This is a genomic window from Micromonospora sp. AMSO12t (assembly GCF_008806585.1).
In the GTDB taxonomy this organism is placed as follows: domain Bacteria; phylum Actinomycetota; class Actinomycetes; order Mycobacteriales; family Micromonosporaceae; genus Micromonospora; species Micromonospora reichwaldensis.
This window is the reverse complement of record NZ_WAAS01000014.1, coordinates 1-53,709: the sequence shown is the minus strand read 5'-3', so window position 1 is coordinate 53,709 and position 53,709 is coordinate 1. Positions and strand designations below refer to the sequence as shown.

The 53,709-nt window shown below is 74.2% G+C and carries 44 protein-coding genes and 2 pseudogenes; 24 read left to right on the top strand and 22 right to left on the bottom strand.

Annotation, left to right across the window (positions count from 1 at the left end; translation table 11 throughout):
* Positions 1-45 precede the first annotated feature (45 nt).
* Positions 46-831, bottom strand: coding sequence for an RNA ligase family protein (locus F6X68_RS03880; RefSeq protein WP_225851958.1), 786 nt, complete (start codon positions 829-831; stop codon positions 46-48).
* Between the two features lie 166 nt (positions 832-997).
* Here F6X68_RS03880 and F6X68_RS03875 point away from each other — a divergent pair, with 166 nt between their 5' ends.
* A complete protein-coding gene (locus F6X68_RS03875) occupies positions 998-1,423 on the top strand; it encodes a type II toxin-antitoxin system Phd/YefM family antitoxin (protein WP_151452949.1) in 426 nt (141 codons plus the stop codon).
* 184 nt (positions 1,424-1,607) lie between these two features.
* On the opposite strand, the gene F6X68_RS03870 is transcribed toward F6X68_RS03875, so the two are convergent.
* The 4 genes from F6X68_RS03870 to F6X68_RS03855 are packed head-to-tail and all read right to left on the bottom strand — an operon-like array spanning position 1,608 to position 4,688.
* A complete protein-coding gene (locus F6X68_RS03870; protein ID WP_151452948.1) occupies positions 1,608-2,672 on the bottom strand; it encodes an ABC transporter ATP-binding protein in 1,065 nt (354 codons plus the stop codon).
* A complete protein-coding gene (locus F6X68_RS03865; RefSeq protein WP_151452947.1) occupies positions 2,669-3,484 on the bottom strand; it encodes an ABC transporter permease in 816 nt (271 codons plus the stop codon). Before F6X68_RS03865 ends, F6X68_RS03870 begins: the two co-directional genes overlap by 4 nt.
* Positions 3,481-4,266 carry a molybdate ABC transporter substrate-binding protein gene (gene modA, locus F6X68_RS03860; RefSeq protein ID WP_151452946.1) on the bottom strand — a complete coding sequence of 262 codons (786 nt, stop codon included), beginning with the start codon at positions 4,264-4,266 and terminating at the stop codon, positions 3,481-3,483. The genes F6X68_RS03865 and modA overlap by 4 nt, the downstream gene beginning before the upstream one ends.
* Positions 4,263-4,688 carry a molybdopterin-binding protein gene (locus tag F6X68_RS03855; RefSeq protein WP_151452945.1) on the bottom strand — a complete coding sequence of 142 codons (426 nt, stop codon included), beginning with the start codon at positions 4,686-4,688 and terminating at the stop codon, positions 4,263-4,265. Before F6X68_RS03855 ends, modA begins: the two co-directional genes overlap by 4 nt.
* Positions 4,689-4,885: 197 nt before the next feature.
* On the opposite strand from F6X68_RS03855, the gene F6X68_RS03850 reads away from it, so the two are divergent.
* Both F6X68_RS03850 and F6X68_RS03845 read left to right on the top strand, forming a co-directional pair.
* Positions 4,886-6,019 carry a transporter substrate-binding domain-containing protein gene (locus F6X68_RS03850; RefSeq protein WP_225851957.1) on the top strand — a complete coding sequence of 378 codons (1,134 nt, stop codon included), beginning with the start codon at positions 4,886-4,888 and terminating at the stop codon, positions 6,017-6,019.
* The gene (locus F6X68_RS03845) at positions 5,911-7,050 is read left to right on the top strand and encodes a hypothetical protein (RefSeq protein WP_225851956.1); all 1,140 of its coding nucleotides are present in this window, start codon (positions 5,911-5,913) and stop codon (positions 7,048-7,050) included. Before F6X68_RS03850 ends, F6X68_RS03845 begins: the two co-directional genes overlap by 109 nt.
* Positions 7,051-7,111: 61 nt before the next feature.
* Here the strand turns inward: F6X68_RS03845 and F6X68_RS03840 are convergent, their stop codons facing one another.
* Entirely contained in the window at positions 7,112-7,504 is a 393-nt protein-coding gene (locus F6X68_RS03840) for an SCO5389 family protein (RefSeq protein ID WP_151452943.1), read from the bottom strand.
* Positions 7,505-7,738: 234 nt separating this feature from the next.
* Positions 7,739-8,233 (bottom strand): SsrA-binding protein SmpB, encoded by a 495-nt coding sequence (smpB, locus tag F6X68_RS03835; protein WP_132234882.1) that lies wholly within the window; start codon positions 8,231-8,233, stop codon positions 7,739-7,741.
* Between the two features lie 113 nt (positions 8,234-8,346).
* On the opposite strand from smpB, the gene F6X68_RS03830 reads away from it, so the two are divergent.
* Positions 8,347-8,886: an RNA 2'-phosphotransferase gene (locus F6X68_RS03830; protein WP_151452942.1), complete on the top strand. Its 540-nt coding sequence runs from the start codon at positions 8,347-8,349 to the stop codon at positions 8,884-8,886.
* A gap of 7 nt (positions 8,887-8,893) precedes the next feature.
* Here F6X68_RS03830 and F6X68_RS03825 read toward each other — a convergent pair whose 3' ends face one another.
* From F6X68_RS03825 to F6X68_RS03810, 4 genes are all read right to left on the bottom strand, one after another.
* A complete protein-coding gene (locus F6X68_RS03825; RefSeq protein WP_151452941.1) occupies positions 8,894-9,406 on the bottom strand; it encodes an NUDIX domain-containing protein in 513 nt (170 codons plus the stop codon).
* 76 nt (positions 9,407-9,482) lie between these two features.
* Positions 9,483-10,043 carry an NADAR family protein gene (locus F6X68_RS03820; protein WP_151452940.1) on the bottom strand — a complete coding sequence of 187 codons (561 nt, stop codon included), beginning with the start codon at positions 10,041-10,043 and terminating at the stop codon, positions 9,483-9,485.
* A gap of 166 nt (positions 10,044-10,209) precedes the next feature.
* Entirely contained in the window at positions 10,210-10,851 is a 642-nt protein-coding gene (locus F6X68_RS03815) for an SRPBCC family protein (protein ID WP_151452939.1), read from the bottom strand.
* Positions 10,848-11,228 carry a helix-turn-helix transcriptional regulator gene (locus F6X68_RS03810; RefSeq protein WP_132234872.1) on the bottom strand — a complete coding sequence of 127 codons (381 nt, stop codon included), beginning with the start codon at positions 11,226-11,228 and terminating at the stop codon, positions 10,848-10,850. The genes F6X68_RS03815 and F6X68_RS03810 overlap by 4 nt, the downstream gene beginning before the upstream one ends.
* A 188-nt stretch (positions 11,229-11,416) precedes the next feature.
* On the opposite strand from F6X68_RS03810, the gene F6X68_RS03805 reads away from it, so the two are divergent.
* Positions 11,417-12,649 (top strand): TIR-like protein FxsC, encoded by a 1,233-nt coding sequence (locus F6X68_RS03805; protein ID WP_151452938.1) that lies wholly within the window; start codon positions 11,417-11,419, stop codon positions 12,647-12,649.
* Between the two features lie 16 nt (positions 12,650-12,665).
* On the top strand, positions 12,666-16,580 hold the full coding sequence (gene fxsT, locus F6X68_RS03800) for an FxSxx-COOH system tetratricopeptide repeat protein (RefSeq protein WP_151452937.1): 3,915 nt from the start codon (positions 12,666-12,668) through the stop codon (positions 16,578-16,580).
* A gap of 73 nt (positions 16,581-16,653) precedes the next feature.
* On the opposite strand, the gene F6X68_RS03795 is transcribed toward fxsT, so the two are convergent.
* The 3 genes from F6X68_RS03795 to fxsA form a co-directional block, all read right to left on the bottom strand.
* Positions 16,654-18,408, bottom strand: coding sequence for an HEXXH motif-containing putative peptide modification protein (locus F6X68_RS03795; RefSeq protein WP_151452936.1), 1,755 nt, complete (start codon positions 18,406-18,408; stop codon positions 16,654-16,656).
* A 4-nt stretch (positions 18,409-18,412) separates the two neighbouring features.
* The gene (locus F6X68_RS03790; RefSeq protein WP_225851955.1) at positions 18,413-19,618 is read right to left on the bottom strand and encodes an FxsB family cyclophane-forming radical SAM/SPASM peptide maturase; all 1,206 of its coding nucleotides are present in this window, start codon (positions 19,616-19,618) and stop codon (positions 18,413-18,415) included.
* Positions 19,619-19,680: 62 nt separating this feature from the next.
* Positions 19,681-19,872, bottom strand: coding sequence for an FxSxx-COOH cyclophane-containing RiPP peptide (gene fxsA, locus F6X68_RS03785; RefSeq protein WP_151452935.1), 192 nt, complete (start codon positions 19,870-19,872; stop codon positions 19,681-19,683).
* 450 nt (positions 19,873-20,322) lie between these two features.
* Between fxsA and F6X68_RS03780 the strand changes: the two genes are divergently transcribed.
* The 9 genes and pseudogenes from F6X68_RS03780 (at position 20,323) to F6X68_RS03745 (ending at position 30,641) form a co-directional block, all read left to right on the top strand.
* On the top strand, positions 20,323-20,829 hold the full coding sequence (locus F6X68_RS03780) for a hypothetical protein (protein ID WP_151452934.1): 507 nt from the start codon (positions 20,323-20,325) through the stop codon (positions 20,827-20,829).
* Positions 20,829-22,232 (top strand): hypothetical protein, encoded by a 1,404-nt coding sequence (locus tag F6X68_RS03775; RefSeq protein WP_151452933.1) that lies wholly within the window; start codon positions 20,829-20,831, stop codon positions 22,230-22,232. Before F6X68_RS03780 ends, F6X68_RS03775 begins: the two co-directional genes overlap by 1 nt.
* Positions 22,229-22,564 (top strand): annotated as a pseudogene (locus F6X68_RS34780) (hypothetical protein); the annotation flags it as partial. The gene F6X68_RS03775 and the pseudogene F6X68_RS34780, both read left to right, overlap by 4 nt.
* A 132-nt stretch (positions 22,565-22,696) precedes the next feature.
* Positions 22,697-23,767: pseudogene (locus tag F6X68_RS03770) on the top strand (VWA domain-containing protein); the annotation flags it as partial.
* Between the two features lie 14 nt (positions 23,768-23,781).
* The gene (locus F6X68_RS03765; RefSeq protein ID WP_151452931.1) at positions 23,782-24,891 is read left to right on the top strand and encodes an AAA family ATPase; all 1,110 of its coding nucleotides are present in this window, start codon (positions 23,782-23,784) and stop codon (positions 24,889-24,891) included.
* A complete protein-coding gene (locus F6X68_RS03760; RefSeq protein ID WP_151452930.1) occupies positions 24,888-27,725 on the top strand; it encodes a DUF5682 family protein in 2,838 nt (945 codons plus the stop codon). The genes F6X68_RS03765 and F6X68_RS03760 overlap by 4 nt, the downstream gene beginning before the upstream one ends.
* 116 nt (positions 27,726-27,841) lie before the next feature.
* Positions 27,842-28,192 (top strand): YciI family protein, encoded by a 351-nt coding sequence (locus F6X68_RS03755; RefSeq protein ID WP_151452929.1) that lies wholly within the window; start codon positions 27,842-27,844, stop codon positions 28,190-28,192.
* A 2-nt stretch (positions 28,193-28,194) separates the two neighbouring features.
* Positions 28,195-29,406, top strand: coding sequence for an RNA polymerase sigma factor (locus tag F6X68_RS03750; RefSeq protein ID WP_151452928.1), 1,212 nt, complete (start codon positions 28,195-28,197; stop codon positions 29,404-29,406).
* A gap of 101 nt (positions 29,407-29,507) precedes the next feature.
* Positions 29,508-30,641 (top strand): glutamate--cysteine ligase, encoded by a 1,134-nt coding sequence (locus F6X68_RS03745; RefSeq protein ID WP_151452927.1) that lies wholly within the window; start codon positions 29,508-29,510, stop codon positions 30,639-30,641.
* A gap of 225 nt (positions 30,642-30,866) precedes the next feature.
* Here the strand turns inward: F6X68_RS03745 and F6X68_RS03740 are convergent, their stop codons facing one another.
* Positions 30,867-32,651, bottom strand: a complete 1,785-nt coding sequence (locus tag F6X68_RS03740; protein ID WP_151452926.1) for an N-acetylglutaminylglutamine amidotransferase — start codon at positions 32,649-32,651, stop codon at positions 30,867-30,869.
* 244 nt (positions 32,652-32,895) lie between these two features.
* On the bottom strand, positions 32,896-33,321 hold the full coding sequence (locus F6X68_RS03735) for a MarR family winged helix-turn-helix transcriptional regulator (protein WP_225851954.1): 426 nt from the start codon (positions 33,319-33,321) through the stop codon (positions 32,896-32,898).
* A 79-nt stretch (positions 33,322-33,400) separates the two neighbouring features.
* Between F6X68_RS03735 and F6X68_RS03730 the strand changes: the two genes are divergently transcribed.
* Complete coding sequence (locus F6X68_RS03730) at positions 33,401-35,194, top strand: ABC transporter ATP-binding protein (RefSeq protein WP_151452954.1); 1,794 nt, start codon at positions 33,401-33,403, stop codon at positions 35,192-35,194.
* Between the two features lie 73 nt (positions 35,195-35,267).
* Here F6X68_RS03730 and F6X68_RS03725 read toward each other — a convergent pair whose 3' ends face one another.
* The gene (locus F6X68_RS03725) at positions 35,268-36,254 is read right to left on the bottom strand and encodes a serine hydrolase (RefSeq protein ID WP_151452924.1); all 987 of its coding nucleotides are present in this window, start codon (positions 36,252-36,254) and stop codon (positions 35,268-35,270) included.
* A gap of 393 nt (positions 36,255-36,647) precedes the next feature.
* Between F6X68_RS03725 and F6X68_RS03720 the strand changes: the two genes are divergently transcribed.
* The gene (locus F6X68_RS03720; protein WP_151452923.1) at positions 36,648-37,976 is read left to right on the top strand and encodes an NAD(P)/FAD-dependent oxidoreductase; all 1,329 of its coding nucleotides are present in this window, start codon (positions 36,648-36,650) and stop codon (positions 37,974-37,976) included.
* A 23-nt stretch (positions 37,977-37,999) separates the two neighbouring features.
* On the top strand, positions 38,000-39,553 hold the full coding sequence (locus F6X68_RS03715; protein WP_225851953.1) for an aminotransferase class I/II-fold pyridoxal phosphate-dependent enzyme: 1,554 nt from the start codon (positions 38,000-38,002) through the stop codon (positions 39,551-39,553).
* A 238-nt stretch (positions 39,554-39,791) separates the two neighbouring features.
* On the opposite strand, the gene F6X68_RS03710 is transcribed toward F6X68_RS03715, so the two are convergent.
* On the bottom strand, positions 39,792-40,685 hold the full coding sequence (locus F6X68_RS03710; RefSeq protein ID WP_151452921.1) for a TetR family transcriptional regulator: 894 nt from the start codon (positions 40,683-40,685) through the stop codon (positions 39,792-39,794).
* A gap of 107 nt (positions 40,686-40,792) precedes the next feature.
* On the opposite strand from F6X68_RS03710, the gene F6X68_RS03705 reads away from it, so the two are divergent.
* Positions 40,793-41,764, top strand: coding sequence for an ABC transporter ATP-binding protein (locus F6X68_RS03705; protein ID WP_151452920.1), 972 nt, complete (start codon positions 40,793-40,795; stop codon positions 41,762-41,764).
* A complete protein-coding gene (locus tag F6X68_RS03700; RefSeq protein WP_151452919.1) occupies positions 41,761-43,386 on the top strand; it encodes an ABC transporter permease in 1,626 nt (541 codons plus the stop codon). The genes F6X68_RS03705 and F6X68_RS03700 overlap by 4 nt, the downstream gene beginning before the upstream one ends.
* Before the next feature lie 342 nt (positions 43,387-43,728).
* On the opposite strand, the gene F6X68_RS03690 is transcribed toward F6X68_RS03700, so the two are convergent.
* Positions 43,729-43,968: a DivIVA domain-containing protein gene (locus F6X68_RS03690; RefSeq protein WP_225851952.1), complete on the bottom strand. Its 240-nt coding sequence runs from the start codon at positions 43,966-43,968 to the stop codon at positions 43,729-43,731.
* Between the two features lie 374 nt (positions 43,969-44,342).
* Here F6X68_RS03690 and F6X68_RS03685 point away from each other — a divergent pair, with 374 nt between their 5' ends.
* Together F6X68_RS03685 and F6X68_RS03680 are read left to right on the top strand one after the other, a co-directional pair.
* Positions 44,343-44,582, top strand: coding sequence for a winged helix-turn-helix domain-containing protein (locus tag F6X68_RS03685; RefSeq protein ID WP_151452952.1), 240 nt, complete (start codon positions 44,343-44,345; stop codon positions 44,580-44,582).
* Between the two features lie 71 nt (positions 44,583-44,653).
* Positions 44,654-45,100: a hypothetical protein gene (locus F6X68_RS03680; RefSeq protein ID WP_151452918.1), complete on the top strand. Its 447-nt coding sequence runs from the start codon at positions 44,654-44,656 to the stop codon at positions 45,098-45,100.
* A 247-nt stretch (positions 45,101-45,347) separates the two neighbouring features.
* On the opposite strand, the gene F6X68_RS03675 is transcribed toward F6X68_RS03680, so the two are convergent.
* A complete protein-coding gene (locus F6X68_RS03675; RefSeq protein WP_151452951.1) occupies positions 45,348-45,809 on the bottom strand; it encodes a hypothetical protein in 462 nt (153 codons plus the stop codon).
* A gap of 691 nt (positions 45,810-46,500) precedes the next feature.
* Between F6X68_RS03675 and F6X68_RS03670 the strand changes: the two genes are divergently transcribed.
* Both F6X68_RS03670 and F6X68_RS03665 read left to right on the top strand, forming a co-directional pair.
* Positions 46,501-47,328: a DUF559 domain-containing protein gene (locus F6X68_RS03670; RefSeq protein WP_225851951.1), complete on the top strand. Its 828-nt coding sequence runs from the start codon at positions 46,501-46,503 to the stop codon at positions 47,326-47,328.
* A gap of 213 nt (positions 47,329-47,541) precedes the next feature.
* Positions 47,542-48,474 carry an HNH endonuclease gene (locus F6X68_RS03665; protein WP_151452916.1) on the top strand — a complete coding sequence of 311 codons (933 nt, stop codon included), beginning with the start codon at positions 47,542-47,544 and terminating at the stop codon, positions 48,472-48,474.
* Positions 48,475-48,516: 42 nt separating this feature from the next.
* On the opposite strand, the gene F6X68_RS03660 is transcribed toward F6X68_RS03665, so the two are convergent.
* Complete coding sequence (locus tag F6X68_RS03660) at positions 48,517-49,269, bottom strand: HD domain-containing protein (protein ID WP_151452915.1); 753 nt, start codon at positions 49,267-49,269, stop codon at positions 48,517-48,519.
* Positions 49,270-49,379: 110 nt separating this feature from the next.
* Positions 49,380-53,564, bottom strand: a complete 4,185-nt coding sequence (locus F6X68_RS03655) for a SpoIIE family protein phosphatase (RefSeq protein WP_151452914.1) — start codon at positions 53,562-53,564, stop codon at positions 49,380-49,382.
* Positions 53,565-53,709 lie beyond the last annotated feature (145 nt).

The following is a 53,709-nucleotide window of genomic DNA, read 5'->3' as shown; positions in this document are numbered from 1 at the left end:
CGCCCGTTCGGCGGCGCGCCCGACCGGCGCGCCGCCGAACCGTCGTCAGCGCCTGGCCTCGCGACGCTTCAGGGTGCGCTCGTAGTCCTGGAACCGCGCCTTGGCGATGGCCGAGCGGTCCGCCGCGCGGAGCACCAGGCCCTCGGACCGGCCGGCCGGACCGTCCAGGGCCACCAGGGTCCGGGGCAGGTGCGCGGTCAGGAACGTGTGCGTCCCGTCGATGTCGCGGGGCAGCTCCTCGGCGGGGACGGTGGCCAGCCGGGGCACCGTCGGCAGGCCCAGCGATTCGGCCCGCCCGACGAGGTCGGCCTCCCCGAGGAACCGCTGGCCGCCGCCGTCGCGCCAGGCCGAGATCCGCTGCGTCGGCCAGTCGAGCATCGGCGCGGGGTCGTCCAGCACGGCCACGTCGAAGAGCCGGTGCCCGACCCGGCGCTCGGCCGTGTAGTGCCGGGAGGCGGCGGTGACCTTGCCGCCGTACACCTCCAGGTAGAAGACCGTGATCCGGTCCTCCGCCGCCGCGACCGTCAGCCGCTCGGCCACGTCGCGCAGGGCGTCCACGATGCCCAGCGCGGGGTTGCCGATCAGGTCGCCGCGCGCGTACAGCAGTTCCTCGCGGCTGCCGATCAGGTACGCGCCGCCGGGCAGCACGACGATCCGGGCGTTCGTTCCGTCGACCTTCTCGGTGAGGGTGACCGGCCCGGTGAACGCCACGCACTCCGCCAGCAGCCCGCCGTCGCGGGGGTCCAGGGCGTGGTAGGTGGGGATCGACGGGTACTTGGTCAGCGAGTTGATCGTCCGCAGGTCGACCGTCCGGACGTCGAGGCGGGACACGGCAGCTCCTTCACGTGGCGGGGTGCGCCGCGCCGGTTCGCGGTGCGGCGCCGGGCCGGCAGCGTATCCGCCGCGAGGGCCCCGGCTCGCGCCAGTTTCCGGTCCGCGCGTCCACCCTGGACCGTCGGCGTGCGGAAGTGTCGTACCCGCGCGCGACCATCCATCCATGGCTGTCCCCGCTCTCACCCCGCACACCGACCAGCCGCGCTCGGTGCCGCTTCGCGAGGCGCGCACCCGGCTCACCCAGCTCGTCGCGCTGGCCGAGTTGACCGACACCGTCACCGTCGTCACCCGCGACGGCGATCCCCGCCCGGTGGCCGCGATCGTCCCGGCGGCCGCCGCCCGTAGCGCCGCCCAGGCGCGTGCCGACGGGGACCGCCTCGCCGCTGTCACCGCCGGCTGGGCCCGGCGCCTCGACGAGGCGCACCGGCGCAGCGCCCACCGGCACGCCGCCGAGCTGCGCGCGGTCACCGCCGCCCTCGCCGAGGTCTGGGCCGAACTCGACCGCCGGGTCACCCCGGGCAGCGACCCCGGTCTCGCCCGGCTCCGGGCCGCCCACGCCGACCTGCTGGCCGCCGACCCCGCCGCCTGACCCGCCCGGGGTCCGCGCCGCGTCCGGCGTCGCTCGCGTCCGCGCCGTCCCGGGCTCCGCGCCACCCCCGGGCTCAGTGCCGCGCGGTTGCCTGGCCGGGATCCGGTGTGCCGCCGTCGACCGCGCCCCGACGCTGCCGAGGGCAGCGCTCGCGCGTGCCGCCGGCCCTGGGGGCCGCAGGGTGTCAGCCGGCGGGGTACGCGTGGGTCTGCGCCGCCTTCACCGCGGCCCAGACCGGCTGGCCGGGGGCCAGCCGCAGCTGCGCGGCGGCGGCCGGCGTGACGTCCGCCGACACCCCGATCGGCCCGTCGAGCTGCACCCGCAGGTCGTCGCCGTGCCGCTGCACGCCGGCCACCGTCGCCGCCCAGGTGTTGCGCGGGCTGCCCTCGGGCCGCGACGGGTGCAGGGCCACCGCCGAGGGCCGGAAGGCGACGAAGACCTCCCCGTCGAGCCGGTCGGCGACGGTGAGGGTCAGCCCGTCGGCGACCCGGACCCGGTGCCCGTCGGCGTGGCCCCGGTGCAGGTTCAGCCCGACGAGCCGGGCCACGTAGTCGGTGCGTGGCCGCGCCGTGACGGTGGCGGCGTCCCCCTCCTGCACCACCCGCCCCTCCTCGACGACCACGAGCCGGTCGGCCAGCACCAACGCGTCCAGCGGATCGTGGGTGACCAGCAGGGTGGCACCCGGGTGCGCGGCGAGGTGCCGGTGCAGCTCCGCCCGGGTGTCCAGCCGGGTACGCGCGTCGAGCGCGGCGAGCGGCTCGTCCAGCAGCAGCAGCGCCGGCTCGACGGCGAGCGCGCGGGCCAGCGCGACCCGCTGCGCCTGCCCGCCGGAGAGGTGCCGGGGCCGCCGGTCGGCGTGCTCGGCCAGGCCGACCCGGTCCAGCCAGTCGTGGGCGGTCCGCCGGGCGGTACGCCGGTCGGCGCCGTGCCGCCGGGGCCCGAACGCCACGTTCTCCCACGCGCTCAGGTGCGGGAAGAGCAGGTAGTCCTGGAAGACCACGCCGATCGGCCGGCGTTCGGTCGGCGTCCAGGCGCGGCGCAGCGGCCGGTCCAGGTCGACGCCGTCGAGGGTGAGGTGCCCGGCGGTCAGCGGGAGCAGGCCGGCGAGCGCGCGCAGCGCGGTGGTCTTGCCCGCCCCGTTGGGGCCGAGCAGCGCGACCACCTCGCCGGCGGCGACCCGCAGTGCGACGTCGAGGCGGAAGCCGTCCCGCTGCACCACGAGGTGCGCGTCGAGCAGGGGCGCGCTCACGGGCTGGTGATCCAGCGGTCGCGCAGCCCGGCGAGGATGGCCACCGAGACCGTGAGCAGCACGAGGCTGAGCACCACGGCGGCCTGCACGTCCGTCTCCAGCGCCAGGTAGACGGCCAGCGGCATGGTCTGCGTACGCCCCGGATAGTTGCCGGCGAAGGTGATGGTGGCGCCGAACTCGCCGAGCGCCCGGGCCCAGCACAGCACCGCCCCGGCCGCCAGGCCGGGCGCCACCAGGGGCAGGGTGACGTGGGTGAAGGTCGTCCAGCGGCCCGCCCCGAGGGTCGCCGCCGCCTCCTCGTACCGGCCGTCGGCGCCGCGCAGCGCCCCCTCCACGGCGATCACCAGGAACGGCATCGCCACGAACGCCTCCGCCAGCACCACGCCGGCGGTGGTGAACGGCAGGGTGATTCCGAAGGTCGCGTCGAGCCAGCCGCCGAGCAGGCCACGCCGGCCGAAGACCAGCAGCAGCGCCACCCCGCCGACGACGGGTGGCAGCACCAGCGGCACGGTGACGAGGGCGCGCACCAGGCGCCGGCCGGGAAACTCGACGCGGGCCAGCAGCCAGGCCAGCGGCACCCCGAGCAGCAGGCAGAGCAGCGTGGCCAGCGTGGCGGACAGCAGGGACAGCCGCAGCGCGGTGAGCACGCCCGGCGCGGCGAGCCGCTGCGGCAGGTCGGCCCACGGCGTACGGGCCACCAGCCCGACCAGCGGCAGGACGAGGAAGACCAGGCCCAGCACGGCCGGCAGCAGCAGCGCGACGGGCACCCCGGGGCCCCGCCGGCGCAGGCGCCCGCCGTGGGTACGCGTCACGGGGCCTGGAACCCGGCCCCGGTGAGCACCGCGCGTCCCCGCTCCGAGCGGACGTACGCGACGAAGGCCCGCGCGCCGTCGGGGTTGGGCGGGTCCCGCAGCGCGACGATCGGGTAGTCGTTGACGGCGCGGGCGGACTCGGGGAACTCGACGGCCGTCACGTCGGCCGTGGCGGCCAGGGCGTCCGTGCGGTAGACGAGGGCCGCGTCGACCTCGCCGAGCCGCACCTTGGACAGCGCGCCCCGCACGTCCTGCTCCAGGGTGACCGGGGTGAGCGCGACCGAGGCGGCGTCGAGCGCCGTCCGCGCCGCCGCCCCGCAGGGCACCTGCTCCGCGCAGAGGGCGACCTTCACGCCCGGCCGGGCCAGGTCGGCCAGCCCGGCGACGCCCCGCAGGTTGCCCCTCGGCACGGCGACGACGAGCTGGTTGCGGACGAAGACCACCGGATCGCCGTCGGCGTTGCCGGCCTCGGCGACGGTGGTCATGTTGCGCGTCGCCGCCGAGGCGAACACGTCGGCCGGGGCGCCCTGGTTGATCTGGGCGGCCAGCGCGGCGCTGCCGGCGAAGTTGAGGATCACGCTCGTGCCCGGGTGGGTCGCCTCGAAGTCCCGGCCGATCCGGGTGAACGACTCGGTCAGCGAGGCCGCGGCGAACACGGTCACCGTGCCGTCCGTCGACCCGCCACCGGCGGTGGTGCCCGCGCCGCACCCGGCCAGGGCCACCAGGGCGGTGATCACCGCCGCCGCCGCCGCGACCGTCCGCGAGCGCCCCGCCGCTCTCACGACCCCTGCCTCCCCCGGGAGGCCCCGGACGGGGAGGCGCGTTCCACCACCACCGTGGTCGACTTGATCACCGCGACGGCCAGCGAACCGACGCGCAGGTCCAGCTCGTCGACCGCCTCCCGGCTCATCAGCGAGACGATCCGGAACGGCCCGGCCTGGATGTCGACCTGCGCCATCACGGTGTCCTTGACGACGTTGACCACGATTCCGCGCAGCCGGTTGCGGGCCGAGGAGGCGTCCGACCGGTCGTCGGGCTCGGCGGCCTGCCCCCGGGCGAACGCGGCCAGCTCGACCCCGTCGATGGCCCGGTGCCCGTGCTCGTCGCGGCCGGCGGCGAGCCGCCCGGCGTCGACCCACCGGCGCACGGTGTCGGCGCTGACGCCGAGCAGTTCGGCGGCCTCCCCGATGCGGAACGTCGTCACCGGCCCAGCCTAGCGTCCGGCAGATGCGAGGAGAAGGGCGGGCAGCTCGTCGCGGATGCGGCCCGGAAGAGCCCATTTTCCTCGTGTCCGCGGCCGGCGCAGCCGCGACACGGCCGACCGTCCGGATGCTGTCGTGACCTGGCGGGATGGACCACAATGGAGGGCTCGGGCGGGGGACGGCGACCGGGAGGGCCGAGTTGGGTCAGGACGACGAGGGCAGCGGCAACCCACCGGCGCCGGAATCCGTGGAGGCCCCCACCGCGCGCCGGTCGAGGTCCCGGCAGGTGCGCCTGGCGGCCCTGCTGCTCCTGCTGGTGGTGATCGTGGCGGCCACGGTACGGGTGATCGTGGCGACCGGCCCGCCCACCTGGGACGAGCTGCGCGAGCGGGCGGGGCTGACCAACCGGGACAGGCTGGTCATCGGGGTCAAGGACGACCAGCCGGGCGTGGCGCAGAAGCTGGAGAACGGCGCGTTCGAGGGCTTCGACATCGAGATCGCGTACATGATCGCCGAGGACCTGGGGTTCGACGCCCCGGAGGTGACGCTGCTGGCGATCGAGAGCGAGGACCGGGCCCGCCGGCAGGCGCGCGACGCCAGCGGCAGCTTCGTCACCGTCGATTTGGTGGTCGCCTCCTACAGCATCACCGAGCAGCGCCAGGGGCAGGGCGTGGTCTTCTCCTTCCCCTACCTGGAGACGGAGCAGTCGGTGGTGACGCTCGCGTCCGACAGCCGCAAGGTCGCCAGCCTGCGTGACCTCGACCGGGCGAAGGTCTGCACGCTGGGCACGTCCACCTCGGAGCGGCGCCTGCGGGACGCGGGCGCGAGCCCGATCGGCCGCAACCGGATCAGCGAGTGCATCCAGGCGCTCTACGACGGTGATGTCGACGCGGTCACCACCGACGCGGCGATCCTGGCCGGCTTCGTGGGCCCCCGCCCGCCGGGCGAGCTGCCGCCGGCGGTGAAGCTGCGAGGGCGCCAGGAGTTGCAGCACTGGGACATCGGCGAGGAGGCGGCGGAGAAGTGGGGCGTGAACACCGGCCCCAATCCGGCGATGCGGGACCTGGTCAACCTCTCCCTGCAGCAGTCGGCGGAGGGGCCCGACGGCTACCGGTGGAAGGCGGCGTTCGACCGGTACCTGGCCTCGGAGCAGCAGTACAGCAACCTGCAGCAGGTGGCGGTCGGCCGGCAGCCGGAGCCCGAGGAGAAGGTGGAGGTGCGGCAGTGGCCGTGGGAGAGATGGGCCCTGCCGTCTCCGAGTCGGCCGCGATCGGGCGCGCCGACCGTCGCCCGGGCACCAAGCAGGCGCAACAGGCGCAGCAGTGGCTGCTGACGCTGCTGCCCGCGTTCCCGGTGCTGCTGCTGGTGCTGCGGCTCTGGCGGCTCAGCCGGCAGGACATGCCGACGATGCTGCTGCTGGTGCAGTACGTCAGCCCGCTCGGGCTGCTCAGCGCCCTGCTGATCGCGCTGGTGTGGGCGTTCCCGCTGGTGGTGCTGGTGCTGACCGTTCTCGGCCGGCTGCTCCAGGTCAGCGCGCCTGACCGGTTCGACCCGGATCGCTCGCTGCTCGCCTACGGCACCGTGCGTACCCCCGGTTGGGTGCTGGTGGCGGCGACCGCGCTGGCGGCGCTCACCTGGCAGTTGCGGTTCCTGCCGCTGCTGATGATGCTCGCCCTCTGGCTGCTGGCGCTGCGGACCCGGCTCCGCTACCCGGACCGACCCCGCCTGCTCCTGGTCGCCACCCTGGTGCTGCCGGTCGTGGCGGCGACCGCGAGCTACGCCTGGCTGGCGCCCGCCGTGCCGGCCGCGATCAGCGACGGCGAACTGGCCACGGCCCTGCTGCTGGTCGTGCCCCCGCTGGGAGCCGTGGTGCTCACCGGCCCGGTGCCGCGCCCGGTCGCCCCGGCGCTGACCCACAGCCTCGCCTACGCGGTGGCGGCGGTGCTGCCGCTGGTGACGGGGGTGGTCTTCCTGCGGGTGCCGCTGCTGCCCGCGGTCGCCGTCGAGGTCGGCCCGGAGGCGGGCCCGGTGCGGGAGGTGGTACGCGGCCAGGCGGTCACGGTGACCGACCGGATGACGATCGTGCTCGACGGGCGGGGCGAGGTGCGCTTCCTGCCCAACGACCAGGTACGCGGGCAGCTCCTCTGCCCCGACCCGGGGCGGATCCCGGTCACCCGCGTGGACGTGTACGGCTGGCACGTGGAGGAGACGGCGCTGGACTGGATGATCCCCCGGCAACCGGTGGGGCGGGCGGACCCGCGCTGCCTGGGCCGGGTGCCGGCAGGGGAGCCCGCCGAACCGTCCGCGCCGCCGTCGCCCGGGCCTGCCGGGTCGTCCGCGCCTCCGCCCGCCGTCCCCCGCTGACGGCCGGCGGGCGGGGCGGGCCCTCGACGCCCCGTCCCGCCCGCCGGCCGCATCCGTCGGGTCAGCAGTTGCGCAGCTCGGGGGACTGGTTGAGCAGCTGGCCCCGGGCGGAGACGAACCGCCGGTACGCGTCGGAGCCGACCGCCGCCGGGCGGAACGCGGCGACCCGGTGGCAGTTCTGGAAGGCGAGCTTGACGTGGAAGTGCCGCTCCAGGCCGGCGCGGATGGCGTCGCTGGCGAGCGCCCGCAGCAACTGGCCGCGTTCGGCCTCGGTGGGCGGCGGGACGACGTTGTCGGCGTGGTCCGCGCCGGTGGACGCGAGTTCGGCGGCCACCCGGCTGACGGTCTGCCAGGCGTACGGCAGCGAGTCGCGGACGCAGGCGACGAACTCGGCGTCGTCGACGGGGCCGCGCTCGGCGGCGTCGAGCAGGGCGGGCGGGACGGTGAGAGACATGCTTCTCCTCCGGTTCACTGGTAATGACTACGGTTTTCATTACCGTGGCCGAGTGAGCACACCACGATGCGGACGGCGCGTCAACGACCGTCCGGCGTGCCGCGTCGACCCACCGTGACGGCGGTGGCACGCGGCGAACGACGACGGGCCGGACCGGCGCCACCGGCGGGTGACGGAGACGGCCGACGCGTCGGTCGGTCCGTGGCCGGCGTGCGGGGGAGGCGACGGGAGCGGTCAGCCCCGTCGCGCGGTGCGGCCCTTGAGGTGGCGGCCCAGTTCCCGGGCGATCTCCCGCTCGGCGTCGCGTTCGGCGAGCGCCTGCCGCTTGTCGTACGACTTCCTGCCCTTGGCCAGGGCCAGCTCGACCTTCGCCCAGCCGCCCGAGAAGTACATCGACAGGGGCACCAGGGTCAGGCCGCCCTCGCGGGTCCGTTCCAGGATCCGGGCGATCTCCACCCGGCGCAGCAGCAGCTTGCGGGTGCGCCGGGGCGCGTGGTTGGTCCAGCTGCCGAAGCCGTACTCGGCGATGTGCAGCCCGTAGAGCATCAGCTCGCCGTCACGCTCCTGGGCGAAGGCGTCGACCAGCGACGCCCGACCCTCGCGCAGCGACTTGACCTCGGTGCCGGCCAGCACGATGCCCGCCTCGTAGGTCTTGAGGATCGAGTAGTCGTGCCGCGCCTTCTTGTTGGAGGCGATCAGCCTGCGCTCGTTCTGCCGGGCCGCGTTCACCCGGCCGAGGATATCGGCTGCCGGCCAGGGCTGGCCGGCCCGGCGCCGATGCGGTGGCCGGGTCCGGCCGAATCCGATGGCGCCGGCGGTGCCCGGCGGGGGAGACTCCGCCAATGGATCATCGGGCGATGGTGCGGCTGAGCAAGCGGATGTCCCTGGCGTTGCGGCACGAGCCCGCCCGGTTCGGCCTCGCGCCCGACCGGGGCGGCTGGGTGTCGGTCGACGACCTGCTCGCCGCGCTCGGGATCGACCGCGCCGACCTGGACGCCGTGGTGGCCGGCAACGACAAGCAGCGTTTCGCCGTGGAACGCGGTGCCGACGGCGTCGAGCGGATCCGGGCCAACCAGGGGCACTCGATCCCGGTCGACCTGGAGCTGGCGCCCAGCCCGCCGCCGGCGCGGCTCTATCACGGCACCAGCCGCGTCGCGCTCGACTCGATCCGGGCCAGCGGCCTGCACCGGGCCGGCCGGCACCACGTCCACCTGTCGCCGGACCTGGCGACCGCCCGACGGGTCGGTGCCCGCCGGCCGGGCGAGCTGGTGGTGCTGACCGTGGACGCGGCGGCGATGGCCCGCGACGGGCACGCCTTCTATCGCAGCGCCAACGGCGTCTGGCTCACCGACGCGGTGCCCGCCCGGTACCTGGCCGACTGAGCGGGGCTCAGCCCGCGCGCCGGGCGAGGAATTCGGCGAGCACCCGGGTGTGGGTGGAGAAGGCCAGCTCCGTCGGCTCGGTGAGCACCAGCCACTCGGTGGCCTCCTCGGTCGGCGCTGACGGCGGCAGCGCCTCGGCCCGCCGCTCGGGCAGCTCGCCGAAGACCATGATCGTGCCGCCGGCCGGGGCGCCGTGCACCGCGAGGAGCCGGGCGTCGGCGGCGTCGGCACGCAGGCCGGTCTCCTCCCACAACTCCCGGACCAGCGCCTCCTGCCACTCCTCGCCGTACTCGATGAAGCCACCCGGCAGCGCGAGCTGGCCGCGGGCGGGCTCGATGTCGCGGCGGACGGCCACCACCCCGAGGCCCCGGGCCGTGCGGACCGGCAGCACCGCCACCGCGACGGGCAGCGGGTTGCGCCAGACCGTCCCGCCGCAGGCCGCGCAGACCCGCGGCCAACCGGCCGCCGGCGGATAGGCGGCGCCGCAGAAGGAGCAGTGGGAGTACGCCACGGCGGTCATGCCGCAGCACGTTACCCGGCACGCCGGGGGCCGCCGCGACCTGCCGCCCGGGGCGTGCGGCGGCGGCTCCCGGCGGTCACGGGCGGCCCGCGCGAAGTGCGTCCCGGGCCGCCATGAGGGCGAAGCCGAGCAGGTTCGCGCCCTGCCAGCGCGCCGGATCGTCCGCGCGCGGGTTGTCGGCGGCCAGGCCGATGCCCCAGACGCGGTCGAGCGGGCTGGCCTCCACGAGCACCCGTTCGCCGGTGCCGAGCAGGTACGCCCGCAGGTCGTCGTGCTGGTCGAACTTGGCGACGCTGCCCGCCACCACGATGTCGAAGCGCCGGGCCTCCCAGGTCGCCTGGTCGAAGCCCCGCACCTCGCGGCCGAGCGACTTGGCGCGTTGGGGGTGCCCGGCCGCCAGGATCCGGTCGGCGACCGCCGCGTCGCCGAACAGCATCGCCTTGTGCCACATCATCCAGTGCTCGGCGGTGGCGTACGTCCGCTCGCCGTCGGTGAACGGGGCCGGCCACCACTGGCTCAGGCAGCCGGGCCCGACGCTGCCGTCACGCTGCGGTCGGTGACCCCAGAAGTGCAGGTAGCGGATCTTCTCGCCAGCGTGGACGGCGGCGACGAGCTCGGTGACGGATCGCGGCGACATGGCGGCGAGTCTGCCCGAGGGGTCCGACGGAACGCGCGCGCTTTTCCGGCCGGCCGCCGGCGCGGGCGTCGGAGCCGCCGCGCCGCGCGGTCGGGTGCGCGGGGCGGTCGGTGCCGCCGCGCCGGGCGGTCGGGTGCACGGGCGGTCGCCGCGCCGGGCGGGGCGGTCAGGCCGGCGGCGCCCCGGTGTAGAAGGCGGTGGTGCGCTCCATGGCGCCCCGGGCGGCCTCGGCGTCGGTGCCGTCGGCGACGCTCGCCTCGCCCCACCGCTCGCTGCTCGCCGTCACGAACTGCCGGCCCTGCTCGGACACCGACCAGGCCTCGCCCTCCTCCGGCGTGACCCCGCTGCCGTCGGCGGCCAGGTACGACGCCAGGCCGAGCAGCGCCAGGTCCCAGCCGACGCCGACCGCGCCCGGGCCGAACTGGTCCCAGCGCTCCTGGTCGACGTGCGCGACGTGCTCCAGCTCGAACCGGGTCCGGTCGTCCCCGACCGGCGTCAGCCGCACCTCGATCCAGCTCACCTCGCCGCCGAACTCCCAGGTGGCGGCGAAGGCCTTCGGCGGGTCGCAGCGTTCGATCGTGCCGCCGGCGTTGCCCTCCAGCTGGTAGCGGCCGTCCAGCCGCAGGTCACCGGAGATCGGCATGAACCAGCGGGGGATCCGTTCCGCGTTGGTGCAGGCGTCCCAGAGGTCCTCCAGCGGCGCGTCGTACGTCTGGCTGATGGTCATCACCCGGGCCTCGCCGGCCTCCAGCACCCGCCGGCCGAGCTGGCGGCGTACGGCGTTGATCTGCTCGGTCGCGTCGATCATCGGTCTCTCCCGTGGTCGGTCGTGTCGTCTGTCGTGGGCGGCTGCTCGCGCAGCCGCCGTTCGCGCTTGCCTCGGGCCAGCTCGGTGGCGAGGGCGTGCAGGGGCGGCGTCCAGAACCGGCGGAAGTTGTCGAGCCAGCGGTCGACCTCCCGCAGCGGCCGGGGATCGACCGCGTAGAGACGTCGGGTCCCCTCCGCCCGCACGGTGGCGAAGCCGTTGTCCCGCAGCACCTTCAGGTGCTGGGAGACGGCCGGCTGGGAGATCCCGAACTCCCGCCGGATCACGTCGCACAGCCCGCCGGCGGTCGTCTCGCCGTCGGTGAGCAGTTCGAGGATGCGGCGCCGCACCGGGTCACCGAGTACGTCGAAGGCGTGCACGGAACCCTTTATATCAGTCACCCCTTATTTAAGCGACCCATGATGGGTCGGCGTGTCGCCGACGCCGTCGCGGAAGCGTCGGGGATACGACTCTCCACGGGTCGGTGCGAAGATCCGCACGACGCTACCCTGGCATCGACGGACATATACTTTCCGTACGATCGTGGAACCCGTGAGCGGAGGCGGGCGTGCCACTCTTCTTCCTGAGCTACGCCCATGAGGACAACCGCAACGGCCAGGTGCAGGAGTTCTTCGGCGATCTCAGCGAGGCGGTGGCCCGGCTGGCCGGCGTGGGCTGGGACCAGGCGGGATTCGTCGACGGGCAGCTGCCGCTCGGCGCGACCTGGTCGCAGGAGCTGGCCGACGCCCTCGCCACCAGTTCCTGCCTGGTGGCGCTGACCTCCCCCCGCTACGTGGTCAGTGACTACTGCGGGCGCGAGTTCCGGGTCTTCGCCGACCGGGTCGACGCGCACGAGCGGGAGTTCCGTCGCCGTCCCCCCGCCGTGCTGCCGATCCGCTGGATCCCCTGCGACCGCGTGCCCGAGGCGCTGACCGGCTTCCAGCACAAGAACTTCCCGGCCGGCGCCGTGTACGCCCAGGACGGGCTGCTCACCCTCAAGCAGCGCCGCCGGCACCACGACGAATACCAGGACTTCGTCGACGCGCTGGCCAAGCACATCGTGCAGACCGACCGCGACCACCGCCTGCTCCGGCCCGCCCGACGGCCGGTGCTCGCCCAGGTCACCAGCGCCTTCGAGACCACCCGCCGGCGGCCGGCACCCGGGTCGTCCGCCGCCCGGTCACCCCGCTCGACCAGCGCCCGGCACGTCTGGTTCGTCCTGGCCGCCGGCAGCGCGGCGGAGCTGGCCGGCACCCGCAGCGGGGCGGAGGAGCGCTACGGCGCGCTGGCCCGGGACTGGCGGCCGTACCGCCCCGAGTTGGAGGCGCCGATCGGCAGCTACGCCGGGGCGGTCGCCACCACCAAGAGCTACGGCTGGACGGTCGAGGACGCTGTCGACCTCGCCGAGGTGCGGGAGTGGGCCCGGGCGCACAACCAGATCGTCGTGCTCGTCGTGGACGTCTGGTCGGCCGGCCTGCCGCGCTACGAGCTGAGCCTCGTCGGCTACGACCGCGACCCCGACACCACCACCCCGGTGCTGGTGCCCTGGACGGCCGCCGACGACGCGGCGGCCGACGGCAACCAGCGGCTGTGGGAGACCCTGGCGCGCGTCCTGTCGCACCACGTGGTGCGCAACGATCCCGCGATGTGGCGACCGGAGATCGCCACCGCCGGCCGCTTCCACGCCGAGCTGGAGGACGCGCTGGTCGTGGCCCAGAGCCGCATCTACCGTACGGGCACGGTCTACCAGGAGCCGCCGTCGGACGGCCCGGTGTACCGCCCGATCCTCGAAGGTCCCTGATGGAGGCGGGCAGCCGATGGTGGTGAACGACGCGGCACGCGGGCAGATCGTCACGTTCTACTCGTACAAGGGCGGCACGGGACGCACGATGGCGCTGGCCAACGTGGCCTGGATCCTGGCCAGCCAGGGGCTCCAGGTGCTCGTGGTGGACTGGGACCTGGAGTCGCCCGGCCTGCACCGCTACTTCCACCCGTTCCTGCGTGACTCCGAGTTGCGCGCCACTCCCGGGGTCATCGAGATGATCTGGGATTACTCGATGGCCACGATGCAGCGCAATCCCGGCGACGACCCGCAGGAACTGCTCGCCGGGCACGCCAAGATCCAGCGGCGGGCGGTCTCGCTGAACTGGGAGTTCCCGCACGGCGGCGTGATCGACTTCGTGGCGGCCGGCCAGCAGGACTCGGCGTACTCGCGGTTGGTGAGCACCTTCGACTGGTCGAACTTCTACGAACGCCAGGGCGGGGCGGCCTTCTTCGACGCGGTCCGCGCGCAGATGCGCGCCGAGTACGACATCGTGCTGATCGACAGCCGTACGGGCCTGAGCGACGTCGCCGGCATCTGCACCGTGCAACTGCCCGACACCGTCGTCAACTGCTTCACCATGTCGACGCAGAGCATCCGGGGCGCGTCGGCCGTGGCCCGCTCGATCCGCGCCCAGCGCCCGGACGACCCGCCGCTGCTGGTGCCGGTGCCGACCCGGGTGGAGGACGCCGAGCTGCGTAAGCTGGAGACCGGCCGGGACCTGGTCCGGGCCGAGTTCGCGTCGTTCCTCGACCACCTCTCCGACGCCGCGCGGGCCCGCTACTGGAACACCATCGAGGTGCCCTACCGCGCGTTCTACGCCTACGAGGAGATCCTCGCCGCGTTCGGCGACCGTCCGGAGCAGGCGGGCACCCTGCTGGCGGCGTACGAGCAGCTCGCGTCGGTGGTGACCGGTGGCCGGGTCACCCGGCTGGAGCCGATGCCGGAGGAGGAACGGCGCCGCTCGCTGACCGCGTTCGAGCGGTCCCGGCTCACCGCCGAGCAGACCGTGCTGGTCGGCTACGCCTCGATGGACCGGCTCTGGGCGGAGTGGATCAGCGACCAGCTCGAGGAGGCCGGGCTGCGGGTGGACCGCCGCGCGGTCGACGTGCCGGTCCGCGCGGGTGGCCGCACCGAGTTCGACCGGGCGCTCGCCGCCGCCAGCCGGGTGCTGGTCGTGCTGACCCGGCACTTCGCGGCCACGCCGCTGGCGGGGGAGGCGTGGAAGGCCGCCGCCAGCCGGGACCAGGTCGCCGGCACCGGCGTGCTGGTGCCGCTGCGGGTCGACGAGTCCCGCCTCGCCCTGCCCTACACCGACCGCACCCCGGTCGACCTCAGCGACGTCGACGCCGGCACCGCCCGGACCCTGCTGCTCGAGGAGGTGGGCGCACCCGCGCACACGGTGACCGGGCGGGCGGTCGGCCGGTTCCCCGGCACGTTCCCGGCGGTGTGGAACGTGCGCCAGCACGGCACCACCTTCGTCGGCCGGGCGGCGCAGCTGGAGGCGCTGCGCGACCGGCTGACCGCCTCGCCCGCCTCCGGCGTGCAGGTGATCCACGGTCTCGGCGGGGTCGGCAAGACCCAGCTCGCCGCCGAGTACGCGCTCCGCTTCGCCCGCGACTACGACGTGGTCTGGTGGATCCCCGCCGACAGCGAGGAACGGATCCGGGGCGGGCTGGCCGACCTCGCCGAGGCGATGGGGCTCGGCGCCGGCGGCGGTGGCGAGGCGGTCCGGCGGGTGCTCGACGCGCTGCGCCGGGGCGGCCCCGGCCGGCGCTGGCTGATCGTCATGGACAACGCCGACGAGCCGTCACGGGCCACCCGGGCGCTGCTGCCGCAGGGCCCCGGGCACGTCCTGCTCACCACGCGCGACCAGACCTGGAGCGAGTACGCGGGCGCCACCGAGCTGACGGTCTTCGACCGGCTGGAGAGCGTCCAGCTGCTGCGCGACCGCGTCCGCGGCCTCACCGAGGAGGAGGCGACCCAGGTCGCGGAGAAGCTCGGCGATCTGCCGCTGGCGGTGGAACAGGGCGCGGCCTACCTGCGGGCCACGGCGCTGCCGGTGCAGCAGTACCTCGCCTCGCTGGACACCCCCGGCCTGCTGCGCATCCTGGAGGGCCGGCAGTCGGCCGGCTACTCCAAGACGCTCGCCGCGACCTGGCTGGTGACCCTGCGCCAGCTGCGGCAGGAGAAGCCCGCCGCCGCGCGCCTGCTGGAGCTGTGCTCGTACTACGCGCCGGAGCCGATCCCGGTCGCGATGCTCACCGGCGAGCGGTTCGCCGTCTTCATGGCCCCGTTCGACCCCACCCTCACCGACCCGATCCTGCAGGGGCTGGTCACCGCCGAGCTGGGCCGCTACGGCCTCGCCCAGGTCGACGCGGAGAACAACACCGTGCGCATCCACCGGCTGGTGCAGCTGGTGATCAAGGACCAGCTCGACGACCCCGCCGAGACCCGCCGCCAGGCCCAGTCGCTGCTCGCGGCCGCCAGCCCCCGCGACCCGGACAAGCCGGCCAACTGGCCGCGCTACGCCGAGCTGTGGCCGCACGTACGTCCCTCGGCGCTGCACGAGTCGACGGCCGAGGAGGCCCGCCAGCTCGTCGCCGACACGGTGCGTTACCTCTACCGGCGCGGGGACTACGAGTCCGCGCGCTCGCTGGCCGAGGACGCGTTGGACCGCTGGCGCGACACCGACGACGACGACGACCCCACCAAGCTGCGGATGCGGTTCCACCTGGCCAACGTGCTGCGCGCGCAGAGCCTCTTCGACCGGGCCTTCGAGATCGACCAGGACGTCTACGACCGGCAGCGGCGGATCTTCGGCGAGCACCACCTCTACACCCTGATGACGGCCCGCAGCCTCGGGGCCGACCTGCGCGCCCAGGGCCGCTACCACGACGCCGAGCAGCGCGACCGGCGCACCCTGGAGCTGAGCGTCCGCAGCTTCGGCGAGGACAGCGGCCGTACGCTGACCGCCGAGAACAACCTCGCCGTCTCGCTGCGGCTCGTCGGCCACTTCCGGGAGGCGGCCCAGCTCGACCAGCACATCTACGAGCGGCGCCGGGAACGCTTCGGCGACGAGGACCCGTCCACCCTCGCCTCCGCCAGCAACTACGGCCGGGGGCTGCGCGACACCGGGGAGCTGTGGCGCTCGCACAGCGTCCTGCAACGCACCTCCGTCAACCAGCAGAAGATCATCGGCCCCGACCACCCGGAGACCCTGCGTACCGCCAAGGAGCTGGCGCTGACCCTGCGCCAGCTTGGCCGCTTCGCCGACGCGCACCGGGTGCTGGAACGCACGGTGGTGCGCTACCAGCGCACCCTCGGCGGCGAGCACGCCGACACCCTCTCCTGCGAGATGGCGCTGGCGACCACCTGGTCGGCGGTGGGCGACAACCCGACCGCGCTGCGGATGGCGCGGCGGCTGCGCGACGCGTACACCGAGGTCCTCGGCGCCGACCACGCCATCACCCTGGCCTGCCTCAACAACCTCGGCGTGTTCCTGCGCAAGGGCGGCGAACACCCCCAGGCGCTCGACCTCGCCCAGCGGGTCCGCGACCAGCTTCTCGCCAGCCTCGGCGAGCGGCACCCGCACACCCTGCTCGCCACGCTCAACCTCGCCAACGACCTGTTCGCGCTCGGCGAGCGCGACGCCGCCCTGCTGCTGGACACCACCGCGTACGTCGAGCTGATCCGGGCCCTCGGCGCCGAGCACCCGGACAGCGTCTCGGCGGCGCTCAACCTCGCGGTCAGCAGGATCGCCACGGAGAGCGAGGCCGACGCCGGCCGCGCCCTCTACGACGACGCGTTCGGCCAGCTGGTGCAGCTGTTCGGTGGCGACAACCCGCGGGTGGTCCAGGCCCGCCAGCGCGACCGGTTCAACGGCTACATCGAGCCCGCCCTGCTCTGAGCGCCCGCCCTGCTCTGAGCGCCCGGGCTGCTCCGAGCGCCCGCCCTGCTCCGGGCCCGGCCGGGAGGGCGCGCTAGTCGGGGCCGTCGGCCAGCCAGGTCGCGACCGCCAGCGGGTCGGCGCCGGGCAGCCGCCGGCACAGCGCCCGGACCAGGTCGGGGCGGGTGGTCAGCACCCGCGCGGCGGCGGTACGCCCCAGCCGCCCGGCGGCCAGCGCGACGCCGACCAGCGCGTCGGCGTCCCCGGGGTCCCCGGCGAGCCGGCGGCGGTATCCCGCCAGGGCGCCGCCGGCGTCCCCCGCCGCGTACGCCCGGTCGGCGTGGTCCACCCGCCCCGTCGCGTCCGCCTCGCCGCTGCCCGTACCGCTGTGCTCCGTCGTCGCCAGCAGCCGCCGCCGCACCGCCGCCTCCGCGCCGGTGTCGCCGGTCGACGCGGGCCGGGCCGGGCCGGGCACGACGGCGGGTGCGGCGATCGGCGGCGGGCGCCGACCCCGCCGCCACGCGTACGCCACCTCCGCCACGCCGTCGTCGTCGGGGACCAGGTTGGCCAGCGCCCAGCGCACCGCCCCGCCGTCCGCGACGTCGCGCGCCGCCGCCTCGACCCGCGCGTCGCCGGTGGGCTGCCAGCCGCGCAGGGTGCCGGCCATGCCCGCCACGAAGGCCTGCCCGTCGTCGGTCAGCTCCGCGCTGCCGGCGAGCTGCGCGACGGCCCGCGCGGTCTGCACCCGCCAGTACGCGTACTCGAACGCGCAGCGGACGTCCTCGTGCCGTCGGCAGCGCCACACCTCGGCCACCCCGAGGTGGGCGTACGCGCCTTGCAACAGCGCGCCGACGGGGCGGGGGTCTGATCGCCACGGCGCCCGGTAGCGGGCCGGGCCGCCCGGCGCGTGCAGCGGCAGCAGGTCCAGCAGCGCGCCCAGCTTGGTGTGCTGCAACTCGTGCACCAGCAGCAGCGCGAGCGTCTGCGGGTCGGCCGGCACGGAGAGCGCGATCGCACCCAGTGCGGCACGGCTGGTGGCGCTGACCGGGTGCCCGGACGGCGGCGGCGTGAGCGGCACCAGCGTACGCAACAGCGCGGCCAGCCCCCGGGCGTGCGCCGGCAGCCGGTCGGTCAGCCAGTGCCACGCCTGCCCGGCCAGCCGGTCGAGCCGCTCCGCCGTGGCGTCGTCCAGGCGGCTCGTCGGCGGCCGGTGGTAGCGGCTCCGGTGCGGATCCTGGTCGTCGACGAGCACCTCGGTCGGGGGCGCGTCGGGGCCCGGGGTGAGCCGGCGGCTCGGCAGCCACCCGCGTGCCGGGGCGTGCCCGTCGCCCGACCCGTCGGTGGCGTGCACGGCACCAACCGGCCCGTGCACCGACAACCCCGGCGGCGGTCGCCCGTCGCCGGCCGACCGGGGGTCGTAGCGCCGTCCCGTGCCGCGGACGAGCGCGGTGCCGGCGCCGAGCCCGACCGCGCCGCCCACCGTGGGCAGCAGCAGCGCACCCTGCGGGCAGGGCACGGCGAGCGTGAAGGCAAGGCCCGCGCGCAGGGCGGCGGCCCCCGCCAGCCCGGCCAGGTAGGCCGCGTCGGGGCGTCCGTGCAGGGCGTCCGTGGCCCAGCCGGTGACCGGCGGGTGGGCCAGGACGTGGGCGACGGCCGCCGGATCCGCCCGCTCGGCGAGGGTGAGCAGGGCGAGGCACTGCGCGGCCGGCGAACCGGTCCCACCCGCGCGGGCGGCGGCGACGGTCAGCAGCCGCCGCCGCCCGAGCTGACCGGCGCGCAGCACCTCGAGCGTGGCGTCGTCGCCGTGCCCCGCGGCGAGGCCGGCGAGCTGGGCGGGGGAGAGCACCACCGGCTCACCGCCCCAGGGCAGGCCGCCGGGCCGGGGCGTCGGGCGGAGCGGCCAGGGCGCGGCGGCGCAGGGCGTCGACGTCCGCGGCCACCACCCGTCGTACGTGGTCGATCAGCCGGTAGAGGTCGGGGCAGTAGACCGACGGGTGCGCGAATCCGGCGCCGGCGCGGAAGCGGTGCGCGTACAGGCCGCCACCGCAGGCGCTGAGCACCGGGCAGGCCCGGCAGGCGGCGGCCAGGGCGGCCGGACCGGTCGGCCGGCCCGCCAGCGACGGGTGCCGCAGCGCCTCGTCGAAGGAGTGACGGAAGACGTCGAGGCCGGTACGCATCGACGCGTCGTCGGTCGTCTTCAGGGTGTCGGTGCCCTCGATGGTGCCGTCGGTCTCGATCGTCATGACGTCCGGCTCGGCGAAGCCCACCGCCCGGGTGCCGCTGCGGCCGCCGAGCACCAGCGCGATCAGCGACTCGAACAACCGGATCCCGGTGCGGCGGGGCGTCGTGGCGTACCAGCGGTCGAAGACGGCCACCAGCCAGTCGCCGTACGGGGTGTCGGTGCCGCCCGGCGGGCGCCCGGGCGGGGGAGTGCTCCAGTTGCCGTGCGGCAGCAGCAGGTCCAGGCGGGGCGGGTCGAACGCGAGCAGCGACTCGTAGACGCCCACCGGGTCGTTGGCCAGGTCGACCGTGCAGAGCAGTCCCGCCCAGCGGGACCGGTGCCGTGGGCGGCCGAGCAGCCGCAGCGCGGCGGCCACGTCGGCGAAACTGCCCCGTCCGTCGGGGTAGCGGCGGTGCAGGTCGTTGGCGGCCCGGCCGCCGTCGAGGCTCACCCCGACGTCGATGTCGTGGCGGTGGCACAGCGCCAGGAACTCCTCGTCCAGCAGCACGCCGTTGGTCTGCACGCCGACGTCGAGCGCCGCGCCGGGGGGCAGCGCCGCCCGCAGGGTGCGTACGGTCCGGTCGAGGGTCGCCGGACCGGCCAGCAGCGGCTCGCCGCCGTGCAGCACGACGCGTACCCGGTCGGGGCCGTGCCGTGCCAGGTGCTCGCCGAGGCGCCGCGCGACCTGGGCCACGGTGCCCGGCGCGATCACCCGGGGCCGCTCCCGCCACCGCTGGTCGGCGCTGCGGTAGACGTAGCAGTGGTCGCACGCCAGGTTGCAGCGGCTGTGCACCTTGAGCACGAGTTGCCGGACTCGGGCCGGCGGCGCCTCGGCCACCGGGGCGGGCCCGCTGGACCCCGCCGCCGGGGCCAAAAGGTCGTGCCGGGTCGGCGGACACGTCAGAAGCTCGACTCGAACGCCGACACGTCGAGCTGCCGGCCCGGCTCGTCGCCGGCCACGAGCGTGCCGAGCACGTGGGCCAGCACGCCGTCGCCGGCGCCGGCGAGCAGGTCGGCCAGCGGTATGTCCCCCAGCCGCACCAGGGCGGCCCCCGCGTCCACCGACGGTGGCGGCAGCTCGGTCTCAGCCACGGTGGACCGTCCGGCGACCGTGTGTCCTGCCGCGCGTCATCGCTGCGCTCACCCCGCCTTTTCTACACCATCGGGTGCCTGCCTCGACGGCCCGACACCGCGCCCCGGGGTGGGCGTCGGCGGCACCGCGACGGCCCCGGCCGACCGACTGGCCGCCGGTGTGTCCGGCGACGGGGACACGTCCGGCGGCGCGCGGTGGCAGGTGGTGGACCCGGGTGGCACCGGCACTGCCCGGGACCGCGATGACCGGTGACATCCCGCCTCCCGTCGGCGTCGGTGTCCGAAGCATAGGGGCGCGGCGGCCTCCGCAGCGACCACCGTCCGTAAACCCGACTCAGGGTCTGTCGTACCCGTGGTCCATGATCCTTGTCGTCACAGCGACGCCGGCGACCCCTCCGGCGTGCGGATGGTCATGGGCGGCGCCGGGAGCGGCGGACGGGAGGTCGGACAGTGGCTGACGCGGAACGGACCGCGTGGCGACGGCGCAGCACGGTGCGGGTGGTGCCGCCCGCGCGGCCCCGCAAGCTGGCCAAGGTGCCCTTCCTGGAGCTGGCCGACGGGCGGTTGCAGGGCGTGGTCTCCAGCGGGTCGGACGTCGAGCGGGTCTACGTCTCGTCGATCGCCTCCGGCACCCATGCCTACCACTGCAGCACCAACAACAACCGCCCCTGCGGCGGGCTGCGCGGCGTGCCGTGCAAGCACCTGCACGCCCTGGCAGACGAGGCACTGCTCCAGTACGGCGCCGACCGGGTCGCCCGCTACCTGCGGGTCGACGTCGGCGCGGGGGTGGACACGGCCCGGGAGCTGCTGGCCGCCCTCGACGGGCGGCACGAGCCGACCCCCGCCGCCGTCGTGTTCAGTCGCTTCCTGCGCCACCTGTCCTACCTGGAGCTGCCCGGCAGCGCGGTCCCGCTGCCCGAGCTGCACTGGTTCCCGGCCACCGGGGCGGGCCGCTGATGCTCGGCACGCAGCTCGCCGTCCTGCGCGACGGCGCCCCGACCGGCCTGACCGACGCCCTCGACCTGGTCGCCGGCCTCGACGACGCCCTGCTGCGCGGCCTCGCCCGGGTGGGTGAGGCCGACGCCGCCGCGCTGGCAGCCCTGGCCGGCGCGCTGACCGCAACCCCGCTCGGCGACCGGCTCGCCGAGGCGGTGGCCAAGGTGACCGCCGGCTCGGTGGCCGAGGAACACCTGCTCGCCCTCGCCGGCGCCCGGTGCGCGCTGCTCGGCGCCGCCCACGACACGCTGCTCGGGCAGCTCGACACCGCGCTGGGCCGGGCCCGCGCCCCCTGGGCTCCCGGCCCGGTCGAGGCCTCGGGCACCGGGTCCGGGGCCCGCGCCGGCGCCCGCGCCTGGCTTCACGAGGTGGCGGTGACCGGGTGGGGCGGCGTCGACCACGAGCTGGTGGCCGCCGCGGGGGCGCCGGTCGAGGCCGCCCTCGCCGAGCCCGGCCTGCGCCGGCTGGCGGTGCTGCTCGACGGGCTCGCCGCCGAGCTGCGCGCCTGCGTGCCGGTCGCCACGATGGCGCAGCCGCCGCTGCGGCGCTGGGCCGACCTCTGGGCCCGGGGCGTGCTGCTCGCCCAGGACACGGCCGAGTCCGTCCCGTCCGCCGTCGAGGAGGTCTCCGGGCGGCTGCTCGTGCTCGGCGTCGACGTGCACGAGCACGACACCGCCGTGCAGGCGCAGGTGCACGCGATCCTCGAACCGGCAGACGGCGGGCCGCCGCGGCTGGTCCGCTGCGCGGTCGGCGCGGTCAAGGTGGAGACGATCGTCGGGCCCGCGCTGTGGCGGCTGCTGGACGCCCATCCCGTGCTGCTGGCCGCGCTGGCCGAGCGGCGCAGCCTCACGGTCACCGGTCTGCCGCTGCACGGGGCGGACCTGCTCTGGCACGACGACCGGGTGCGACCCGGCGAGCCGGCCGACCCGTTCGCCACCGCCCGGGTCCTGTTGCCGACGGCTGTCGTGGCAGCACCGGCGCCCCTGGAGCGGCACCCCGTCGGGATCGCCGAGCCCGTGCTGGTGGAGGGCTACACCGTGCGTGACGACGACGGCACGACGACCTTCGACATCGGCGGCCAGCCGATCGCCGTCGCCGTCGACCGGCTGCCGTCCTGCGGACCGCTCACCCCCGAGCTGGTGGCCGCCTCGTCCGCGTGCCTCGGCCTGATCCGGTGGGACGACGGGCGGTGGTCGCTGCAACCCCTGGCGGTGCAAGCCACCGTCAAACGCCAGCCGGTCGAGGCGCACACCGGCGACTGGGCGGGCGGGGTCACCGACCCGAAGATCGCCAAGGCCGAGGCCAAGGCGGGCGACGCCGTGGCGGTGCTGCGCGAGCGCGCGGGACGGTTGCTGCGCCGATGAACGACTCCCCGACCCCCGCGGACCTCGCCGACGCCAACCGGCGCCAGGTGCTCTACTGGCGGCTGCTGGCCCGGCTCTTCGACCCCGACGAGCAGCCCACCCTGGAGTCGGCCAGCATGGCGGTCGTCGAGGACCTCGGGCTGCCGGCCGCCCTGCTGGATCCGGCGGTGTCGGTGGACACCGTCGTCCAGCGCTTCCCGGCCGTCGCCGACGAGCTGCGCGGCCTGCTCACTCCGACGCCCGACGCCCCTGCGGCCGCCGACCTTCCCGACACGCCGGCTGGCGGCCTGCCCGCCGAGCCGGCTCCCGGGGCCGCCGCGTCGGCTCCCGAGCCGCCCGACGGGCCCGCGCCCGGCGTCGCCAGCACTGCGGCGTCCGGCGAGGCCGACACGCCGGACGCCGACCCTGCCACCGCGCCTGCCGTCGAGGCGGGTGGCGACGGGCCGCCGGGTGCGCCGGGTGCGCCCGGCGCCGCCGAGGTACGCCGCGCCGCGCTGGTGTCGAAGCTGCTGCTCAACGTGTTCGCCACCGGCCACGGGGCGGTCGACGCCGGCCAGTTGGCCCGGTGGCAGTCCGACGCCGGCTGGTTCGAGCAGGCCCTCGGGATGGAGCCCGGCGGGCTGCGCCGACAGGGCGGCGGCGACGGTCTCGGCGGGGTGCTGGCCGGCATCGAGGGCGACCTCGTCCGCCGGATGCACCTGCGGGAGGTGTTGGCCGACCCGGTGCTGGCCAGCCGGCTGACGCCCAGCATGTCGCTGATCGAGCAGCTGCTGCGGGACAAGGCCAACCTCTCCGGGGTGGCCCTGGCCAACGCCAAGGCGCTCATCCGCCGGTTCGTCGACGAGGTCGCCGAGGTGCTGCGTACCCAGGTCGCGCAGACCAGCGTCGGCGTCGTCGACCGGTCCGTGCCGCCGAAGCGGGTCTACCGCAACCTCGACCTCGACCGCACCATCTGGCAGAACCTGACCAACTGGAGCCCGGAGGACGAGCGCCTCTACGTCGACCGGCTCTACTACCGGCAGACGGCCCGCCGGGTCACGCCGGCCCGGCTGATCGTGGTGGTGGACCAGTCGGGCTCGATGGTCGACTCGATGGTCAACTGCACGATCCTCGCGTCGATCTTCGCCGGCCTGCCCAAGGTGGACGTGCACCTGATCGCGTACGACACGCGGGCGCTCGACCTCACGCCGTGGGTGCACGACCCGTTCGAGGTGCTGCTGCGCACCAAGCTGGGCGGCGGCAACGACGGCCCGGTCGCGATGGCGCTGGCCCGCCCCAAGATCGTCGAGCCGAAGAACACGGTCATGGTGTGGATCTCGGACTTCTACGAGTTCAACCGCTCCCAGCCGCTGTTCGACGGCATCGAGGCGGTGCACCGCTCCGGGGTGCGGTTCATCCCGGTCGGCTCGGTCAACAGCTCGGGCCAGCAGAGCGTCAACCCCTGGTTCCGGCAACGCTTCAAGGACCTGGGCACACCGGTCATCTCCGGTCACATCCGCAAACTCGTCTTCGAGCTCAAGAGCTTCCTCACCTAGGAGAACAACCCCTCATGTCCGAGATGCTCCGTGCCCCCGCCGAGGTCAAGTACGCCGAGGAACTCGACTTCCTGGAGTCGGTCGACACCGATCCGAAGCCGTTCTCGTGGCGGCTGAGCCCGCGGATGGTCCGCCTGTTCATCCTCGGTTCGGAACGGGCCGACGGGCTCGACCGGGAGATTGCGCAGAAGTGGTTCGGCGACCGTACGTTCGTCGAACGCAGCATCGTGACCCTGGCGTCGGACCGGGGCCTGCTGCTGATCGGCGACCCGGGCACCGGCAAGAGCTGGCTGGCCGAGCTGCTGTCCGCCGCCGTCTGCCGCAACTCGACCCTGGTGGTCCAGGGCACCGCCGGCACCACCGAGGACCACATCAAGTACTCGTGGAACGTCTCCATGGTCATCGCGCGGGGCCAGTCCCGGGAGTCGATGATCCCCTCGCCCATCATGACGGCGATGGAGCAGGGCACCGTCGGCCGGTTCGAGGAGCTGACCCGCTCCACCAGCGACGTGCAGGACGCGCTGATCTCGATCCTGTCGGAGAAGTACGTCTCCATCCCGGAGCTGGACCACGACAACATCGTCTTCGCCAAGCCCGGCTTCTCGATCATCGCCACCGCGAACAGCCGGGACCGGGGCGTGAACGACCTCTCCTCCGCGCTCAAGCGGCGGTTCAACTTCGTCCGGATCCCCGTGGTGACCAACAAGCGCAGCGAGGCCGAGATCGTCCGCTTCCGCACCGAGGAACTGCTGCGCCGCCACCAGATCACGCTGGACGTGCCGCCCACCCTGCTCGACATCCTGTTGCAGAGCTTCGCCGACCTGCGCGCCGCCGCCACCTCGGCGACCAGCGACGACGAGAAGCTGGAGTCGGCGCTGTCCACTGCCGAACAGATCGGCGTCCTCGAGGACGCCATCCTGCACAGCCAGTTCTTCGGCGACCGCACCCTGCGCGCCGCGACGCTGGCCGGGTCGCTGGTCGGCTCGCTGGCCCGGCGCAGCCCCGAGGACCTGGCGATCCTCAACAAGTACCTGCACGGGGTGGTCGAGCCGCGCGCCAAGCAGGACGGCGGCTGGGAGGGCTTCCTCGACGGTGGCCGCCAGGCGATCGCCGCCCTGTCGTGACCGCCCCCACCACCGCCGGGCCCTTCGGCGCGCTGCGCGAGCAGCTCACGGCCGCCGCCGGCGCGTTCGCCGGCAGCTCGGGCGCCGTCGCGGAGATCCTCGCCGGCATCGTCGACGACGTCGACCGCGCCCTCGGCGAGGAACTGGAGATCTTCCCGGTCTGCCACCACTCCCCGGCGTCCGCGCTGGCCATGGTCCGCAGGCTGCGCGCGAAGCAGCCGAAGGTGATCTACCTGGAGCTCTGCGAGGACCTCCAGCCGCTGCTGGGCGAGCTGCGCAACTGCAGTCTCCCGGTGGCCGTGCAGGCCTTCGCCTCGGAGCTGGACGGCTTCCCGGCCGACTGGGGGCCGCTCAGCGTGGTCGCGCCGATCACCGAGGCCAGCGCCGAATACCAGGCCATCGCGTACGCGCTGGAGACGCCGGGCGTCGAGCTGGTGCTGGTGGACCGCTCCACCGACCACGTCTTCCAGTGGTCGCCGCGCCGCCCCGCCGACGCCGCCGACGAGGCCCCGGCCGGCGGGGACGTCGAGGCCGCCGCGCCGGCGGGGGAGGAGGCTGCCCTGCACGGCGACGCGGTCGGGGTCGAGATCGGCGACCTGCGGCCCCGCTTCGCGGAGCTGGAGGCCTACCTGCTGCACCACGGCAAGGTCCGGCACTGGTCGGAGTGGTGGGACCAGTACGTCGAGCAGCCGCTGGCCGACGCCGACCACGACACCTACCGGCAGGTGATGGTGCTGATCGGCAGCCTGTTCCGGCGGCTGCGCCCGGCCGGGGCGGACCGGCAGGACCGCGACGAGGACCGCGAGCGCTACATGTGGACCCGGATGCGGCAGCACCTCGCCGCCTCCGGGGCCGACCCCGCCGACTGCCTCTACGTCTGCGGCGCGTTCCACGCCGCCAGCCGGGTGGAGCAGTTCGGGCTGCGGGCCGACGCCCCCTTCGAGATCGGCCCGCGCACCGGCACCCGGTGGCACTACGGGCTCATCCCGTCCAGCCACTCCGCCATCGAGGCGCAGTTCGGCCTCGCGCCCGGCTCGGTGTCGATCGCCTCCGCCACCTGGACGAAGGCGGTCGCCCGCACCAAGCTGAGCCCGTTCCGGCTGGAGGGGCAGCGGGGCGGCCGGACCCGCACCGGTGGCCGCCGCCGCGCCACCCCGGCGCCCGTGCCCGCCGCCGGGGTCGCCGACCGGCTCTCCGGCTACCTGGCGCAGCCGCCGGCGACGCAGAGCCTGGACGAGGCGGAGCTGCGCGGCTGGTGCGTCGACATCGTCCGGCTGGCCCGGCGCAACGGCTACCTGGCCAGCACCGCCGACGCGATCGCCGTCTTCGAGACCTCGATCCTCCTCGCCGGCCTGCGCAACCGCGCGCGTCCCACGCCGTACGACTTCGCCGACGCGGCGGTCACCTGCATCGAGAAGGACGTCGTCCCGGGCCGCCGGGACGTCCGCCGGCTCTGCGAGATCCTGTTCGGCGGCGACCGGGTCGGCCAGGTGGGCTACGAGGCCCTTCCGCCGCTCGCCCGCGACGTCCACGACCGGCTCGCCCCGCTCGGGCTGGACCTGGAGAAGCGTACGATCCAGCGGGCCCTGGTGGACCTGCGGGCCAACCCCGAGCTGGTGCCCTGCTCGGATCTGCTGTGGCGGCTGCGGCACCTGCTGCCCCGCGACGCGGTCCGGCCCATCATGGGCGAGCGCCGGCTGGGGCAGCGCTCGATCCAGGAGAGCTGGGACCTGGCCCTCGGCCGCAGCCAGCGGGCGCTGATCGAGCTGGGCTACGAGGGGGTGACCGTCGAGCAGGTGCTGGAGCAGCGCCTGCGCCGCGCCGTGCGGGGCCCGGCGGCGACGGCCTCGGTCGCGCTGGAGGCCGTGGAGGACGCCATCCGGCTGCTCGACAGCCCGCGCCTGGTCGACGAGCTAGGCAACCGGGCGGTGGAGCTGCTCGCCGCCGAACGCACCGTCGACGACGCCCCCGAGGTGCTGCGCCGGATCCGGCGGCTGCTGGCCCACCACCGCGCCACCGGGCCGCTGCCGGCCTGGTGCGAGGCGTTCGTGACCACCGGGTACGCGCACTACTGCACCCTGCTGCCCACCGCGTTCCTCGACGAGGAGAGCGGCGTGCGTCAGGTCGGCGCCATGCTGGGCTTCCTGTTCGGCATGGAGAGTCTGGCGCTCTCCCTGGGCTGCGACCGGTCCCAGCTCGAACTCGCCGTCGCGCAGTCCCATCCGGAGACGCCGGCCAAGGTGGCGCTGCTCTGGGCCGCCCGGCACCAGTTGGGCCTGCTGCCCCTGGCCGAGTTGCGCGAGCGGTGCGCCGCGCTGCTCGCCAACCCGCTGGTGGTGCCCGCCTTCCCGCAGTACCTCAGCGGCTTCGTGCAGGCCCTGGAGCCGGTGCCGGGGCTCGCGCCGTTCGTCGTGGAGGTGATGTCGTCCGCGTTCGCCCGGTTGCCCGACCCGGTCCTGCTGCCGTGGCTGCCCACCCTGATCACCACGCTGCGCGAGCACGGCGCGGAGCTGGTGCCGCTGCTGGTGCGGGAGGCGGGGCGTACGTTCCCCGGCTCGCTGGCGGCGCTGGACGCCTGGGTGCCGCCGTGGTCGAGGCCGACGTCACCGCCGGCGCCGGCGGTCCCCGCCGCCGTGTCCGGGCCGGTCGCCGCCCTGCTGGCGGCCAACCCGCAGAGCGTGGACGCCGTCGCCGCGCTGCTCGGTTGCGCCGGCGGCTGGCGCGAGGTGGACGCCGCCACCACCGCCGTTCCCGCCGGCCTGACCGCGCTGCTGGCAGCGCATCCGGAGTCCGTCGACGCCGTGGCCGACCTGCTGGCGGCCACCCCGCGCTGACCGGCGCCGACCGCTGGCGGACCGATTTTCCGGCGGGTTGTCGATCCTGGCCCGCTCCGTTCGTGTGGAGGATGAGAGGCCGGCGGCGCCGCCGGCCGCCGACGTGAGGAGGGGCCATGAAGCAGTACCTGCTCAGCATCCACCAGCCCGACGGTGACGGGCTGCCGGACCCGGAGTTCCTGGCCGGGGTGATGCGCGAGCTGGGGGCCATCCGGGAGGAGCTGGAGGCGTCCGGCTGCTGGGTGTTCGGCCAGGGGCTGCACGCGCCCGACACGGCGACCGTGCTGCGGCCGTCCGACGGCGAGGTGCTGGTCACCGACGGGCCGTTCGTGGAGGGCAAGGAACACCTCGGCGGGATCACCATCCTCCGGGCGCCCGACCTCGACGCCGCGCTGGCGTGGGGGCGCCGGTACGCGCTGGCCACCACCCTGCCGATCGAGGTGCGCCCCTTCCAGGGCGAGAGCTGACCATGCCCGACGTGGAGGCGGTGTTCCGCGCGGAGTACGGCCGCGCGGTCGCCGTCCTGGTCCGCCTCCTCGGCGACATCGACCTCGCCGAGGAGACGGTGCAGGAGGCGTTCACGGTGGCGGTGGCGCGGTGGCCCGAGACCGGGCCGCCGCCCAGCCCGGCCGGCTGGATCATCACCACCGCCCGGAACCGGGCCGTCGACCGGCTGCGGCGGGAGGCCTCCCGCGCCGACCGGCACGCCCAGGCCGCCCTGCTGCACGTCCGCGACGTACCGGCCGAGGAGGGACCCGTGCGCGACGACCGGCTCCGCCTGATCTTCACCTGCTGCCATCCGGCGCTCGGCCCCGCCGCCCGGGTCGCGCTGACCCTGCGGCTGCTGGGCGGGCTGGGCACCGCCGAGATCGCCCGGGCGTTCCTGGTGCCGGAGGCGACCATGGCACAGCGGATCGTCCGGGCCAAGGCCAAGATCCGCGACGCCGGGATCCCGTACCGGGTGCCCGGCGACGCCGACCTGCCGGACCGGCTCCCGGCCGTGCTGGCCGTGCTCTACCTGATCTTCACCGAGGGGCACACCGCCAGCTCCGGCGACCGGCTGGTCCGCGACGACCTGTGCGCCGAGGCGATCCGGCTCGGCCGGCTGCTGGTGCGGCTCATGCCGGACGAGCCCGAGGCGCTGGGGCTGCTGGCGCTGATGTTGCTCACCGAGGCGCGCCGCCCCGCCCGCACCACGGCCGACGGCGCGCTGGTGCCGCTGCCCGAGCAGGACCGCCGTCGGTGGGACGCCGGGCTCGTCGGCGAGGGGCAGGCCCTGGTGCGCCGCTGCCTGCGCCGCGACCGGCCGGGGCCGTACCAGATCCAGGCCGCGATCGCCGCCGTGCACAGCGACGCGCCCGACGCCGCCGACACCGACTGGGCGCAGATCCTCCGGCTGTACGACCAGCTCACCGCGTGCGCCCCGGGGCCGGTGGTGGCGTTGAACCGGGCCGTCGCGCTCGCCGAGGTGGCCGGGCCGGCAGCGGGGCTGACGGCCGTCGAGCGGCTCGACCTGGCCGGGTACCACGTGTTCCACGCCGTCCGGGCGGACCTGCTGCGGCGGCTCGGCCGGGCGGGGGAGGCGGCGCGGGCGTACCGGACGGCCGCCGAGCGGACGGACAACGCGGCCGAACGCGCCTTCCTGGACAGCCGGGCGACCTCGGTGCTGACGGGTGGATGACGCCCTAGCCCCAGGCGTTTGCCCAGGCAGTGGGCCGGGAATTCGGGTCGTCCGGCAGCGCGGCGCCCGGCGCGTCGCCCGACGAACGGACGCGAGCGCCCATGACGTACCGTCCGGCACTTGCCACCGCTTCCGACCAGACCACGCTGACGCTCGGGGTCGAGGAGGAGTACCTCCTGCTCGACCCGCAGACCGGGGAGAGCCTGCCGGTCGCCGACCGGGTGCTCACCGCCCTGTCCGGCAGCGCGCGGGACCAGAGCCGGCAGGAGTTCCGGCACAGCATGGTGGAGATGGTCACGCCGGTCACCGCCGACCTGGCCGAGCTGCGCGCGCACCTGGTGGCGCTGCGCCGCTCCGTCGGCGACGCGGCCGAGGCCGCCGGGGCGCGGCTCGTCGCGGTCGGTGCCACGCCCGTGCACGAGCCGCACCGGACGGTGCCGGACAAACCGCGCTACCACGCCATGTCCCGCCGGTTCGGGCCGGTGGCGCACGACCCCGCCGTCTGCGGCTGCCACGTGCACGTCGGGATGCCCGACCGCGAACTGGCCATCCAGGTCTGCAACCACCTGCGCCCCTGGCTGCCGGTGGTACAGGCGATCACCGCCAACTCGCCGCTGCACGACGGACGCGACACCGGGCACGCCAGTTGGCGCTCCATGCAGCTGGAACGCTGGCCCAGCATCGGGCCGACCCCGCACTTCGAGTCGGTCGCCGACTACGACGCGACGGTGGCGGAGCTGATCGACGCCGGGATCATGCTCGACGCGGCAATGGTCTACTGGTACGCGCGCCCGTCGGCCGCGTACCCCACGGTGGAGGTGCGGGTGGGCGACGTCTGCCCGGCGGTGGACGACACCGTGCTGGTCGCCGGGCTGGTCCGCGCACTCGTCGCGACGATGGCCGACGACGCCCGCGCCGGGGTCCCCGCCCGACGGATCCGGGACTGCCTGGTCTCCGCCGCGCACTGGCGGGCTGCGCACGACGGGCTGGAGGGTGACCTGATCGACCTGCGCGCCGGCGTCGCCCGTCCCGCCTGGGACCTGGTCGGCGAGCTCGTCGACACGGTCGCGCCGGCCCTGGCCCGCCACGGCGACCTCGACTACGTACGCGACCAGCTGGTCCGGCTGCGGCGCGATGGCAACGGCGCCACCCGGCAGCGCCGGGTCATGGCCCGCACCGGCGACGACGTGCGCGCCGTCCTGGACCACCTGGCCGCCGAGACCCGCGCCGCCTGACCCGCGCGCCGCCTGGCCCCGCGCTGTCTGACCCCGCGCCGTCTGACCCGTCCCGCCCGGCGGCGAGCCGCGGGCCGGTGGCGGCAGCTGGCCGGTGGCGTCAGCTGGCCGGTGGAACACCACGGGTCTCACCTGGCGGTGGAGGGACCCGTGGTGTTCCACTCGTGGGCTCGACGGCGTCGCCACAGCCCGGCGACCGGGGTGCGGGCGTCGGACGGGAGGCGGTCAGCGGACGTCGTGGGACTGGAGCCAGAGTTCCAGCAGGCCGAGCTGCCACAGCTTGTTGCTGCCGGCGGCGGCCTGCGCCCGGTCCGGCTCGGCGAGCAGCTCGGCGACGTACTCGCGGCGGAACAGGCCGCGCTCGCGGGCGGCGGGCGCGGCGAGGGCCTCGGCGACGAGTTGCCGCACCGGCCCGTCGACGTTGCGCAGCGCCGGCACCGGGAAGTAGCCCTTCGGCCGGTCGACCACCTCGGCGGGCAGCACCTGGCGAGCCACCTCCTTGAGCACGCCCTTGCCGCCGTCGGCCACCTTGTGCTCGGGTGGGCAGGCCGCAGCCAGCGACACCAGGTCCTGGTCCAGGAACGGGGTGCGCACCTCCAGCCCCCAGGCCATGCTCATGCTGTCCACCCGCTTGACCGGGTCGTCGGGGAGCATCAGGTGGGTGTCCAGGCGCAGCACCGCGTCCAGCGCCGTCTGCGCGCCCGGCGCGGCCAGGTCCGCCGCGAGCAGCTCGCGGCTGGCGTCGCGGTCGCAGGCGTACGCCGGGTCCACCACCCGGCTCAGCTCAGCGTGGTCCCGGTCGAAGAACGCGTCGGCGAAGGTGGCCGCCGCGTCGTCGCGGAGCACCCGCGTGAGGGGCTGGTGGTAGCCGTAGCCGGCGAAGACCTCGTCGGCGCCCTGGCCGGACTGGGCCACCTTGACGTGTTGGGCGACCTGCTCGGAGAGCAGGTGGAAGGCGACCACGTCGTGGCTGCCCATCGGCTCGGTCATCGCGTGCACGGTCCGCCGTACCGCCGGGACCAGGTCGCCGTCGGCGAGCCGGATGCGGTGGTGGTCGGTACCGAACGTGCGGGCGACCAGGTCGGAGTAGTGGAACTCGTCGCCGGCCTCGCCGCCGCGGCTGTCGAAGCCGATGCTGAAGGTCTGCAGATGCTGCTGCCCGGCCTCGGCCAGCAGCGCCACGATCATGCTGGAGTCCAGGCCGCCGGAGAGCAGCACGCCGACGGGGACGTCGGCGACGAGCCGCCGCCGTACCGCTTCGCGCAGCGCCTCCCCGACGGCGGCCCGCCAGTCCCCGGCGTCCATGCCGGTGTGGGCGGGGTCCCGGGCGTAGTCGGGCCGCCAGTAGACGTGCTGGCGGCTGCGCCCGTCGGCCTCGACGACGCGCACGGTGGCCGGGGGTAGCTTGCGGATGCCGCGCAGGACGGTGCGGGGCGCCGGGACGATGGAGTGCCAGGAGAGGTAGTGGTGCAGCGCCACCGGGTCGATCGAGGTGTCCACGTCGCCGGCGCGCAGCAGCGCCGGCAGGGTGGAGGCGAACCGCAGCCGGCCGGGTGACTCGGCGAGGTAGAGGGGCTTGATGCCGAGCCGGTCGCGGGCCAGCACGAGCCGGCGCCGCCGGCGGTCCACCAGCACGACGGCGAACATGCCGACCAGGTGGTCGACGAACTGCTCGCCCCACTGCGCGTACGCCACCAGGACGACCTCGGTGTCGCTGGTGGAGTGGAACGTGTGCCCGGCGCCGCGAAGCTCCTCGCGTAGCTGGGGATAGTTGTAGACGCAGCCGTTGAAGACCAGCGCCAGTCCCAGGTCGTCGCGGACCATCGGCTGGGAGCCGGCCTCGGTGAGGTCGATGATGGTGAGCCGACGGTGCCCGAGGACCACCCAGCCGTCGTCGAAGAGGCCCTCCCCGTCAGGGCCCCGGGAACGCATCGCCTCGGTCATCCGGGTCACCGCGCCGGCGTCCGGCGTCGATCCGTCGAACCTCGCCTCGCCACTGATGCCGCACATCGTCAGCGGTCACCGGGCTTGCCGGGCATCCGACCCACCGTGATCACTCCTGTCGGCGTCGCAGGTGTGCCGGGCCGCCCGCTCGGGGGGACCCGGTCCCGTCGGCAGGACGGGTGGCTGGGCTACCCGCCGCCGGGGGCGGCAAACCCCGGCGCTGCCCGGCCTCCGCCCGGCGCCCGCCAGGGCGTGACCGGGCGGAGGCCGGGCAGGGGCGCGGGGACGGCGCCGGGCGGTGGGCGGGCGGTCAGTCGCGCAGCGTACGCAGGATGCGGGCGAGCTGTTCGCGGTCGGTGGGTGCGAGGCGGCCGAACAGTTCCTCGGCGGCGGCCCGGCGGGCGGCGTGGATGGCGGCGCCGGCGCGCGTGCCCTCCTCGGTCGGCGCGACCAGGGTGGCACGCCGGTCCGCCGGATCGGGCCGGCGCCGCACGAGCCCCCGCGTCTCGAGGTCGTCCACGACCTCGGTGGCGGAGCGCGGGGCGATGCGCAGGTGCTCGGCGAGCGCGCTGAGCCGCAACGCGCCGTGCCGGATCAGCACGCCGAGGGCCCGGGACTGGCCGGGCGTCACGTCCCAGGGCGCGAGCGCCTCGCCGGTGCGGTGGCGCAGCCGCCGGGTCACCGCCCGGAACGCCTCGGCCAGGCCGTCCTCGGTGCTGTCGGTGTCTGCCGTCACGGGGAATACCGTAGCAGCGGAAGCTGTTGCTCCCTCATGTTGAGGTAACCTCAGCATATCCGACGTGAGGAAGTATCCCTTGGAACCCGTCCCCTCCGGCCGCGACCGCGGCCCCCGCAAGGTCAGCGCCGCCGAGAAGGCGCAGGCCCGCCAGGTGTCCCTGCGGCGCATCGGCGTCCTGTTCGCCCGACACCGGGCGGCGCTCGCCACCGTCACCGCGATCATCGTGGTCTCCTCGGTGCTCGCCATGGCCTCGCCCTTCCTGCTCCGCGCCGTGATCGACCGGGCCCTGCCCGAGCGCGACCTGCCGCTGCTGGCCTGGCTGGTGGCCGGCATGGTCGCCGTCGCCGCCGTGACCTCGGTGCTCGGCGTGCTCCAGACCTGGATCTCCACCCGGGTCGGCCAGCAGGTCATGCACCGGCTGCGCACCGACGTCTTCACCCACCTGCAACGGCAGTCCCTGGCGTTCTTCACCCGCACCCGCACCGGCGAGGTGCAGTCCCGCATCACCAACGACATCGGCGGCATGCAGAGCGTGGTCACCTCGACCGCCACCTCGATCGCGGCCAACCTGACCACCGTCGTCGCCACGGCGGCGGCGATGGTCGCGCTCTCCTGGCGGCTCTCGCTGGTCTCGCTCGTCGTGCTGCCGCCGGCCATCTGGCTGACCCGACGCGTCGCCCACCTGCGCCGCGAGATCACCGCGCAGCGCCAGCGCGAACTCGCCGACCTCAACGTCACCGTCGAGGAGGGGCTGTCCGTCAGCGGCGTGCACCTGGCCAAGACGCTGGGCACCGGCCCCGCCCTGGCCGCCCGCTTCGCCGCCTCGTCGGACCGCCTGGTCGACCTGGAACTGCGCTCCGAACTCGCCGGCCGCTGGCGGATGGCCACCATGAGCGTCGTCTTCGCCGCCATCCCGGCGGTCATCTACCTCAGCGCCGGGCTGCCCGGCGCCGCCGGCACGCTCAGCATCGGCACCCTGGTCGCCTTCACCGCGTTGCAGGGCGGGCTGTTCCGCCCCCTGATGGGCCTGCTCAACGTCGGCGTCTCCGTGACCGCCTCGTTGGCGCTGTTCGCCCGGATCTTCGAGTACCTGGACCTGCCGGTCGAGGTGGACGACCCCGCCGAGCCGGTCGACGTCGACCCGCGCCGGATCCGGGGCGAGCTGCGCCTGAGCGACGTCACCTTCCGCTACCCGGGCAGCGACACCGCCGCCGTCGCCGGGATCACCCTCGACGTGCCGGCCGGCAGCGGCCTGGCGCTGGTCGGCGAGACCGGCTCCGGCAAGAGCACCCTGGCCGCGCTGATCAGCCGCCTGCACGACCCGACGAGCGGCCGGATCACCGTCGACGGCGTGGACCTGCGCGACCTGCGCCTGGCCGATCTGGCCGCGATCGTCGGCGTGGTCAGCCAGGAGACGTACCTGCTGCACACCACCGTGCGGGAGAACCTGCGCTACGCCCGCCCGGACGCCACCGACGCCGAGATCGAGGCCGCCGCCCGCGCCGCCCAGATCCACGACCTGATCGCCGGTCTGCCCGACGGCTACGACACCATGGTCGGCTCGCGGGGACACCGCTTCTCCGGCGGCGAGAAGCAGCGTCTCGCGATCGCCCGTACGCTGCTGCGCGACCCGCGCATCCTGATCCTCGACGAGGCCACCAGCGCGCTGGACACCGAGACCGAGCGCGCCGTGCAGCGGGCGTTCGACGAGGTGGCCCGGGGGCGTACCACCATCACCATCGCGCACCGGCTCTCCACGGTGCGCAACGCGGACCGGATCGCGGTGCTCGACCACGGCCGGATCGTCGAGTCCGGCAGCCACGACGGTCTGCTGGAGCGCGCCGGCCGCTACGCCACCCTGGCCGCCTGACGTGTCAGGGTCCGGACTCCTGGGCACGCCAGAGGTGTGCCCTGCCGATGGCTGACCGGCGGGCGCGGCGCCGTCAGGCCAGTGCGGGAAGGATGACCCGTTCCAGCACCGTGAGCGGGGTCCGCCACTGGTCGGGGTCGTCGTAGTTGCCGGCGGTGATGGCCACGGCGAGGTCCAGGTCGGGCAGGACGAACAGGCGTTGGCCGCCGTTGCCCATGCCCGCCACCAGCCGATGGCCCTCGATGGAATCGATGTACCACTGGTAGCCGTACCGCGCGCCCCAGCTGGTCTGCAGGCGTGGCTGGAGCATCGTGTGGATCCAGTCGGCGGGGACGATCCGCTGACCGTCCCAGGTTCCCTCGGCCAGCACCAGCTCGCCGATCCGGGCCAGGTCGCGGGGCGTGAGTCGCAGCCCGGACGCGGCGGAGGCCACTGCGTCCGCGCCGGTCATCCAGTCGAAGCTGCCGATGCCCAGCGGCCCGAACAGCACGGCCTGCGCGTACTGCGGCAGCGACTGCCCGGTGCCGTCGGCGATCAGCCGGCCGAGCAGAGCCGTGGCACCGCCGCAGTAGGTCCACCGGGTGCCGGGCGGCTCGAGGATCGGCCGCTCCAGGACGTACCGGTACCGGTCCGGCGCCAGCTCCATCGCGATCTCGGCGTTGGCCGGGCTGTTGTACGGGAGATCTTCGCACCATTCCACGCCCAACGACATCGTCAGTGCGTGCTCGACGGTGAGCCGGGCGCGCCAGGGGTCGGCCGCCAGGTCGGGGTACTGCGGGAACCGGTGCAGGAGCGGCTCCGCCGGCGGCGGGACCAGCCCTTCGCCGAGCGCGATGCCGTACAACAGGACGGTCACGCTCTTGGTGACGGACCGGATGTCGTGCAGGACCCCGGGCCCGAACTCGACGACGCCCAGCGAGTCGCCCCAGGCGAAGTCCTCACCAGCCCCGTAGTACTCCAGCACGGTGTGACCACCGCGAACCGCCGCGACGGTGTGCAGACCGCCGACCTGGCCAGCTCGAAGTATGTCGTCGAGACGGTCACGCAACTGCGTCGTCATGGGCACTCCGAGGGGGCGATGCCGGCCAGCGGAACAGCATGCTCGTTATACCGGAGTTTCCGCTCTTCAGGCGACCCGGCTGGGAGGGCCAAGCCCGGCCCGCCGCGCGTCCTCAGCCGCCGTGAGCCGCTCGATTTGTTCGCGGCGCCAGTCCACTGAAGTGACCTCGCACGCCCACTCCGAGCGGTTTCGATCCACTGTGGACATACGCTACGCTCTCCGCCGGGCCTGCCGACTCGATCGGTGGGTGTGGCAGAGGCAGCCACCGGCAACGGTGGCCGACGCCGCACGCAACCCGGGTGACCTGCGCGATCCGCGGACCCCGGGGCCGCTCTTGGGTGGGTTTTCCGCCGCCGCTACCTGCGCCGCCACCGCCACATCAACGAAGGATCGATTCAGTTGTACGACGCGATCGTCATCGGCGCCCGCTGTTCGGGTGCGTCCACCGCCCTGTTGCTCGCCCAGCGTGGACACCGGGTGCTCGTGGTGGACCGCTCCTCGTTTCCCAGCGACGTCATCTCGACGCACTTCCTCTGGCCGCACGGGATGTCCTACCTGAACCGGTGGGGACTGCTCGACGAGGTCCTGGCGGTCACTCCGGCGCACACCACGGTCGAGGTGGTCAACGACGGCATCTCGCTGACCGGCTCGGTGCCGACCGAACTGCTGCGCGAGTACTTCCGGGACCTGCACGGCGACGACTCGGGCGTGGTGCAGAGCTATGCGTCCGTGCGGCGCCGGGTGCTCGACGAGATCCTGGTCGGTGCGGCCGCCAAGGCCGGCGCCGAGGTGCGGACCAACTTCACCGTTCGTGAGCTGATCGTCGAGAACGGGCAGGTCGTCGGTGTCCGGGGGCGTGCGGTCGACGGAGAGCTGGTCGAAGAGCGGGCCCGGATCGTGGTCGGTGCCGACGGCCGGAACTCGTTCGTCGCCCGCACCCTCGCGTTGCCGAAGTACGACGAGCGGCCCCGCTGCACGTTCGCCTACTGGAGCTACTGGTCCGGCTTCGACCTGGGCCCGGCACAACTGCACCGGCGCGGCCGGTTGGCCTGCGCGGTGGCGCCGACCAACTTCGACCAGAACATGGTCCTGGTCTGGGGGCCGAGTGAGTGGTCGCGGGAGTTTCGCGGTGACGTGCCGGGCAATTACCAAAAGGCGTTGGACTTCGTCAGTCCGGAGCTGGGCGACGTGGTGCGCAGCAAGGGGACCAGGGAGGAACGCATCTACGGCACCCTGGACCAGTCGGCCTTTCTCCGGCCACTGCACGGGCCCGGGTGGGTGCTCGTCGGTGACGCCGAGTCGGCCAAGGACCAGTGCACCGCCATCGGCATCACCCACGCCTTCCGCGACGCCGAGCTGGTCAGCGCCGCCCTCGACCGGTGGCTCCGCGGTGACGCGTCGATCGACGAGGCGATGACCGCCTACGGGGACCGCCGCCGGAGCCAGAACGCCGCCGCCTACCACGACTACGTCTGCACCCTCGCCGAGATGCGTCCGTACCGGCACGACGAGTTGCAACTGTTCGTCGCGTTGCGGGGCAACCAGCAGGAGACCGACCGGTTCATCGCCACCCACGCCGACGTCGCGCCGGTGTCGGAGTTCTTCCAGGCCTCCAACCTCTTCCTGCTCAACGATGCCGCGAAGGAGTCCTCCGCAGACCACGCGGTCTTCGAGGACTTCGCGGAGACCTCCCGCAGCTACCAGCAGAACCTCTTCGCCTGATGATCCACCAGGGAGACGACACCGTGACCACCGAGCTGGACCAGCGTGAAGACGGCGAACTGATCGGAATCATCCTCAAGGCGGCACACTGCCGGGACTTCGAGACCATGGCGCGTACCGCGACCGAGGTCTCCGAGATGACCCGTAACTGGGCCACCCACATCCCGTGGGACGACCTCGCGTCGCTCGAAGGCGCCGACGACGAGCTGGCCCAGGTGGTCGCCGACCTCACCGAGATGTGGGAGCCGGCCCACCTGCGCAACCCCGTCGACCCCGACGAGGAGTACGCCCTGGACAAGAACGCGTACGACTTCTACCGGCCCGCCGGCCGCAACCTGCTGACCCGCACCGGGGACTTCTACGGCTGGGTGCAGGCCCGTCGACGCACGGAGACGTGGCAGTACTCGCGGGTGCTGGAGGCGGCACCGGACAGCGTCGCCCAGATCACCAACGACCTGGGCCGGCGGGCCCGCGGCATCAACTTCAACTCGCAGGACTACCTGTCGTTCAACACCCACCCGGCGATCCGGGAGGCGGCGGCCAAGGCGATGCACGACTACGGGCCGCACAGCGCCGGCTCGCCGATGGTGCTCGGCAACACCCGCATCTCCGACGATCTGGAGGCTGCCCTCGGCGACCTGGTCGGGCTCGACCACGTGACGCTCTTTCCGACCGGCTGGGCGGCCGGCTTCGGCGCGGTCGTCGGTCTGGTCCGGCAGTCCGACCACATCCTGATCGACCGGCTGGCCCACTCCTGCCTTCAGCAGGGGGCACGGGCGGCCACCCGGAACGTGGTCCGCTACGAGCACCTCAACGTCGAGGCGGTACGCCGGCACCTGACCGAGATTCGGGCCACGGACACCCGCAACGGCATCCTGGTGGTCACCGATGGGCTCTTCTCGGTGGACGCGGACTGGCCGGACCTCGTCACCCTGCAACGCGTCTGCCGGGAACACGACGCCACGCTGCTGGTCGACGTGGCGCACGACCTCGGCTCGATGGGGCCCGGCGGCACGGGTGTGCTGGGGATGCAGGATCTGCTCGGCAGCGTCGACATCGTGATGGGCGCCTTTTCCAAGACGTTCTGCTCCAACGGTGGCTTCGTGGCTTCCCACTCGCCGGCGTTGAAGCAGTACATCAAGATGTTCGGCGGCTCGCACTTCTTCTCCAACGCGCTGTCGCCGGTGCAGACCGCGGTGGTGCGGGAGGCCACCAGGATCATCCGGTCGGCCGAGGGGGACGTGCTGCGGGCCCGGCTCTTCACCGCGATCCACGCCCTGCGCGACGAGCTGACCGGCCGGGGTCTGACCTGCATGGGTGAGCCGTCACCGATCGTGCCGCTACTGATCGGCAACGAGAAGCTGGCGCGGACGGCGAACCGCCTGCTCTTCGACCGGGGGGTGCTGGCATTCATGGTCGAGTTCCCGGTGACTCCGACCGGCTCGTCCCGGTTCCGGCTTCAGGTGCAGGCCGGGCACCGGCCCGAGGAGGCCCGCGAGGCGGCCCGGATCATCGAGGGCGCCATCGCCGACTCCCGGGCGTACCTCTCCAGCGCCTTCGGCAGCGCTCCCCGCTGAGAGACGTCTCTGGATCCCGGTACCGCCCAGCACCGAATCAACGCAGTGGAGGCACCCTCGGATGAGGGTGCCTCCTGCTGATCGCTTCTCGTCCGCCGAAGACGGCACTCCCGAAATCTGGTTCGGAGCGGCCCGGGTGGATCAGCTCATGCGTTGTCGAGCAGCCGTGCGGACGACCTTGGACTTCGACACCTGACGGGCCGGCCCCGTTCTCAAAACTGTCGCAGAAACAGTCTCATTATTTCGCGGCGGCCGGGTCGAGGTGGCGGTAGACGGTGGCCCGCGAGACCCCGAGCGCGGCGGCGATCTCGTCCGCCGAGTGGTCGCCCCCGGTGTGCATCCGCCGGGCCGCCTCGACCTGCTCCGGGCTCATCGCCCGTGGTCGGCCGGGCCGGCGCCGGCCCCTCGCCGCGCCGCCGGCCGCCGGGGTGCCCGCACCGCCACCGCCACCGCCGTCGGCCGCCGTGCCTGTGCCGCCGCTGGTCGCCGCCGTGCGGGTGCTCGCGCCGCCGGCCGTGCCCGCCCCGCCAACTTGGTCGGAGCCGCCCGCCGTGCCCGCGCCGCCGGCTTGGTCGGAGCCGGAGCCGGTCGGGTCGCCGAGCAGCCGGCGCACGCCGTCCAGCATGTCCGCCCGCAGCACCGCGTCCGGCACGTCGACGAAGAAGACGACCGGATCGCTGCACGCGGCGACCGCCTGCACCGCTCGAACCCGCTCCCGGCGCCCCGCGTCGGGCCCGGCGATCAGGTCGTTGGCGCGCATCGCGATCCGTATCAGGCGGTGGTAGGTGTCGCCCCGGCCGACGAGCGCGATGTCGTGGAAGAGCATGCCGAGTGGTCGGCGGTGGCCCAGGATGATGTCCACCCAGCCTTCCAGCACCGTCCACCGGGCCCGCTCGGCCGGCCCCTCCTCGGCTGCGTCGAGCAGCGCCTCGAAATCGGCCACCATCGGCTCGATCAGGGCGGTGAGCAGGTGCTCCTTGGTCGGGAAGTGGTAGAGGATCGCGGCCTTGGTCAGCCGCAGCCGCTCGGCGATCTGGCGCAGCGGGGTGCGCTGGTAGCCGTGCTCGGCGAACAGGTCGAGCGCGGCGCGCAGGATCCGGGTACGCGTGTCGTCGGGCGCCTCGGCGGTCATGGCGGCAAGCCTAGCGGCGTCTGACCGATGGCAGGCAACCCTGTTGATTCGACTGACCGCCGGTTAGTACAGTGTGGTCGTCGGCACCGCCAGCGACAGGAGGGCCCATGCCCGTCATCTCCATCGGCAACCTGGTCAAGACGTTCGGCAGCGTCCGCGCGCTCGACGGGCTCGACCTGACGGTCGCGGCGGGGGAGGTGCACGGCTTCCTCGGGCCCAACGGCTCCGGCAAGTCCACCACCATCCGTGTCCTGCTCGGCCTGCTGCGCCGCGACGCGGGCGACGTGCGGGTCTTCGACGCCGACCCGTGGCGCGACGCGGTCGCCCTGCACCGGCGGCTCGCGTACGTGCCCGGCGACGTGAACCTGTGGCCGAACCTCTCCGGCGGCGAGGCGATCGACCTCTTCGGCCAGCTGCGCGGCGGCCTCGACCGGCGCCGCCGCGACGAGCTGCTGGAGCGCTTCGACCTCGACCCGACGCGCAAGTGCCGCACCTACTCCAAGGGCAACCGGCAGAAGGTCGCCATCGTCGCCGCCTTCGCCTCGGCCGTCGAGCTCTACGTGCTCGACGAGCCGACCTCCGGGCTCGACCCACTCATGGAGGCCGTGTTCCAGGACGAGGTCCGCCAACTCAAGCGCGACGGCGCCACCGTGCTGCTCTCCAGCCACGTGCTGGCCGAGGTCGAGGCGCTCTGCGACCGGGTCAGCATCATCCGCGAGGGCCGCACCGTCGAGTCTGGCACCCTCACCGAGCTGCGCCACCTCACCCGTACGGCCGTGACGGTCGAGACCGCGCGGCCGGCGACCGGCCTGGCGGCCCTGCCCGGCGTGCACGACGTGCGCGAGGTCGACGGTCGCACCCACCTGGAGGTCGAGCCCGCCCACCTCGACGAGTTGCTCGGGCATCTGGTGCGCTTCGGCGTACGCGCGCTGACCAGCGCCCCGCCCACCCTGGAGGAGCTGTTCCTGCGTCACTACGGCGACGAGCGCGCCGCCGTCGCCGCTGGCACCTCCGCCCCGGCGGCGGGTTCGACCGACGGTGACCGCCCCGACGCCGACCGGCCGGCGGGTGCCCGGTGAGCGCGTTCACCGGCACCGGGCGGCTCGCCCGCCTCGTGCTGCGCCGCGACCGGCTCCGGCTGGCGATCTGGGTGCTCGGCACGCCCCTGCTCGGCTACGCCCTCGCCGGCAGCGTCAAGGAGTTCTACCCGGACGAGGCGTCCCGGGTCGGCTACGCCACCACGTCGGCGTCCAGCCTGGTCGCCCGCGCGTTCAACGGGCCGATCGCCGGCACCGACCTCGGCGCGGTGGTGACCGCCGAGACGTACGTGACGCTGGCCCTGCTCGCCGCGCTGCTGAGCACCTTCGCGGTCATCCGGCACACCCGGCAGAACGAGGAGACCGGCCGCGCGGAACTGCTGGGCGCCTCCGTCGTCGGCCGGTACGCGCTGCTCACCGCCGCGCTGCTGGTGGTCGCCGCCGCGAACGGGGCCGCCACCGCCCTGCTCGCCGCCGCACTGTCCGGCGCCGGCCTGCCGCTCGCCGGGTCGGTCGCCGCGGCCGCCGCCATCGGCGGCGTCGGCCTGGCGTTCACCGGTGTCGCCGCCGTCGCCGCCCAACTGTCCGTCACGTCCCGGGGCGCCAACGCGCTCGCCGCCGCCGCAGTCGGGATCTCCTTCCTGCTCCGCGCGGCCGGTGACGTGCTGGGCGAGCAGACCGACGGCGGGCTGCGGGTGGTCAGCGCCTGGCCGTCCTGGCTCTCGCCGCTCGGCTGGGGCAACCAGGTCCGCGCCTTCGGCGGCGAACGCTGGTGGACGCTGGCGCTGCCCGTGGCGCTGCTGGTCGCCGGGGTGGCGGCGGCCTACGCCCTCGCCGAGCGGCGGGACATCGGCGCCGGGCTCGTCGCGCCCCGGCGCGGGCCGGCCACGGCCGCACCCGGGCTGCTCAGCCCCGCCGGGCTGGCCTGGCGGTTGCAGCGCGGCGCGCTGCTCGGCTGGGCGGTCGGGGTGGCGGTGCTCGGGTTCTCGATGGGCATTGCCGGCGACGAGTTCAACGCCATGATCGAGGAGAACCCGGCCGCCGCCGAGGCCATCAGCGCGATGGGCGGCGGCGCGAAACTCATCGACGCGTACCTGGCGGCGATGCTGGGACTGTTCGCGCTGACCATCGGGGCGTACGTCGTGCAGGCGCTGCTACGCACACGCAACGACGAGGCCGACGGGCTGCTGGAGGCCGTGCTGGCCACGGCGGTCAGCCGTACCCGCTGGCTCGTCACCCAAGTGGCCGCGGCGACGCTCGGCGCGCTCGCCCTGGTGCTGCTGGGCGGGCTCACCACCGGCCTCGGCTACGGCCTGGTCGCCGGCGACCCCCTCGGCCGGGCCGTCGGGCTGGGCGGAGCGGCGCTGGTGCGACTGCCGGCCCTGCTGGTGGTCGCCGGGGTGGTCACGGCGCTGTTCGGCCTGCTGCCCCGCTGGTCGGTGGCGCTGTCCTGGGCGGCACTGATCGTGTTCCTGCTGCTCGGGCAGCTCGGCGCGGTGCTCGACCTGCCGCAGGCGGCGCTGAACCTGTCGCCGTACACGCATGTGCCGTCGGCCCCGGCGGTCGAGGCGGCGGCGCTGCCGCTGGTCGTGCTGACGGGGGTGGGAGCCGCGCTGCTGGTGGCCGGGACGGCCGGCTTCCGCCGCCGCGACGTCCCGAGCTGACGGGGGGCGCGCCGACGCGCACTGTCGTCAAGGGACGAGGGGGCAGCTCGGTCGGGCACACCCGACCGAGCTGCCGGGTCGTTCGCGCGCGGCAAGGCACGAGGGCGTTGCGGGGTCGGCGGGCCGGCGATGGGACCAGGCCGTCGAGCTGGACGTATATCTCGCGCTTGTCGGTCGCCTCACCGCGCCGGTTCAGGACGTAGCCGGTCAGCCAGATCCAGCCGGCGTACGTCGGTTGGTCGGAGACCGAGACGACGCGGAAGGTCAGGGCACGGTCCCCGGCGAACTGCACCGAGGCCCGGCCGTCGACGACGAGCAGATCACCGGGGGAGGGGCGCGCGGTCACCAGCGGCCGGAGTTGCGGTGGTGCTCCTCCGGCGGCCGGCACTCCCGCGCGTGCATGGTCTGCCAGTCGCGCAGTGCCCGCCTGATCCGGTCGTTCTCCTGGGTGAGCAGCCGTACCGTCTCGTTGAGCATGGCCAGCTCGTCGGCGATCCGGGCCTGGAACTCGCGTACCTCCACCTGGTCGACACCGCGCCGGCGCGCGGCGAACTCGCGGGTCCGCACCTCGTGTGGCGTCAACCGGCCCGGGTAGCCGGCGGGGTGGGGCTGAGCACCTCGGTACACCTGAGCCACGACGATCCTCTCTGCGGGCAGGCGGGAGCGCGGAGGCTCCGCACGGTGGGTCCGGAAGGGCGGGTCGTCCGCGTGGGGGCCGCGGACGACCCGCCCGCTCGGCCGCCGCAGCCCGATCAGCGGTACGACAGCAGAGCAGCCGGGCGGGGCCGGGACGGGCACGGACACTCGGCCCCGACCAGGGGGTGCCTCTGCTCCTTGTTGCCACGCAAGGGAAGAGGCGCGTCTTCAACTTAGCTGTCCCAGTCATCTGAGTCAAACGATGAGTTGTTGCGAGGTGTCATTGCGTGATCGAATTGGCGTGCCACGCAGGGGGAGCCATGCCGATCATCGCCGACTACATCCGGATCGCCGACGCGCTCGTCGCCGATATCAGAGCGAAGAAGATCAAGCCGGGGGACAAGCTGCCTTCAATCACGCAGCTTGCTGCGACGTACAAGGTCAGCCCGTCCACCGTCAAACAGGTCTACGTGCGGCTCGAAGCGCTGCGAGTGATCTGGCGGCACCAGGGCAAAGGTGTCTTCGTCAACGACCCGAAGCTCTGGATGCGGGAGCCGTAGGTAGCGGGTCGACGACGGGAACAGGCTCGACGGGTACCCTCGTCCCGTTGGCGGGACGGCCAGGGTCGTCGGTGATCGATCGGCAGCTGCTCTCGTCCGACCTGCGGGAACAGGCCGAATCGGGCAGCCGCGCCCGCCTGGCCGTCGCTCAGCTCGCCGACGAGTCGAGTCGCGACGACGTGCTCACCGTCGCCGACCTGTATGCGCTCGGCCAGGATTTCGGCAAGGTGGCGGCCGACGAACACGTGTCGCACCTGGCCGCGCGGTTGTGCATGGACTCCGGGCTGGCCGAGCGCGCCGACTGGGAGCACGTGTGGGTCGACCCCGAGTGGGGCGCCTCGCCGGCGGACATCTACGTCGGCTTCCTCGCCGAGACCACCAACCGCTCCACCTCACCGACGAGGCGCTCACGTCGTGGTGCCCGCCGAGAGCCACCGGGGCCGCAAGACGAAGGCGTGACCGACTGGCCGCCGTCGAGCGTTGGGGATGACCATGCGCGGCCAACTGTCGGGTCGTGAGCCTCTCGACGAGATCGCCGACCCGACGCAGCGGTACGACGATGCCTCGATCCGGCTGCGGCCCGATCTCGACCGGCACATGGTGCGGGCCACCTTGGTCGATGCCGCTGACCGGTCTACTTGCCTGACGTCAGCGAGGAGGCCCTCGCTGGCCTCAGGTTCAGCAGCGCCCCGCCCGAACGGCTGGCGGTGGCGACCCCGGCCGCCGGCCGCGACGTGCCGAGCTGACGGGGGCGCGCGAAGCTTGTCACGGTGCGGCGAGGGCTTCCCGGGACCCGGCGTCGAGCAGTGCGCCTACCCGTGCGATCGCCTCGCGGATCATCGTGCCGTACCCGTCGTCCGGCAGCTCGGCAACGAGGGGCGCCGCGATCGTCAGGTGGTCCCGGGCGCGGGCGACGTCGCCGGCACGGCGGTACCCGTCGGCGAGGTTGAGGTGCAGCGACGGCAGCAGGGCGCGGACCCGCAACGACGCGTGGTCGCGCTGGACGCGCTCGTCGCTGAGGTCGGCGACGGCGGCGAGCGCACGGCGGTCCCACGCCACCTCGTCCGCGACCGAATCCTGAAGGTCGGCCAGGTGGTGCGCGATGGTGCAGCGGTGCAACGCGTCCCCGGTGTCGCCGACCTGCTCCCAGACCTCGGTGAGGGCCGCGCGTGCGGCGGTACGGTCGCCCGCCGCACCCAGGTCCAGGGCGCGGCCGATGCGCGTCATGACGTCGTCGGCGTCGTCGGTGTCCACTGTGCTCCTCGCGGTGGGGCCGGGCAGCCGGCCGCCGGGCTCTCGCCGCACAGGCTGCGGGCTCGACCCACTCGAGGGTCAAGCGCTCGTCGCCGACTACATCTCTGGAGGTGGGACCAGGCCGTCCGACGGGTGCGCCAGCTGGGGTAGCGGATGACCCGGCCGCGGCGAGGGCCGGAACCACCGAACGATGCGAGGCCTCGGAGAAGTCCCCGGGATCCGACGCCACGCTCTTCAGCGGCTAGCGCAGCGCGCGCGAACTCGCGGGTCCGCACTTCGTGCGGGGTCAACCGGCCCGGGTGACCGGCGGATTTCGGTGTCTCGGCGGATGCCGTGCTTGGGCTCATGATCGTGTGAGTTGCAGCCGGCCACATTAATAGGTGGCTTCCGGGTGAGCGACAAACGATCACCGGTGGTCTGGCACAACACCGAACGCGAGTGGAGGTCGTCCACAGCGGAGCCGTTGTCCACAGCGCTCGTGTGGGCGTATGGCGGGCGGTGGCCGTGTCCGGCACCGTCGGCGGCGTGAACCCTGTGCTGCGGGCCGCTCGACCGCAACGGCGGGCTCGTCACCCGACACGCCACCTCGCAGGTGCTCCCGCGCTGGGTGCTGGAGGACACGTCGCGTTCCGGACGCCTGCTCCGGGTCCTGCCAGGGGTCTACGTGGACGCAGCCCTGGCCGACGGTAGGGGGAGCGCGCCTCCACTGGCCCGGGTCACCCCGGTCCTGGCCCGGCGGGCGGCCGTGGCCTACACGGGTGGGCGTGGCGCGCTGAGTCATCTCACCGCACTCGAGGTGTGGAAGCTGCGCCGTCAGATGCCCGGCGAGCCGGTACACCTGGATGTGCCGACCCGTGCCGGGCTGCGCAGCGGACCGCACCTGGTCGTACACCATCGGCGGTCCTTCGCCCCGGAGCCACCTCATGTGCTGGTACGCGACGGCGAGCCGGTCACCCGGTTGGATCGGACGCTCGTCGACGCCTGGCCGTTGCTGCATCCGGCGGACCGGCCGGCGGCCATCATCAAGGCGGTCAACGACCGGCTGACCACCCCGCGACGGATCGCCGCAGCGTTGGCGACCGCGCCGAAGCTGGCGGATCGTGCCGCACTTCGAGTTCTGCTGGACCGGCTCGACGCCGGCTGTCGCAGTCCGTTGGAGATCTGGGGGCACGACCGCGTCTTCGTCGGGCCGGGAATGCCGGCGTTCCGACGACAGGTGCGGGCGCGGCTGGGCGGACGGGTGGTCTACCTCGACCTGTTCGCCGAGGCCGAGCTGGTCGACATCGAGCTGGACGGCGCGACGACCCATGGCGACCTGCGGGAACGGGAGATCGACCTGCGACGCGACGCACTGTTGGCGGCCCGGGGCGTTCTCGTGGTCCGCTTCAGCCACCGCCGGCTGCTGCACGAGCCCGACGAGGTGCGTCGCGAGACCCTCGCCATCCTCGCGAACCGCCGCAGGACTCCACGCCCCGACGCCGGACTGGGATGAACTCAAGTCGAATGAGGGGCATCGGGCGGCCGTCTCGGCACGGCTATGCCGACCATGATCGTTTGATGGGAAACCGGTGGAATCCCTCCCCACGCCCCGGTTGGCCATCACCTGATCACGACAGTGATTGAGACAGCTGAGCTGTGCCACCTGTGGAGGCGTCGGCTGTTCGGGGGGTGGCGTGGAGATCGACGTGACGGCACGCTTGTCGGCGTGAAGGCCTTCGTGGGGGTCACGGACGAGAAGTGGTACCGCTTCCTGGCCGCCCGTCCCGAGCTGAACGAGGTCAACTTCTGGCGGCCTTCGGGCGGCGGTTTCCGCGCGCTCACAGCGGGCGAGCCGTTCTTCTTCAAAGCCCACCATCCTCTCAACCGCGTCATCGGTGGTGGCTTCTTCAGCGGCTTCACTCAGCTGCGAATCTCGGAGGCATGGGAGCTTTTCGGGGAGGCCAACGGCGCGGCGAGCATCGACGAGATGCGCCGCAGCGTCGGCCGCTACCGCAGGCAGCCGATCGCACCCGATGAGGACCCCGTCATCGGCTGCATCTTCGTGCGTGACGCCAACTTCTTCCCGGACGAGTCCACCGTCGGCCCGCCGCCGGAGTTCAAGTCGAATGTGGTGCAGGGCAAGACGTACGACCTTGCGGACGCCACCTGGGGCGACTACTTCGAACTGCTGATCCATCGCCTGATCGGCACGACTGTCGAACTCGACCTGAGTGAACCCTGGCATCGGCCCGGCCCGGTCTACGGAGATCCACGGCTGGTGCCACAGCGGCTGGGCCAGCAGTCGTTCAAGGCCGTGGTGCTCGGGGCGTACGGCCGACGCTGCGCGATCACCGGCAACAGGGTCCAGCCGGTGTTGCAGGCCGCGCACATCCGACCGTTGCCGAGGGGTGGTGAGCATCGCCTGGACAACGGCCTGCTCCTGAAGTCGGACGTGCACATCCTCTTCGACAGGGGCTACCTGGGCGTGGATCCCAAGTATCGACTCGTGGTCAGCCCTCGGCTTCGCAGCGAGTTCGGCAACGGTGACCAGTTCTATGCCAAGGCGGGCGAGCAGATCGCTGTTCCAGATCGCCGGCCCGACCGACCGAACGCGGAGTTCCTGGAATGGCACCTCGACACCGTCTACAAGGCGGCCTGACCCATAGCCGGGGTTGAGCGTCAGTCGACGAGGCTGACGTCGTCAGTTCGGGTGGGGTGGTTCGTCGAGGATGGCGCTGAAGCGTTCCTCGGCCAGGTCGAGCTGACCGAGGATGTGCTCCTTCACCGGCGCCGACAGGGGAGTGTCCGGCCGGGTGACGAGGTCGCGGTAGACCGGCACGAGCGGCCGGTACTTGCGGGCCGACGAGGTCACCTTCGGGCCGACGGTGTGGATGACGCCCACCCCGTTGTCCGTGAAGTCGGAGATCTTGATGACCCGCGCCCACGGCTCCCGGTCCAGGCTGGCCGCCACGTGCTCCCGGTACTGGACGTGCTTGTCCCGCCCCGGGTCGTACGCCGGATTGGTGACCGCGCCGACCAGGCGGGCCACCCGCGGCCCGAACCGCTCCGCGAGCACCGCCAGGGCGGCGGCGGTGGCGTCCTCGCCGTCGTGCGCCCCGGCACGTTCGCCTCCGGACGCGGCGGCCAGCTCGTCGGGGTGGTCCTCCACCGCGTCGTGCAGCAGGCCGGCGACGATCACGTCGACGTCGCGGACCTGGTAGTGGTGCATCATCCGGATCGCCACCCGCAGCAGGTGGTTCAGGTAGGGCTCGCGTACCCGCCGGTCGTCGCGGTGCAACTCGGCGGCCAGGTCCAGGGCCTCGGTGAGCCGTTCCCGGGCGGCCTCGTCGAACGCGCGCAGCTCCAGCCGGAACCGGGCCAGCAGGCCGGGCTCGCCGTGGATCTCGGTGATCGCGTGCATCGGCATGGTGGCCAGGTAGGCGGGAAACTCCATCCGCCACTTATAGCCGATCTTCACCCTTCCGGGGGTCCCTGCCGTCGCCCACCCGACGCCGGCAACCTCGGCCGAACGCCACCGCGGCGTCCGGTCAGGGTGGCAGCCCGTCAGGTGCCGGAGACGCGCTTGACCAGGCGTACGGTGGTGCCGTCGGCGCTGCCGGCGACGGTGGCCTCGTCCATCAACCGAGTCATGATCAGCCGGCCACGGCCGCGCTCGCTGTCGTCGGGGCTCGCGTCCCGCCACCCGCCCGTGTCGCTGACCACCATCTCCAGCCGGTCGGCGCGCAGCCGCCCCCGGACGGTGACGGACGCGTCCGGGGCGAAGCGGTAGCCGTGCTCGATCGCGTTGGCGCACGCCTCGCCGGCCGCGATCAGCACCGCGTCGACGTCGGTCTCGCCGATGCCGAGGCCGGTCAGCCACTCCCGCAGCGCCTCCCGCGTCGGCGCGAGCTGCCCCGGGTCGGCGGTCAGCGCCGCAGCGAAGACCGCCGGCTCCCGATGCCGGTAGACCAGCACCGCCACGTCGTCGTTGCGGGTGTCGGGCAGCAGGTCCCGGACCATCCGGTCGGCCAGCGCGCCCTCGGGCAGTTCGCGGCCCTGGGTGAGCGCGGCGACCGCCCGGGAGATGCCGGCGTCGATCAGTTCCCGCCGTCGCTCGATCAGCCCGTCCGTGTAGAGCAGCAGCGTCGAACCGGGTCGCAGCTGCGCCCCGGCCTCGGGCCGGCCGGGCACCGCGACGCTGGCCAGCGGCACCGAGCCGGCGCGGGTCAGCAGGTCGGCGGAGCCGTCCGGGTGCACCAGGATGCCCGGCGGGTGGCCCGCCGAGGAGTAGCGGAGCACGCCCAGCGAGCGGTCGATGATGGCGCAGAAGACGGTGGTGCAGGCGCCGCCGGGCACCATCCGGGCGAAGTCGTCCAGCGCGGACAGCACCTCGGCGGGGCTCTTGGCCTGCAGGAGCAGGGCACGCGAGGCGCTGCGCAGCTGCCCCATCACGGTGGCGGCGGGCAGGCCCCGCCCCACCACGTCGCCCACCACCACGCCGACGAGGTCGCCGGGAAGCTGGACCACGTCGTACCAGTCGCCGCCCACCTCGAGCGGCGCCACCGCCGGCTGGTAGCGGGTCGCGAACCCGGCCGGCAGGTCGACCGGGCCGAGCATCGCCCGCTGCATGGCCAGGGCCACCGTCCGCTGCGTCTCGAAGGCCCGTGCGCGAACCAGCGCCTGGGCCAGCGCCGCGCAGAGCTGTCGTACGAGCGGCAGGTCCACCGTCTGCACCGACCGGGGCGGGTCCAGCTCCAGCCACACCCCGCCGGGTGCCCCGCCCGGCTCGACACGTGCCCCGAGCGCGGTCACCCGGCCCGCGTCGTCGACGACCAGCTGCGGCTCGCCCTCGGTGGGCAGCCCGTCGAGCGCCCGCTGCACCTGCGGGGTCAACGTCAGGCCCTGGGTCACCACCAACGGCGTGCCGGCGGCGTCGGCGCAGACCGCCAGGCCGCGGGTGCCGTCCAGCAGGGTGCACAGCTCGGACAGGCCGGCGTCGAGCACCTCGGCCACGTCGGTGGCGCGGGCGAGCCGGCCGGAGAGCGCGGCCAGGGCGGACTGCCGGGCGGCGGCGCGGACGTCGGCGGTCACGTCGCGCAGGGTGGCGACCCAGAGGCGGCGGCCGGTACGCGGCTCCCGCAGCGAGTTGTAGACCGCCTCGGCCCAGATCCGGTGCCCGTCGGCGTGCCGCAGCGGCAGGGTGACCCGGCCCCGGCCGGAGCCCCGTGCGGTGCGCAGCACGTCGATCAGCAGGCGCCGGTCGGCGGGCGCGGCGTCGGCCTCCGGCCACCACGGGTGCGGCGGCGCGACCGGCGCCGCCAGCTGGGCGGTGCCGACCAGGCGGCAGAACGCCTCGTTCGCCTCGACCAGCGCGCCGTCGGCGTCGACCACGGCGAACGCGTCCTGCAACGACTCGATCAGGGCCGCCCGCCAGGTTGCCTCCTCGTTGCGCAACCGGGCCAGCTCCAGGTGCGCGCCGACCCGGGCCAGCAGCTCCTCCGACGAGAAGGGCTTGGCCAGGTAGTCGTCGGCCCCGGTCCGCAACCCCTCCACCGCGGCCTCCCCACCGGCGCGGGCGGAGAGCACGATGATCGGCAGCCCGGCGGTACGCCGGTCGGCGCGCAGCGCCCGGACCAGCCCGAAGCCGTCCAGGCGGGGCATCATCACGTCGGTCAGCACCAGATCGGGCACCCGCTCGGCGATCCGGTCGAGCGCCTCTTGGCCGTCGGCCGCGACGACCACCCGGTGGTGGGGTGCGAGCAGGCTCGCGAGGAACGCGCGCAGGTCGGCGTTGTCGTCCACCACCAGCACCGTCGCGGCGTCCCGGGCGTCGTCGTCGGTGGCGTCCGCCCGGGTGGGCGCGGCCTCCGGCAGCCAGTGCAGGGCCTCGGCGACGTACGTCTCGTGGGCCCGCTCGCGGCGCGTGGCCGTGGCGGTGGGCCGGCCGTACGGCAGGCGGACGGTGAACGTCGAGCCCTCGCCCTCGACCGAGCGCACGCTGACCTCGCCGCCGTGCAGGTGGACCATCTCCTGCACCAGCGCCAACCCGATACCGGTGCCCTCGTGCGACCGGCCGCCGGCGCCGCGTACGCGGTGGAAGCGGTGGAACAGCAGCGGCTGCTGGTCGGCGGGGACGCCGACGCCGGTGTCGTCGACGGTCAGCGTGACGTGCGCGTCGTCGCCCCGCAGCCGCAGCCGCACCGCGCCGGCCAGGGTGTACTTCAGGGCGTTGGAGAGCAGGTTGACGACCACCTTCTCCCACATGTCGCGGTCCACGTACGCGGTGCGTGGCAGCGCCTCGACGTCGACGCGGTAGCTCAGCTCGGCCTGGCGCATCGCGTACGCGAACGACTCGGCGACCCCGGCGGTGAGTGCCGGCAGGTCGGTCTCCACCCGTTCGGGGTCCAGCCGGCCGCCCTCCAGGCGGGCGAAGTCGAGCATGTCGTCGACCAGCTTGCGCAGCCGGCCGGTGTTGCGGTGCACCAGCTCCAGGCGCTCGCGCTGGCCCGCAGGAAGCGGCTCGTGCCGGTCGGCGAGGCTCTCCCGGACCGGTCCGGCGATCAGCGTCAGCGGGGTGCGCAGCTCGTGGCTGACGTCGGTGAAGAACTCCGTCTTCGCCGCGTCCAGCTCGGCCAGCGTCGCGGCGCGACGCCGTTGTGCCTCGTACGCCAGCACGTCGCCCAGCGCCGTCGAGACCCGGTTGGCCACCAGGTCGAGGAAGCCCCGGTACGCCTCGTCCAGGTCGCGGAAGGGGCTGATGCCGACGACCAGCACGCCGGCCGGGTGGGTCTGCCCGGTGGCCAGCAGGGGCAGCACCACGACCTCGTCCACGGGCACCCCGACGACCTCCCCGGCCCCGGCGCGGGGGTCGCCGGGCAGGGCCACTCCCCGGACCCGCGCGGGGCGGCCGGTGCGCGCCACCTCGTCGATCTGCGGCAGCCACCCGGTCCCCGCGGCGGTGTCGTCGGCCACGCCGACCGAGGCGGCCAGGACCAGTTCGTCGTCGGACTCCCGGCTGCCACCCGGCCCGGGGCCGGTGAGGTGGCTGCCGTCGTCCGGCGTGACACCCCCGGGACGTAGGTAGATCATCGCGGCGGGCAGGTCGGCCGGGCTGCCGGTGAGGACCCGGGCCGCCGCCCGGACGGCGTCGCGGGTGGTGTCCGCCGCCGCGATCGAGATCGAGCCGAGCTCGCGCAGCGTCTCAAGCCGCCGGTCACCCAGCACCCGGGCCGTGACGTCCGTGGTGGCCACGAAGACGCCGGGAACCCGGCCGTGCCCGGCGCGTACGGGGCTGTAGGAGAAGGTCCAGTACGTCTCCTCGAGGTAGCCGTGCCGGTTGAGCAGGAGCAGTTGGTTCTGCGCGTAGGTGGCGCCGCGGCCGGCGAGCACGTGGTCGGTGAGCGGGCCCAGTTCGTCCCAGACCTCCGCCCAGCACCGCGCGCCCGGCTGACCGATCGCGGCCGGGTACTTGTCCCCGAGCACCGGGGTGTACGCGTGGTTGAAGATCTGCACCAGCTCGGTGCCCCACCACAGCAGCATCGGGATCTTCGACGGCAACACCGTGCGCACCGCCGCGCACAGCTCCGACGGCCAGGTCTCCACCGGGCCCAGGGCGGTGGCGGCCCAGTCGGTGGCCCGGTGCGCGACGCTGGTCGGGTCGTCGCCGGCGAAGAGGTCGTCAACGGACGCCCCGGCGCCCGCTGGTCCTGCGGCGTCCCGGTCGTCCCGGTCGCCCAGTGGGGCTGCCACGCGCTGCTTGGAATCCACGTCCCGGCCCCCTGTCCCCGCGTTGGTCTCCGGGTCGCAAGCAGCCGCCGTGTCCTGCCCCTCATCGTCCCGCCGGAGTCACTTTCCCCAACCGGTCACGCCCGAACCGTCGATCGACGTGACCCGA

Coding starts and splice junctions, on each gene's coding strand:
- F6X68_RS03875 (WP_151452949.1), top strand. CDS start 998: ATGGCTGTCCCCGCTCTCACCCCGCACACCGACCAGCCGCGCTCGGTG.
- F6X68_RS03705 (WP_151452920.1), top strand. CDS start 40,793: ATGCCCGTCATCTCCATCGGCAACCTGGTCAAGACGTTCGGCAGCGTC.
- F6X68_RS03745 (WP_151452927.1), top strand. CDS start 29,508: ATGACGTACCGTCCGGCACTTGCCACCGCTTCCGACCAGACCACGCTG.
- F6X68_RS03675 (WP_151452951.1), bottom strand. CDS start 45,809: ATGACGCGCATCGGCCGCGCCCTGGACCTGGGTGCGGCGGGCGACCGT.
- F6X68_RS03740 (WP_151452926.1), bottom strand. CDS start 32,651: ATGTGCGGCATCAGTGGCGAGGCGAGGTTCGACGGATCGACGCCGGAC.
- F6X68_RS03775 (WP_151452933.1), top strand. CDS start 20,829: ATGCTCGGCACGCAGCTCGCCGTCCTGCGCGACGGCGCCCCGACCGGC.
- F6X68_RS03820 (WP_151452940.1), bottom strand. CDS start 10,043: ATGTCGCCGCGATCCGTCACCGAGCTCGTCGCCGCCGTCCACGCTGGC.
- F6X68_RS03830 (WP_151452942.1), top strand. CDS start 8,347: ATGGATCATCGGGCGATGGTGCGGCTGAGCAAGCGGATGTCCCTGGCG.
- F6X68_RS03755 (WP_151452929.1), top strand. CDS start 27,842: ATGAAGCAGTACCTGCTCAGCATCCACCAGCCCGACGGTGACGGGCTG.
- F6X68_RS03660 (WP_151452915.1), bottom strand. CDS start 49,269: ATGGAGTTTCCCGCCTACCTGGCCACCATGCCGATGCACGCGATCACC.
- F6X68_RS03750 (WP_151452928.1), top strand. CDS start 28,195: ATGCCCGACGTGGAGGCGGTGTTCCGCGCGGAGTACGGCCGCGCGGTC.
- fxsT (WP_151452937.1), top strand. CDS start 12,666: ATGGTGGTGAACGACGCGGCACGCGGGCAGATCGTCACGTTCTACTCG.
- F6X68_RS03765 (WP_151452931.1), top strand. CDS start 23,782: ATGTCCGAGATGCTCCGTGCCCCCGCCGAGGTCAAGTACGCCGAGGAA.
- F6X68_RS03710 (WP_151452921.1), bottom strand. CDS start 40,685: ATGACCGCCGAGGCGCCCGACGACACGCGTACCCGGATCCTGCGCGCC.
- F6X68_RS03685 (WP_151452952.1), top strand. CDS start 44,343: ATGCCGATCATCGCCGACTACATCCGGATCGCCGACGCGCTCGTCGCC.
- F6X68_RS03825 (WP_151452941.1), bottom strand. CDS start 9,406: ATGACCGCCGTGGCGTACTCCCACTGCTCCTTCTGCGGCGCCGCCTAT.
- F6X68_RS03815 (WP_151452939.1), bottom strand. CDS start 10,851: ATGATCGACGCGACCGAGCAGATCAACGCCGTACGCCGCCAGCTCGGC.
- F6X68_RS03840 (WP_151452943.1), bottom strand. CDS start 7,504: ATGTCTCTCACCGTCCCGCCCGCCCTGCTCGACGCCGCCGAGCGCGGC.
- F6X68_RS03725 (WP_151452924.1), bottom strand. CDS start 36,254: ATGACGACGCAGTTGCGTGACCGTCTCGACGACATACTTCGAGCTGGC.